The 56741-nt window shown below is 69.1% G+C and carries 59 protein-coding genes, 3 tRNA genes, 3 pseudogenes and 1 riboswitch (1 of these 66 running past the window's edge); of the genes and pseudogenes, 63 read left to right on the top strand and 2 right to left on the bottom strand.

The genetic code is table 11. From position 1 onward, the window contains the following. The first annotated feature begins 393 nt into the window (after window positions 1-393). The 55 genes and pseudogenes from O7601_RS03205 (at window position 394) to truA (ending at window position 42501) form a co-directional block, all read left to right on the top strand. Window positions 394-2922: a bifunctional diguanylate cyclase/phosphodiesterase gene (locus O7601_RS03205; protein ID WP_281564779.1), complete on the top strand. Its 2529-nt coding sequence runs from the start codon at window positions 394-396 to the stop codon at window positions 2920-2922. A gap of 92 nt (window positions 2923-3014) precedes the next feature. After that, window positions 3015-3087, top strand: a tRNA-Thr gene (locus tag O7601_RS03200). 25 nt (window positions 3088-3112) lie between these two features. Next, window positions 3113-3185: transfer RNA gene (locus O7601_RS03195), tRNA-Met, on the top strand. A 133-nt stretch (window positions 3186-3318) separates the two neighbouring features. Beyond that, the gene (gene rpmG, locus O7601_RS03190) at window positions 3319-3486 is read left to right on the top strand and encodes a 50S ribosomal protein L33 (protein ID WP_093403583.1); all 168 of its coding nucleotides are present in this window, start codon (window positions 3319-3321) and stop codon (window positions 3484-3486) included. A gap of 122 nt (window positions 3487-3608) precedes the next feature. After that, window positions 3609-4055 carry a MaoC family dehydratase N-terminal domain-containing protein gene (locus tag O7601_RS03185; RefSeq protein WP_281564778.1) on the top strand — a complete coding sequence of 149 codons (447 nt, stop codon included), beginning with the start codon at window positions 3609-3611 and terminating at the stop codon, window positions 4053-4055. A gap of 1 nt (window position 4056) precedes the next feature. Continuing rightward, window positions 4057-4449 carry a MaoC family dehydratase gene (locus tag O7601_RS03180; RefSeq protein ID WP_281564777.1) on the top strand — a complete coding sequence of 131 codons (393 nt, stop codon included), beginning with the start codon at window positions 4057-4059 and terminating at the stop codon, window positions 4447-4449. A 134-nt stretch (window positions 4450-4583) separates the two neighbouring features. Then, window positions 4584-4656: transfer RNA gene (locus O7601_RS03175), tRNA-Trp, on the top strand. Between the two features lie 210 nt (window positions 4657-4866). After that, window positions 4867-5256 (top strand): preprotein translocase subunit SecE, encoded by a 390-nt coding sequence (gene secE, locus O7601_RS03170; protein WP_281564776.1) that lies wholly within the window; start codon window positions 4867-4869, stop codon window positions 5254-5256. 37 nt (window positions 5257-5293) lie between these two features. After that, window positions 5294-6016 (top strand): transcription termination/antitermination protein NusG, encoded by a 723-nt coding sequence (nusG, locus tag O7601_RS03165; protein ID WP_281564775.1) that lies wholly within the window; start codon window positions 5294-5296, stop codon window positions 6014-6016. Between the two features lie 200 nt (window positions 6017-6216). After that, a complete protein-coding gene (gene rplK / locus O7601_RS03160; RefSeq protein WP_093403591.1) occupies window positions 6217-6648 on the top strand; it encodes a 50S ribosomal protein L11 in 432 nt (143 codons plus the stop codon). 83 nt (window positions 6649-6731) lie between these two features. Further along, complete coding sequence (gene rplA / locus O7601_RS03155) at window positions 6732-7448, top strand: 50S ribosomal protein L1 (protein WP_281564774.1); 717 nt, start codon at window positions 6732-6734, stop codon at window positions 7446-7448. Window positions 7449-7606: 158 nt separating this feature from the next. Continuing rightward, window positions 7607-7775, top strand: a pseudogene (locus O7601_RS03150) (ABC transporter ATP-binding protein); the annotation flags it as partial. A gap of 389 nt (window positions 7776-8164) precedes the next feature. After that, window positions 8165-8710, top strand: coding sequence for a 50S ribosomal protein L10 (gene rplJ, locus O7601_RS03145; protein WP_281564773.1), 546 nt, complete (start codon window positions 8165-8167; stop codon window positions 8708-8710). A gap of 56 nt (window positions 8711-8766) precedes the next feature. Then, window positions 8767-9156, top strand: a complete 390-nt coding sequence (gene rplL, locus O7601_RS03140) for a 50S ribosomal protein L7/L12 (protein ID WP_091570033.1) — start codon at window positions 8767-8769, stop codon at window positions 9154-9156. Window positions 9157-9727: 571 nt separating this feature from the next. Continuing rightward, a complete protein-coding gene (locus tag O7601_RS03135; protein WP_204000258.1) occupies window positions 9728-13159 on the top strand; it encodes a DNA-directed RNA polymerase subunit beta in 3432 nt (1143 codons plus the stop codon). 128 nt (window positions 13160-13287) lie between these two features. Beyond that, complete coding sequence (locus O7601_RS03130) at window positions 13288-17175, top strand: DNA-directed RNA polymerase subunit beta' (RefSeq protein ID WP_281566773.1); 3888 nt, start codon at window positions 13288-13290, stop codon at window positions 17173-17175. A gap of 147 nt (window positions 17176-17322) precedes the next feature. Further along, the gene (locus O7601_RS03125; RefSeq protein WP_210936514.1) at window positions 17323-17688 is read left to right on the top strand and encodes a hypothetical protein; all 366 of its coding nucleotides are present in this window, start codon (window positions 17323-17325) and stop codon (window positions 17686-17688) included. 438 nt (window positions 17689-18126) lie between these two features. After that, the gene (locus tag O7601_RS03120; protein ID WP_281564772.1) at window positions 18127-18498 is read left to right on the top strand and encodes a hypothetical protein; all 372 of its coding nucleotides are present in this window, start codon (window positions 18127-18129) and stop codon (window positions 18496-18498) included. Window positions 18499-19075: 577 nt separating this feature from the next. Beyond that, window positions 19076-19450, top strand: a complete 375-nt coding sequence (rpsL, locus tag O7601_RS03115; protein ID WP_013735958.1) for a 30S ribosomal protein S12 — start codon at window positions 19076-19078, stop codon at window positions 19448-19450. 1 nt (window position 19451) lies between these two features. After that, the gene (gene rpsG / locus O7601_RS03110; protein WP_093403604.1) at window positions 19452-19922 is read left to right on the top strand and encodes a 30S ribosomal protein S7; all 471 of its coding nucleotides are present in this window, start codon (window positions 19452-19454) and stop codon (window positions 19920-19922) included. 74 nt (window positions 19923-19996) lie between these two features. Further along, entirely contained in the window at window positions 19997-22093 is a 2097-nt protein-coding gene (gene fusA, locus O7601_RS03105) for an elongation factor G (RefSeq protein WP_281564771.1), read from the top strand. Window positions 22094-22316: 223 nt separating this feature from the next. Then, entirely contained in the window at window positions 22317-23510 is a 1194-nt protein-coding gene (tuf, locus tag O7601_RS03100) for an elongation factor Tu (RefSeq protein WP_169595907.1), read from the top strand. Window positions 23511-23859: 349 nt separating this feature from the next. Further along, complete coding sequence (rpsJ, locus tag O7601_RS03095) at window positions 23860-24168, top strand: 30S ribosomal protein S10 (RefSeq protein WP_007073037.1); 309 nt, start codon at window positions 23860-23862, stop codon at window positions 24166-24168. 11 nt (window positions 24169-24179) lie between these two features. Continuing rightward, on the top strand, window positions 24180-24845 hold the full coding sequence (gene rplC, locus O7601_RS03090; RefSeq protein WP_281564770.1) for a 50S ribosomal protein L3: 666 nt from the start codon (window positions 24180-24182) through the stop codon (window positions 24843-24845). After that, on the top strand, window positions 24842-25492 hold the full coding sequence (rplD, locus tag O7601_RS03085; RefSeq protein ID WP_281564769.1) for a 50S ribosomal protein L4: 651 nt from the start codon (window positions 24842-24844) through the stop codon (window positions 25490-25492). The genes rplC and rplD overlap by 4 nt, the downstream gene beginning before the upstream one ends. Beyond that, complete coding sequence (rplW, locus tag O7601_RS03080) at window positions 25489-25791, top strand: 50S ribosomal protein L23 (RefSeq protein ID WP_093403611.1); 303 nt, start codon at window positions 25489-25491, stop codon at window positions 25789-25791. Before rplD ends, rplW begins: the two co-directional genes overlap by 4 nt. 12 nt (window positions 25792-25803) lie before the next feature. Further along, window positions 25804-26643 (top strand): 50S ribosomal protein L2, encoded by an 840-nt coding sequence (gene rplB, locus O7601_RS03075; RefSeq protein WP_093403613.1) that lies wholly within the window; start codon window positions 25804-25806, stop codon window positions 26641-26643. Between the two features lie 12 nt (window positions 26644-26655). Then, window positions 26656-26937 carry a 30S ribosomal protein S19 gene (rpsS, locus tag O7601_RS03070; protein ID WP_013735950.1) on the top strand — a complete coding sequence of 94 codons (282 nt, stop codon included), beginning with the start codon at window positions 26656-26658 and terminating at the stop codon, window positions 26935-26937. 40 nt (window positions 26938-26977) lie between these two features. After that, window positions 26978-27433 (top strand): 50S ribosomal protein L22, encoded by a 456-nt coding sequence (gene rplV, locus O7601_RS03065; protein WP_164447883.1) that lies wholly within the window; start codon window positions 26978-26980, stop codon window positions 27431-27433. Beyond that, window positions 27433-28299 carry a 30S ribosomal protein S3 gene (gene rpsC / locus O7601_RS03060; RefSeq protein WP_281564768.1) on the top strand — a complete coding sequence of 289 codons (867 nt, stop codon included), beginning with the start codon at window positions 27433-27435 and terminating at the stop codon, window positions 28297-28299. Before rplV ends, rpsC begins: the two co-directional genes overlap by 1 nt. A gap of 3 nt (window positions 28300-28302) precedes the next feature. Beyond that, window positions 28303-28728 carry a 50S ribosomal protein L16 gene (gene rplP, locus O7601_RS03055; RefSeq protein WP_007465292.1) on the top strand — a complete coding sequence of 142 codons (426 nt, stop codon included), beginning with the start codon at window positions 28303-28305 and terminating at the stop codon, window positions 28726-28728. Next, window positions 28728-28964 carry a 50S ribosomal protein L29 gene (gene rpmC / locus O7601_RS03050; RefSeq protein WP_076466662.1) on the top strand — a complete coding sequence of 79 codons (237 nt, stop codon included), beginning with the start codon at window positions 28728-28730 and terminating at the stop codon, window positions 28962-28964. Before rplP ends, rpmC begins: the two co-directional genes overlap by 1 nt. Then, window positions 28961-29239, top strand: coding sequence for a 30S ribosomal protein S17 (gene rpsQ, locus O7601_RS03045; RefSeq protein ID WP_093403616.1), 279 nt, complete (start codon window positions 28961-28963; stop codon window positions 29237-29239). The genes rpmC and rpsQ overlap by 4 nt, the downstream gene beginning before the upstream one ends. 95 nt (window positions 29240-29334) lie before the next feature. Continuing rightward, complete coding sequence (gene rplN / locus O7601_RS03040; RefSeq protein ID WP_007073026.1) at window positions 29335-29703, top strand: 50S ribosomal protein L14; 369 nt, start codon at window positions 29335-29337, stop codon at window positions 29701-29703. Beyond that, window positions 29700-30020 carry a 50S ribosomal protein L24 gene (gene rplX, locus O7601_RS03035; protein WP_281564767.1) on the top strand — a complete coding sequence of 107 codons (321 nt, stop codon included), beginning with the start codon at window positions 29700-29702 and terminating at the stop codon, window positions 30018-30020. The genes rplN and rplX overlap by 4 nt, the downstream gene beginning before the upstream one ends. Then, complete coding sequence (rplE, locus tag O7601_RS03030) at window positions 30020-30589, top strand: 50S ribosomal protein L5 (protein ID WP_093403618.1); 570 nt, start codon at window positions 30020-30022, stop codon at window positions 30587-30589. Before rplX ends, rplE begins: the two co-directional genes overlap by 1 nt. A 1-nt stretch (window position 30590) precedes the next feature. Continuing rightward, the gene (locus O7601_RS03025; protein ID WP_007073023.1) at window positions 30591-30776 is read left to right on the top strand and encodes a type Z 30S ribosomal protein S14; all 186 of its coding nucleotides are present in this window, start codon (window positions 30591-30593) and stop codon (window positions 30774-30776) included. A gap of 97 nt (window positions 30777-30873) precedes the next feature. Next, window positions 30874-31281, top strand: coding sequence for a 30S ribosomal protein S8 (gene rpsH, locus O7601_RS03020; RefSeq protein ID WP_093403619.1), 408 nt, complete (start codon window positions 30874-30876; stop codon window positions 31279-31281). 16 nt (window positions 31282-31297) lie between these two features. Beyond that, on the top strand, window positions 31298-31840 hold the full coding sequence (gene rplF, locus O7601_RS03015) for a 50S ribosomal protein L6 (RefSeq protein WP_281564766.1): 543 nt from the start codon (window positions 31298-31300) through the stop codon (window positions 31838-31840). Further along, window positions 31837-32226 carry a 50S ribosomal protein L18 gene (rplR, locus tag O7601_RS03010; protein WP_281564765.1) on the top strand — a complete coding sequence of 130 codons (390 nt, stop codon included), beginning with the start codon at window positions 31837-31839 and terminating at the stop codon, window positions 32224-32226. The genes rplF and rplR overlap by 4 nt, the downstream gene beginning before the upstream one ends. 34 nt (window positions 32227-32260) lie before the next feature. Further along, window positions 32261-32875, top strand: a complete 615-nt coding sequence (gene rpsE, locus O7601_RS03005) for a 30S ribosomal protein S5 (RefSeq protein WP_281564764.1) — start codon at window positions 32261-32263, stop codon at window positions 32873-32875. Continuing rightward, the gene (gene rpmD, locus O7601_RS03000; protein ID WP_281564763.1) at window positions 32875-33057 is read left to right on the top strand and encodes a 50S ribosomal protein L30; all 183 of its coding nucleotides are present in this window, start codon (window positions 32875-32877) and stop codon (window positions 33055-33057) included. The genes rpsE and rpmD overlap by 1 nt, the downstream gene beginning before the upstream one ends. Then, window positions 33057-33500, top strand: coding sequence for a 50S ribosomal protein L15 (gene rplO, locus O7601_RS02995; protein WP_281564762.1), 444 nt, complete (start codon window positions 33057-33059; stop codon window positions 33498-33500). The genes rpmD and rplO overlap by 1 nt, the downstream gene beginning before the upstream one ends. Window positions 33501-33733: 233 nt before the next feature. Beyond that, window positions 33734-35056 carry a preprotein translocase subunit SecY gene (gene secY / locus O7601_RS02990; RefSeq protein WP_281564761.1) on the top strand — a complete coding sequence of 441 codons (1323 nt, stop codon included), beginning with the start codon at window positions 33734-33736 and terminating at the stop codon, window positions 35054-35056. Next, complete coding sequence (locus O7601_RS02985; RefSeq protein ID WP_164447879.1) at window positions 35057-35710, top strand: adenylate kinase; 654 nt, start codon at window positions 35057-35059, stop codon at window positions 35708-35710. A gap of 88 nt (window positions 35711-35798) precedes the next feature. After that, window positions 35799-36650, top strand: a complete 852-nt coding sequence (gene map / locus O7601_RS02980; protein WP_281564760.1) for a type I methionyl aminopeptidase — start codon at window positions 35799-35801, stop codon at window positions 36648-36650. Window positions 36651-36736: 86 nt separating this feature from the next. Then, a pseudogene (locus tag O7601_RS02975) lies at window positions 36737-37225 on the top strand (DUF1707 domain-containing protein); the annotation flags it as partial. A gap of 454 nt (window positions 37226-37679) precedes the next feature. Next, entirely contained in the window at window positions 37680-37901 is a 222-nt protein-coding gene (gene infA / locus O7601_RS02970; protein WP_007073013.1) for a translation initiation factor IF-1, read from the top strand. 91 nt (window positions 37902-37992) lie between these two features. Then, window positions 37993-38106, top strand: a complete 114-nt coding sequence (gene rpmJ / locus O7601_RS02965; RefSeq protein WP_012184307.1) for a 50S ribosomal protein L36 — start codon at window positions 37993-37995, stop codon at window positions 38104-38106. A gap of 213 nt (window positions 38107-38319) precedes the next feature. Continuing rightward, complete coding sequence (gene rpsM, locus O7601_RS02960) at window positions 38320-38700, top strand: 30S ribosomal protein S13 (RefSeq protein WP_203997213.1); 381 nt, start codon at window positions 38320-38322, stop codon at window positions 38698-38700. Between the two features lie 118 nt (window positions 38701-38818). After that, window positions 38819-39226, top strand: coding sequence for a 30S ribosomal protein S11 (rpsK, locus tag O7601_RS02955; protein ID WP_013288613.1), 408 nt, complete (start codon window positions 38819-38821; stop codon window positions 39224-39226). Window positions 39227-39239: 13 nt separating this feature from the next. Continuing rightward, complete coding sequence (rpsD, locus tag O7601_RS02950; protein WP_281564758.1) at window positions 39240-39866, top strand: 30S ribosomal protein S4; 627 nt, start codon at window positions 39240-39242, stop codon at window positions 39864-39866. Between the two features lie 95 nt (window positions 39867-39961). After that, window positions 39962-40984 (top strand): DNA-directed RNA polymerase subunit alpha, encoded by a 1023-nt coding sequence (locus O7601_RS02945; protein WP_013735931.1) that lies wholly within the window; start codon window positions 39962-39964, stop codon window positions 40982-40984. 34 nt (window positions 40985-41018) lie between these two features. Then, complete coding sequence (gene rplQ / locus O7601_RS02940; protein WP_281564757.1) at window positions 41019-41579, top strand: 50S ribosomal protein L17; 561 nt, start codon at window positions 41019-41021, stop codon at window positions 41577-41579. A gap of 91 nt (window positions 41580-41670) precedes the next feature. Next, on the top strand, window positions 41671-42501 hold the full coding sequence (truA, locus tag O7601_RS02935; RefSeq protein ID WP_281564756.1) for a tRNA pseudouridine(38-40) synthase TruA: 831 nt from the start codon (window positions 41671-41673) through the stop codon (window positions 42499-42501). Window positions 42502-42535: 34 nt separating this feature from the next. Here truA and O7601_RS02930 read toward each other — a convergent pair whose 3' ends face one another. After that, window positions 42536-43639, bottom strand: a complete 1104-nt coding sequence (locus O7601_RS02930) for a hypothetical protein (protein ID WP_281564755.1) — start codon at window positions 43637-43639, stop codon at window positions 42536-42538. A 127-nt stretch (window positions 43640-43766) separates the two neighbouring features. Here O7601_RS02930 and O7601_RS02925 point away from each other — a divergent pair, with 127 nt between their 5' ends. From O7601_RS02925 to O7601_RS02915, 3 genes are all read left to right on the top strand, one after another. Then, the gene (locus O7601_RS02925) at window positions 43767-44375 is read left to right on the top strand and encodes a methyltransferase (protein ID WP_281564754.1); all 609 of its coding nucleotides are present in this window, start codon (window positions 43767-43769) and stop codon (window positions 44373-44375) included. Window positions 44376-44422: 47 nt separating this feature from the next. Beyond that, window positions 44423-46102 (top strand): ATP-binding cassette domain-containing protein, encoded by a 1680-nt coding sequence (locus tag O7601_RS02920; protein WP_281564753.1) that lies wholly within the window; start codon window positions 44423-44425, stop codon window positions 46100-46102. A 68-nt stretch (window positions 46103-46170) separates the two neighbouring features. Then, a complete protein-coding gene (locus O7601_RS02915; protein WP_281566772.1) occupies window positions 46171-47121 on the top strand; it encodes an aldo/keto reductase in 951 nt (316 codons plus the stop codon). Window positions 47122-47244: 123 nt separating this feature from the next. Here the strand turns inward: O7601_RS02915 and O7601_RS02910 are convergent, their stop codons facing one another. Continuing rightward, entirely contained in the window at window positions 47245-53046 is a 5802-nt protein-coding gene (locus tag O7601_RS02910) for a ThuA domain-containing protein (RefSeq protein ID WP_281564752.1), read from the bottom strand. Window positions 53047-53537: 491 nt separating this feature from the next. Further along, a riboswitch (TPP riboswitch) is annotated at window positions 53538-53647 on the top strand. On the opposite strand from O7601_RS02910, the gene O7601_RS02905 reads away from it, so the two are divergent. The 5 genes and pseudogenes from O7601_RS02905 to O7601_RS02885 form a co-directional block, all read left to right on the top strand. Further along, a complete protein-coding gene (locus O7601_RS02905; RefSeq protein WP_281564751.1) occupies window positions 53642-54268 on the top strand; it encodes a thiamine phosphate synthase in 627 nt (208 codons plus the stop codon). It overlaps the preceding riboswitch by 6 nt. Continuing rightward, window positions 54262-55443: a glycine oxidase ThiO gene (gene thiO, locus O7601_RS02900; protein WP_281564750.1), complete on the top strand. Its 1182-nt coding sequence runs from the start codon at window positions 54262-54264 to the stop codon at window positions 55441-55443. Before O7601_RS02905 ends, thiO begins: the two co-directional genes overlap by 7 nt. Continuing rightward, complete coding sequence (thiS, locus tag O7601_RS02895; protein ID WP_281564749.1) at window positions 55434-55634, top strand: sulfur carrier protein ThiS; 201 nt, start codon at window positions 55434-55436, stop codon at window positions 55632-55634. The genes thiO and thiS overlap by 10 nt, the downstream gene beginning before the upstream one ends. 5 nt (window positions 55635-55639) lie before the next feature. Beyond that, window positions 55640-56425 (top strand): thiazole synthase, encoded by a 786-nt coding sequence (locus O7601_RS02890; RefSeq protein ID WP_281564748.1) that lies wholly within the window; start codon window positions 55640-55642, stop codon window positions 56423-56425. A 65-nt stretch (window positions 56426-56490) separates the two neighbouring features. Next, window positions 56491-56741 (top strand): annotated as a pseudogene (locus O7601_RS02885) (thiamine phosphate synthase); its annotated part runs 442 nt beyond the window's last position; the annotation flags it as partial.

Below are 56741 nucleotides of genomic sequence, written 5' to 3'. Positions count from 1 at the left end.
TTCTTCCCCTGTGGCTGCTGTCGCGTCGTCCGTGACCGGCTCTGACCTGCACGGACTAGAGCGGACGGGTCGCGCGGAGCAACGACCGGACGGACATCAGGTCCGCGAACTTTCCAGCGGCTGACCGGCTGTGGCACCATCGGGGGACCTCCATTGCGTTCCCATCACCCCGTCAGGAGCACAAATGTCTGCTCAACGCTTGGGCCGGCTGCTCGGCTCCCTTACCTTGCTTCTCACCCTAGTGGTCGCGGCAAGCATGGCTACGGAGGGCGACATCAGGACGAATGGGGTCGACTGGCAGATGCCCACACTGAACTCCGTGGTGCGTTGACGAGCGGTCTTCCCGCTGTGACAACCTCCGACACCCGCTGAGACCGACGCGCAAGGGGAGCCATGACGTCTCGTCTGCGCCCTCCACGTCGACAGACGGAATACGCCTGGTTCATCACCGGGCCACTCGCGCTCTGCGCGATCGTCGTCTCTCTGCTGCTCGGGCTGACAGTCGACCCTGCTCTTGGTGACTTGCCGCTGACGTTACTGCTCATGGTGGCGATGATCGCCGCCACCATGCCCACCATCAACATCGTGGTGCGCCGTCAGGCACTCGGCATACTCTTCACCGAGATTCCCCTGGTCGTCGCATTGCACCTGCTGCCACCCCTGTCGGTGGTGGCAGCATTCACAGTGGCCACGCTCGTGGTGCAGGTACGGCGGCGGCTGCTGCCGGCCAAGTTCTGGTTCAACGTCGCCCTCGCGGCCGCCGCGACGGCTCTGGCCACCGCCATCTATCACGTTCTGCCCCAGCCCGGTGGAGTTGGACCGGCCACCTGGGCGGTGCTGATGGCTGCGATCGCGACCCACATCGTGGTCAGCCTCGCCGCGATGGCGGCCGTGTTCACCGTCGTGCAAGGCTGGCCAGCCGGGCAGGAGGTGATCCGCGCCGCTCCGTCGATGCTGCTCGCCGGCGGGGTGAACCTCTGTATCGGTCTGCTGGTCGTCATCACGCTGGAGAGCACGCCCTGGGCGGTGCTGCTCTTCGCCGGTCTGGCCATGGCGTTCGCCCTTATCTACGGCTCCTATGCGCAGTTCCTCCGACAACACCGCACCCTCTCGGAGATGTACGAGCTCACCAAGGCGATAGGCGAGAGCGGGTCGGACGGGCACCTCGTCGACGCGCTGCTGGTCCGGATCCGGAGCCTGATGCAGGCGGAGTACGCCACCCTGTGGTTACCCGCGCAAGGGCGCCATCCGGAGGTGCTGTTGACGGCCCAGGAGGGTAAGCCGGGGCTGTTGGACGCCACACCAAGCCCAACAGAGCTGCGCGACGCCGCGGTAGCCCGCCAGGAAACACTTGCGGTGAGTAACCGACTCGGGGGTGACCCAGCGCTACGCGCCGCGCTGGGGCCGACTGCGGTCAAGGATGTGATCGTGGTGCCGCTGCGGTCCGGCAAGGCGGTCATCGGCACCCTGGAGGTGGCGAACCGGCTCGGCGACACGAACTTCTTCCGGGGCCCGGACATTCCAGTCTTCGAAACGGTTGCCGCCCATGCCGCGGTCGCGCTGGAGAACTCCCGGCTGGTCGACCGGCTGCGGCACGACGCCTACCACGATGCGCTCACGAAGCTGCCCAACCGACGCCGCATCCTCGGCGCGCTGGCCGAGGCGGTTCGGATCCGGGCCCCCGGCGAGGTGGTCGCGTTGCTGCTCTTCGATGTCGACCGGCTGCGTCAGGTAAATGAGGCGCTCGGCCACGCGGCGGGCGACAAGGTGCTGGTTGAGGTCGCCGACCGGCTGCGTGGCTGTGTGCCGTCGGCCGCGTTGGTCGGGCGGGCCGGCGGCGACGAGTTCCTGGTGACCCTGCGGCTGGAGAGCGCCGACGCGGCGGTAGAGCTTGCCGGCCAGTTGCGGGAACAGATCCGTGACGAGATGGTCTTCGACTCGCTCACGCTGGACGTGGACACCGCAGTCGGGGTGGTCGTACACCCGGATCACGGCGACGATCCGGCCACTCTGCTGCAACGGGTGGACGTGGCCGCGACGGCGGCCAAGGCGGTACCAGGCAGCGTGCAGCTGTACACACCGACGTTGGAGTCGCGGTCGCTGCACCGGCTCGGCCTCGCCGGGGACCTGCGCCACGCCCTCGACAACGGCGAGCTGGAGGTCTACTACCAGCCCAAGGTGACGCTGCGGGATCGCCGGCTCATCGGGGTCGAGTGCCTGGCCCGCTGGGAGCACCCGACGCACGGTCCGGTCGCCCCGGCGGATTTCGTCGCCGTGGCCGAGCACACCGGCCAGCTCGGCCGGCTCACCGAGTTGGTGCTCCGTGAAGGGCTGCGGCACAGCCGGGACTGGGCGCACGGGGGTCAGTCGCTCGCCGTCGCGGTCAACCTCTCCGCACGTACGCTCACCGACCAGCACTTCCCGGAGCAGGTCCGGGAGTTGCTGGACGAGTACGGCGTTCCGGCGCAGCTGCTGACCCTGGAGATCCCGGAAGCCGGCGTGCTGGACGGCACCGAGCGCCCGATACCGACCCTGCGCCGCCTGCGGGACCTGGGCGTACGCCTCTCCGTGGACGACTTCGGCACCGGCAGTTCCTCGCTGGCCCACCTGCGGCGGTTGCCGGTCCACGAGGTGAAGGTCGACCACTCCTTCGTGCAGGGCATGGCCACCGACCCGGGGGACCTGGCGATCGTCAACGCCGTCGTCACCCTCTCCCAGCAGTTCGGTCTCACCGTGGTGGCTGAGGGCGTGGAGAGCGAGCTGACCCTGGAGTTGCTCCAGGACATCGGCTGCGAGATCGGGCAGGGATTCCTGTTCAGTCGCCCGCTGCCGTACGAGCGGTTGGAGGCGTGGTTCGGGGCTCAGATCGATCCGGAGTCGATCTCCAGCAGCGAGCTTCCGAGGCTGCGCGTGGTGCCCTGAGCTGGACGTGCGGCGTCCCGGGGGATCCGATTTCACCAGTACGATCGGGCCGTGTACTCTTACCTCTGCGCGGGCACCGAGTGATCGCGCAGGCCCCCTTAGCTCAGTCGGCAGAGCGTCTCCATGGTAAGGAGAAGGTCTACGGTTCGATTCCGTAAGGGGGCTCAGAGGGTCCGGCTGGGCCCACCGCGGCGGTGTAGCTCAGATGGCAGAGCAAGCGGCTCATAATCGCTGTGTCGCCGGTTCAAGTCCGGCCACCGCTACTCTCGGCCGCCCCGGAGGATCTCCGGTGGTCGGTGGGACGGGCGCCACAGGCGCCCGCTTTGCGTGTCCGCCCAGGTGGGGCGTACGCTTTAGCGCCGTAGTTGTATCCGTTATCGAGGAAGGCACTCCGCCGTGGCGAAGGCGACCGATGTCCGGCCGAAGATCACTTTGGCGTGTGTGGAGTGCAAGGAGCGCAACTACATCACGCGCAAGAACCGCCGTAACGACCCGGACCGCATCGAGCTGAAGAAGTTCTGCCCCCGGGACGGGCGACACACCCTGCACCGCGAAACGCGCTGAAACGTGCCGGGCCGATCGGCCCGGCACCGCACGTATCCGATCGCCGGTCCCTACGGACGGCGCGGCTGAGCCGACGCCGACCGCTCGGATCGGCGATTGTGCTTTGCGTGTAGGTTCGCGGCATGCCCCTGGACCAGTCCTTCGTCGGCCGGACCTACCCGCCGACCGCCCCCTATCAGGTGGGCCGTGAGAAGATCCGCGAGTTCGCGACGGCGATCGGCGCCACCGATCCCGCCCACCACGATCCGGAGGCCGCCCGTGCGCTGGGCCACCCCGACGTGGTCGCGCCGCCGACGTTCCCGGTGGTGATCACCATGGCGGCCAGCCGCCAGCTGATCGAGGACCCGGCGCTCGGCATCGACTACAGCCGGGTGGTTCATGGCGACCAGCGGTTCGCGTACACCCGGCCGGTGGTGGCCGGCGACGAGCTGGTCTGCGTCAACGCGGTCGAGGAGATCACCAGCCGGGGCGGCCACGAGTTTCTGACCACCCGGACCGACGTCAGCACGACCGCCGGCGAGCCGGTGGTCGCGGTCTGGTCCAAGCTCGTCGTACGCGGGGAGGCCTGACGTGGAACTGCCCACCCAGACGTTCCGGGTGACCCGGGCGGACCTGGTTCGTTACGCAGGTGCCTCGGGCGACTTCAACCCGATCCACTGGAGCGACCGGTTTGCCACCAAGGTGGGTCTGCCCGGTGTGATCGCCCACGGCATGTTCACCATGGCGCTCGTCGGTCGGGCGGTCACCACCTGGGCTGGCTCGTCCGACGCAGTGGTCGACTTCGGCGTGCGGTTCACCCGTCCGGTGGTGGTACCCGACGACGACACCGGCACCGAGATCGTGGTGACCGCAGTGGTTCGTGAGGTGACCGACGCGGGTCTGACCAGGCTGGACGTCACCGCCACCTGTCTCGGTGAGAAGGTGCTCTCGCAGGCGCGGGCCACCGTGCGTACGGCGGGCTGACCGGCACCGCACGGCACGTCGGGTAGACCGGTTGGGAAAGTCGGGTCGGTACCCGTACACTGGTCCGCCGTGGGGCAAGTGACCCCTGCCTGGTCGTGTGATGTTGTGACCGGGCAGGGCGAGCGTTGCCGCACAGGGGTGTAGCTCAATTGGCAGAGCAGCGGTCTCCAAAACCGCAGGCTGCAGGTTCAAGTCCTGTCACCCCTGCGCCTCAGGCCTGACCGTTCCGTGGGTCCCGCCGCCTTCTGGTGGCGTCCGGCCCGTGGTGGTGGCATCGGCGGGGAGGTTCCGAGGCATCGGGCCTTCCGGTCGATCCGCCGGCCGCGGCCCGTCCCGGGACGGTTGGTCCGGCCGGCGTGACCAAGCGCCGCGCACGTGCACCGCGTGCGACACCGACATCCCGCGACGGAGGGCGAAGTGGCCGACAACAAGCGGCGCGGCGAGGACGCCGACGACGAGCGTCTGAACGACGAGGTCGTCAACGACAGCGCCGAGGACGACGCCACCGACGCGGACGAGCCGGTTTCGCGGGGTGGCACCGCCACCCGTTCGCGGGCCAAGGCGGATTCCGCCGACGGTCGCAGGACGCGTACCGACGCCGACAAGGTGGGCCTGTTCGGCCGCATCGCGCGTTTCATCCGCGAGGTCGTGGCCGAACTGCGTAAGGTCATCTGGCCGACCCGCAAGGAACTGCTGACCTACACGGCGGTGGTGATCGCGTTCGTCACGGTGATGCTGACGATCGTGGCTGTCCTGGACTACGGCTTCGCCAAGGGCGTGTTGTGGGTCTTCGGCAACCCCAGCTGACCGGCTGAACGTGCGATAGTGACGGAAGTGAGCAAGCGTGCCTGAGTACGACGAGACCGCCGCGACCCCGGACGAGCAGTCCACGGTGGCGACGGCGGCTGGTGACGAGTCGGTCGAGGCCGCCAACGAGTCGGAGTTCGCCATGACCGAGCCCGCTCCCGAGGAGGACTTCGACCCGGTCGCGGAGCTGCGGCAGAAGCTGCGCTACGCACCGGGCGACTGGTACGTGGTGCACTCGTACGCCGGTTACGAGAACAAGGTCAAGACCAACCTCGAGACCCGGATCACGTCCCTCGACATGGAGGACTACATCTACCAGGTCGAGGTGCCGACCCGGGAAGAGGTCGAGGTCAAGAACGGCAAGCGTTCCCAGGTACAGGCCAAGGTCTTTCCCGGCTACATCCTCGTCCGGATGGAGCTGACCGCGGAGTCCTACTCCTGCGTACGCAACACCCCCGGGGTCACCGGTTTCGTCGGTGCCACGGACCGGGCCGACCGGCCGGCGCCGCTCAGCCTCGACGAGGTGCTCAAGTGGCTGGCACCTGCCGTCGAGACCGAGCAGAAGAAGGCCAAGCCGGAGATCAAGGTCCTCGACTTCGAGGTCGGCGACTCGGTGACGGTCACCGACGGCGCCTTTGCCTCCCTGCCGGCGACGATCAGCGAGATCAACGCCGACCAGCAGAAGCTCAAGGTGCTGGTGTCGATCTTCGGCCGGGAGACGCCGGTGGAGCTGAACTTCAACCAGGTCGCCAAGATCTGAGCTGGCGGCCTCCGGCGGCGGGCGACCGCCGCCGGTTGTCGTCGTCCGCCCGGTTCACCCGCCCGGCCCACCTCTGTGGCCGCCGGGATCCAGGTCTGCGCTACCCTAGAACGTCGCCGCCGTCGCATGCGCGCTGACCGTGCGCGCCCCGACGGCGGTGTCGTGTGAACCTTTCCCAGTTCCAAGCCCCAGGAAGAGACATGCCTCCGAAGAAGAAGCTCGTCAAGACGTTCACGCTTCAGCTGCCGGCGGGCCAGGCGACTCCGGCGCCGCCGGTCGGTCCCGCGCTCGGTCAGCACGGCGTGAACATCATGGAGTTCTGCAAGTCGTACAACGCGCAGACCGAGTCGCAGCGGGGCGACATCGTCCCCGCCGAGATCAGCGTGTACGAGGACCGGTCCTTCACCTTCGTGCTGAAGACCCCGCCCGCCGCCCGGCTGCTGATCAAGGCTGCCGGCGTGCAGAAGGGCTCGGGTGTCCCGCACACGCAGAAGGTCGGTTCGGTGACCCGCGCCCAGCTGCGGGAGATCGCCGAGAAGAAGATGGCCGACCTCAACGCCAACGACCTCGACCAGGCTGAGAAGATCATCGCCGGCACCGCCCGGTCGATGGGTCTGAACGTCACCGACTGACGTCGGCCACCACCGACCCGTACGGATCGTGGGAGGGCGCGCGAGCACCGCGGCCCGCCAGAGACCACAGGAGTAGACAGAAGATGCAGCGCAGCAAGAGCTACCGCAAGGCCGCCGAGGCCATCGACAAGTCGAAGCTCTACACCCCCGTCGAGGCCGTCAAGCTGGCCAAGGAGAGCACCGCCACCAAGTTCGACGCCACGGTCGAGGTCGCGATGCGCCTCGGCGTCGACCCCCGCAAGGCGGACCAGATGGTCCGCGGCACGGTCAACCTGCCGCACGGCACCGGTAAGACCGCCCGCGTGATCGTCTTCGCTGCCGGCGCGAAGGCCGAGGAGGCCGTCGCCGCCGGTGCCGACGAGGTGGGCACCGACGAGCTGGTCGCCCGGATCCAGGGCGGTTGGCTGGACTTCGACGCGGCGATCGCCACGCCCGACCAGATGGCCAAGATCGGCCGGATCGCGCGGATCCTGGGCCCGCGCGGTCTGATGCCGAACCCGAAGACCGGTACGGTGACCATGGACGTCACCAAGGCGGTGTCGGACATCAAGGGCGGGAAGATCACCTTCCGGGTGGACAAGCACTCGAACCTGCACCTGATCATCGGTAAGGCCTCGTTCTCCGAGGCCCAGCTGGTCGACAACTACGCGGCCGTCCTCGACGAGGTGCTGCGGGCCAAGCCGTCGGCCGCGAAGGGCAAGTACCTCAAGAAGGTCACCCTCACCACCACGATGGGACCGGGCGTACCGGTCGACCCGAACGCGGTGAAGAACCTGCAGGAGGGCTCGGCCGACAGCTGAGCAACGACACACCGACGCGGCCCCGCCACTCCTGGCGGGGCCGCGTTCGTCTGTCCGGTGTGGCAGGCTCGCGGCATGTGGCTGGAGGGCGTCGGGCTGCGGTACCACCGGCGCGGTCCGTGGTGCTGCGGCGGGTGGCGGTGCGCGTGGCGGCGGGCAAGGCGGTGCTGCGTCCGCCCGGCCTGCTCGTCCTCGACGAGCCCTGGGAGGGCCTGGACGCCGCAGCGCGTGACCTGGTCCCACAGGTGGTCGACGAGGTGCTGGCACGGCGGGTCGGTGCTGGTAAGCGACCATCGCGGGGAGGCTGTCCGGTTGCCCGGCGCGCGGGAGTGGTTGGTGGCCGACGGGGCAGCCGGGTGATCACCCGCAGTGCCGGCTACGGTGTGGCGGTGCTGCGCCTAGCGCGCGGTCGAGGCCCGGCCGCCCGGGGCGATTTGGCGGTCACCGCAGGTGTCGCGTAGCCTGGTGCGCGAAGTTCCACCCAGAGACCGCTGGTCACCGTGCTCCGGCACGGTCGAAGGTCCCGCGAAGACGGGCGACCCGCGTAGGGCGGCAAGCGATATCGGCAGCATCCATCGGTCCGCCGACCAGATGAATCCGCCGTCCTCGCCCCGTGCGCCCTGCGCCGGGGCTTTTCTGTTGCCGCGACACCTCCGCCCCGTCACAGGCGCTCGCCTGCGACGGTGACCAGCCTCGAGCAACGAGAGAGGAGGGACATGGCGGACAAGCCGATCCGGGCCGACAAGGCCACGGCCGTCGCAGAGCTGACCGAGAGCTTCCGGAGCGCGGGTGCCACCGTGCTGACCGAGTACCGCGGTCTGACGGTCTCCCAGCTCACCCAGCTGCGGCGCTCGCTCGGCAAGGAGACCAGCTACACGGTTGCCAAGAACACGCTGGCCAAGCGTGCCGCGGCGGACGCGGGCATCTCCGGCCTCGAAGAGCTGTTCACCGGTCCTACCGCGCTGACTTTCGTTTCGGGCGACGTCGTCGAGGCGGCGAAGGGCCTTCGCGACTTCGCGAAGGCCAACCCGAAGCTCGTCATCAAGGGCGGCGTCTTCGAGGGCAAGGCCATTTCCGCGGCCGAGGTCACGAAGCTCGCCGACCTGGAGTCCCGTGAGGTGCTGCTGGCCAAGCTGGCCGGCGCGATGAAGGGCAACCTGAGCAAGGCCGCGGCCCTGTTCCAGGCCCCGCTGTCGAAGACCGCCCGTCTGGCGGCCGCCCTGCAGGACAAGCGCGAGAAGGAAGGTGCCGAGGCGGCCTGAGGCCGCGCCGGCACACCACGTTCTTCAGTTCGAATCATTAGGAAAGGACGCCAGACATGGCGAAGCTCAGCACCGACGAGCTGCTCGACGCGTTCAAGGAGATGACGCTGATCGAGCTCTCCGAGTTCGTGAAGCAGTTCGAAGAGACCTTCGAGGTCACCGCCGCCGCCCCGGCCGCGATGATGATGGCGGGTCCGGCCGCCGGTGGCGCTGCCGCCGAGGCCGAGCCGGAGAAGGACGAGTTCGACGTCATCCTCGACGCCGACGGTGGCAAGAAGATCCAGGTCATCAAGGTCGTGCGGGAGCTGACCGGCCTGGGCCTCAAGGAGGCCAAGGACCTGGTCGAGGCCGCTCCGAAGGCGGTCCTGGAGAAGGCCAACAAGGAGACCGCCGAGAAGGCCAAGGCCAAGCTGGAGGGCGAAGGCGCCAAGGTCACCCTCAAGTGACCTGAGTCCCACCTGGCCGTCCCGGCTCGCTAGAACCGGGCACACCACGTCGCGGCGGGCGGCGATCCGACAGTGGATCGTCGTCCGCCGTGTTCGTGTACCGGCCCGCAACCGGCATGAGCAGGGGCGTCAAAGCCGGTCCGCGGTGGGTGGACCGGGCCGGCGGGCTCGCTCGTGGGTGGGAAAGAGCGCCCGATGCCGACACCGGCCCTTGACGCGGCCCTGGGCTGCCAGGCACGCTGACATCAGCAAGACCTTCCGCGCTTGCGACGGCCACCGCGCGGGTAATGCAGCGGCAGCACCACTCGCCACGCAGACCCGGGCGGCCCGGCAGGGACGTTGCGTTCCGAGCGGCCCGGTGCGACCCGTTTGAGGGGTCCCGAGGCACGTTCCGCAACAACCTGCGGGGTGGGCTGGACAGCGGTTAGCCTCTCGGCTACACTGCTAGTTTGCGCTGCCTTCCGACTTGACCCCTGCTCGGAAATGTCCGTTTATGGATATTTTCTGGTGGGGTCATTGGAGTGCACGCGTACCAGCCGTTCTGCAGCACCGGTCCTCGGAAGGACGCATCTTGGCAGCTTCCCGCCCTGCGAAGACCAGTCGTACGTCGAGCGCATTCGCTCCCCGCCGAGTTTCCTTCGGTCGGATCACCGAACACCTCGAGGTCCCCAACCTCCTCGCCATTCAGAACGAGTCCTTCGACTGGCTCGTCGGCAACGAGGCTTGGCAGGGCCGGTCGGCGGACGACCCGCACGCACGCTCGGGTCTCGCGGAAATCCTCGACGAGATCAGTCCCATTGAGGACTTTTCCGGCACTATGTCGCTTTCCTTTTCGGCGCCGCGCTTCGACGAGGTCAAGGCCTCGATCGAGGAGTGCAAGGAGAAGGACCTCACCTACTGCGCGCCACTGTTCGTGACCGCGGAGTTCACCAACAACACCACCGGCGAGATCAAGAGCCAGACGGTGTTCATGGGTGACTTCCCGATGATGACGCCGAAGGGCACCTTCATCATCAACGGCACCGAGCGGGTGGTGGTCAGCCAGCTCGTCCGCTCGCCGGGCGTGTACTTCGACAAGCAGCCGGACAAGACCTCCGACCGCGACCTCTCCAGCGTCAAGGTCATCCCGAGTAGGGGTGCCTGGCTGGAGTTCGACATCGACAAGCGCGACACGGTCGGCGTTCGCATCGACCGTAAGCGTCGGCAGGCCGTCACGGTGCTGCTCAAGGCCATCGGATGGTCGGCCGAGCAGATCCGTGAGAAGTTCGGCTGGTCCGAGCTGATGATGACCACGCTCGAAAAGGATCACATCGCCGGCCAGGACGAGGCGCTGCTCGACATCTACCGCAAGCTGCGCCCTGGCGAGCCGCCGACCCGCGAGAACGCCCAGACCTTGCTCGACAACCTCTTCTTCAACCCGAAGCGGTATGACGTAGCCAAGGTCGGTCGGTACAAGTTCAACAAGAAGCTCGAGCTGGACGTGCCGATCACCACCGGCACGTTGACCGAGGACGACATCGTCGCCACCGTGGAGTACCTCTGCCGGCTGCACGCCGGTGAGGAGGGCTACGAGGCCGACGACATCGACCACTTCGGCAACCGGCGGCTGCGTACCGTGGGCGAGCTGATCCAGAACCAGGTTCGGGTCGGCCTGTCCCGGATGGAGCGGGTCGTCCGTGAGCGGATGACCACCCAGGACGTCGAGGCCATCACGCCGCAGACCCTGATCAACATCCGTCCGGTCGTCGCCGCGATCCGCGAGTTCTTCGGCACCTCGCAGCTGTCCCAGTTCATGGACCAGACCAACCCGCTGGCGGGCCTGACCCACCGGCGACGGCTGAGCGCGCTCGGCCCCGGTGGTCTGTCCCGGGAGCGGGCCGGCTTCGAGGTCCGCGACGTGCACCCGTCCCACTACGGCCGGATGTGCCCGATCGAGACGCCGGAGGGCCCGAACATCGGCCTGATCGGCGCGCTGTCCACCTTCGCCCGGGTCAACCCGTTCGGCTTCATCGAGACGCCGTACCGGAAGGTCATCGACGGTCGGGTCACCGACCAGATCGACTACCTGACCGCGGATGAGGAGGACCGGTTCGTCAAGGCGCAGGCCAACGCCCCGCTGCGGGCCGACGGCTCGTTCGCCGAGGACCGCGTCCTGGTTCGGCGGAAGGGCGGCGAGACCGAGGACGTCCCGCCGGCCGCCGTGGACTACATGGACGTGTCGCCGCGGCAGATGACCTCGGTCGCGACCGCGATGATTCCGTTCCTGGAGCACGACGACGCGAACCGGGCCCTGATGGGCGCGAACATGCAGCGTCAGGCGGTGCCGCTGGTCAAGGCCGAGTCCCCGTTGGTCGGCACCGGCATGGAGTACCGTGCCGCCGTCGACGCCGGTGACGTGGTCGTGGCCGAGGTCGGTGGCGTGGTCGAGGACCTCTGCGCCGACTACATCACCGTCCACCAGGACGACGGCCACCGCCGTACGTACCTGCTGCACAAGTTCCGCCGCTCCAACGCCGGCTCCTGCGTCAACCAGAAGCCTGTCGTCTTCGAGGGCGACCGGGTCGAGGCCGGCCAGGTCATCGCCGACGGTCCGTGCACCGACGAGGGCGAGATGGCGCTCGGGCGAAACCTGCTCGTGGCGTTCATGACCTGGGAGGGGCACAACTACGAGGACGCGATCATCCTGTCGCAGCGCCTCGTGCAGCAGGACGTCCTCACCTCGATCCACATCGAGGAGCACGAGGTCGACGCCCGGGACACCAAGCTCGGCCCGGAGGAGATCACCCGCGACATCCCGAACGTCAGCGAGGAGATGCTCGCCGACCTGGACGAGCGCGGGATCATCCGGATCGGCGCCGAGGTCGTCCCCGGCGACATCCTGGTCGGCAAGGTCACGCCCAAGGGCGAGACCGAGCTGACCCCGGAGGAGCGGCTGCTTCGCGCGATCTTCGGCGAGAAGGCGCGCGAGGTCCGGGACACCTCTCTGAAGGTGCCGCACGGCGAGACCGGCACGGTCATCGGCGTGCGTACCTTCTCCCGGGAGGACGGCGACGAGTTGCCGCCGGGCGTCAACGAGCTGGTCCGGGTCTACGTCGCCCAGAAGCGGAAGATCCAGGACGGTGACAAGCTCGCCGGCCGACACGGCAACAAGGGCGTCATCTCCAAGATCCTGCCGGTCGAGGACATGCCGTTCCTGGAGGACGGCACGCCTGTCGACATCGTGCTCAACCCGCTGGGTGTGCCGAGCCGGATGAACATCGGCCAGGTGCTGGAGACGCACCTGGGCTGGGTGGCCAAGACGGGCTGGCAGGTCGAGGGCGACGACGCCGAGTGGAAGCGGCAGCTTCAGGGCATCGGCGCCGACTCCTCCGAGCCGGACACCAACGTGGCCACTCCGGTCTTCGACGGTGCCCGCGAGGAGGAGATCTCCGGTCTGCTCGCGTCGACCCTGCCCAACCGGGACGGTCGGCAGCTGATCGGTTCCTCCGGTAAGGCGCAGCTGTTCGACGGTCGTTCGGGTGAGCCGCTGCCCGACCCGATCGCGGTCGGCTACATCTACATCCTGAAGCTCAACCACCTGGTCGACGACAAGATCCACGCTCGTTCGACCGGCCCGTACTCGATGATCACGCAGCAGCCGCTGGGTGGTAAGGCGCAGTTCGGTGGCCAGCGCTTCGGTGAGATGGAGTGCTGGGCGATGCAGGCCTACGGTGCCGCGTACGCCCTGCAGGAGCTGCTGACGATCAAGTCCGACGATGTTCTCGGCCGGGTGAAGGTCTACGAGGCCATCGTCAAGGGCGAGAACATCCCGGAGCCGGGCATCCCGGAGTCGTTCAAGGTGCTGCTCAAGGAGCTGCAGTCGCTGTGCCTCAATGTCGAGGTGCTCTCCAGCGACGGTGTGGCCCTGGAGATGCGCGAGACCGACGACGAGGTGTTCCGGGCCGCGGAGGAACTGGGTATCGACCTGTCCCGGCGCGAGCCGAGCTCGGTCGAGGAAGTGTGACGTTGGGGTTTCGGGGCGGGGCGACCCACTCCGGGCGGTCAGGCTTGATCCCTCCGTGGGTCACCCCGCCCCGAAACCAAAACCCGGTGAGCTGCTGACGCACCAAGCGACGTGTGAGGGATTTGAACGTGCTCGACGTCAACTTTTTCGACGAGTTGCGAATTGGGCTGGCGACCGCGGACGACATTCGTCAGTGGTCGCACGGCGAGGTCAAGAAGCCCGAGACGATCAACTACCGCACCCTCAAGCCGGAGAAGGACGGGCTCTTCTGCGAGAAGATCTTCGGTCCGCAGCGGGACTGGGAGTGCTACTGCGGTAAGTACAAGCGGGTCCGGTTCAAGGGCATCATCTGTGAGCGCTGCGGCGTCGAGGTGACCCGCTCGAAGGTCCGCCGTGAGCGGATGGGCCACATCGAGCTGGCTGCCCCGGTGACCCACATCTGGTACTTCAAGGGCGTGCCGAGCCGGCTGGGCTACCTGCTGGACCTCGCCCCGAAGGACCTCGAGAAGATCATTTACTTCGCCTCGTACGTCGTGACGAGCGTTGACGCCGAAGCGCGTCACCGTGACCTCTCGACCATCGAGAACGAGATCCTGGCCGAGAAGCGGCAGTCGGAGAACAGCCGCGACTCGGAGATCGAGAAGCGGGCGGCCAAGCTCGAGGCCGACCTGGCCGAGCTGGAGGCCGAGGGCGCGAAGGCGGACGTCCGGCGCAAGGTCAAGGAGGGCGGAGAGCGCGAGATGCGCCAGATCCGCGACCGGGCCCAGCGCGAGATCGACCGCCTGGACGAGGTGCTGGACACCTTCCGCAAGCTGGAGCCGAAGCAGCTGGTCACCGACGAGCTGCTCTACCGCGAGCTGCGCGACCGGTTCGGTGAGTACTTCACCGGTGGCATGGGTGCCGAGGCGATCAAGGCCCTGGTGCAGAACATGGACCTGGAGGCCGAGGCCGAGAACCTGCGGGAGACCATCCGCACCGGTAAGGGCCAGCGGAAGATCCGGGCGCTCAAGCGGCTGAAGGTCGTCGCGGCGTTCCAGAACACCCGCAACTCGCCGCTCGGCATGGTGCTGGACTGCGTGCCGGTCATCCCGCCGGACCTGCGCCCGATGGTGCAGCTCGACGGTGGCCGTTTCGCCACCAGCGACCTGAACGACCTCTACCGCCGGGTGATCAACCGGAACAACCGGCTCAAGCGGCTGATCGACCTCGGCGCGCCCGAGATCATCGTCAACAACGAGAAGCGGATGCTGCAGGAGGCCGTCGACGCGTTGTTCGACAACGGCCGCCGCGGCCGGCCGGTCACCGGCCCGGGTAACCGTCCGCTCAAGTCGCTGTCCGACATGCTCAAGGGCAAGCAGGGCCGGTTCCGCCAGAACCTGCTGGGCAAGCGCGTCGACTACTCCGGCCGTTCGGTGATCGTGGTCGGCCCGAAGCTCAAGCTGCACCAGTGCGGCCTGCCCAAGCAGATGGCGCTGGAGCTGTTCAAGCCGTTCGTGATGAAGCGGCTGGTCGACCTCAACCACGCGCAGAACATCAAGTCCGCCAAGCGGATGGTCGAGCGGCAGCGGCCGGTCGTGTGGGACGTGCTGGAAGAGGTCATCGGCGAGCACCCGGTGCTGCTCAACCGGGCACCGACCCTGCACCGACTCGGCATCCAGGCCTTCGAGCCGCAGCTGGTCGAGGGCAAGGCCATCCAGATCCACCCGCTGGTCTGCACCGCGTTCAACGCCGACTTCGACGGTGACCAGATGGCGGTGCACGTGCCGCTGTCCGCCGAGGCCCAGGCCGAGGCGCGGATCCTGATGCTGTCGTCGAACAACATCCTCAAGCCGGCCGACGGCAAGCCGGTCACCATGCCCACCCAGGACATGGTCATCGGGCTCTACCACCTGACCCACCTCACCGCCGGTGAGCGCGGGGAGGGCCGGGCGTTCAGCTCGGACGCCGAGGCGCGGATGGCGTACGACAACGGCGAACTGCACCTGCAGGCGCCGGTGAAGATCCGGCTGCGGGACGTGGTCGAGGTCGACAACGGCACCGGCGGGCAGCCGTGGACCGCACCCGAGGGCTGGGTTCCGGGCGAGCCGCTCACGGTCGAGACCACTCTCGGTCGGGTGCTGTTCAATGAGACCCTGCCGCAGGGCTACCGGTTCGTGAACTACGAGATCCGCAAGGGTCAGCTCTCCGCGATCGTCAACGACCTCGCCGAGCGGTTCCCGAAGGTGGCCCTGGCGGCCACCCTGGACGGGCTCAAGGAAGCCGGCTTCCACTGGGCCACCTGGTCCGGCGTGACGATCGGCATGGAGGACGTCATCGCTCCGCCGCGCAAGCGGGAGATCCTGGAGCGGTACGAGAAGGAAGCCGACCGGATCGACAAGCAGTACCAGCGTGGTCTGATGACCGCCGAGGAGCGTCGCGGCGAGCTCATCGAGATCTGGACCAAGGCGACCAACGAGGTCGCCAAGGAGATGGACACCGCGCTGCCGCAGGAGAACCCGCTGTGGAAGATGATCAACTCGGGTGCTCGCGGTAACCTGCTTCAGCTCCGGCAGATCGCGGCGATCCGTGGTCTGGTGGCCAACCCGAAGGGCGAGATCATCCCGCGGCCGATCAAGGCCAGCTATCGGGAGGGTCTGTCCGTGCTGGAGTACTTCATCTCCACGCACGGTGCCCGTAAGGGTCTCGCGGACACCGCTCTGCGTACCGCCGACTCGGGTTACCTGACCCGGCGTCTGGTGGACGTCTCGCAGGACGTCATCATCCGCGAGGAGGACTGCGGCACCGATCGGGCCATCCCGATGCAGGTCGGTCAGCAGCTCGACGGCCGGCTCGTGGTGCACGAGCACGCGGAGACCAGCGTGCACGCCCGTACCCTGGCCGACGACATCAAGGGGCCGGACGGCACCGTCGTCGCCGAGCGGGGCGCGGACATCAACTCGATCCTGGTCGACCGGATCGTCGCCGCCGGAGTCGAGACCGTCCGGGTGCGCAGCGTGCTCACCTGCGAGTCAAAGCTGGGCGTCTGCGGTGCGTGCTACGGCCGCTCGTTGCCGACCGGCAAGATCGTCGACGTCGGTGAGGCGGTCGGCATCATCGCCGCCCAGTCCATCGGTGAGCCGGGTACGCAGCTGACGATGCGTACCTTCCACACCGGTGGTGTCGCGGGTGAGGACATCACCCAGGGTCTGCCGCGGGTCCAGGAGATCTTCGAGGCCCGGATCCCGAAGGGCAAGGCGCCCATCGCCGACACCCCCGGCCGGATCCGGATCGAGGACGGCGAGCGGTCGCGCAAGATCGTGGTGATTCCGGACGACGGCAGCGACGAGATCGTCTACGACAAGATCTCGAAGCGGGTCCGGCTGCGGGCCCACGACGGCGACCACGTCGAGGTCGGCGAGAAGCTCACCGAGGGCACCATCGACCCGCACGAGCTGCTGCGCATCCTCGGCCCCCGGGCGGTCCAGGTCCACCTGACCCAGGAGGTCCAGGAGGTCTACCGCTCTCAGGGTGTGCTCATTCACGACAAGCACATCGAGATCATCATCCGCCAGATGCTCAAGCGGGTGACGGTCATCGACTCCGGCTCGACCGAGTTCCTGCCGGGTGTGCTTGTCGACCGGGCGCTGTTCGAGTCGGAGAACCGCCGGCTCGTCGGCGAGGGTGGCGAACCCGCCGCCGGTCGTCCGGTGCTGATGGGTATCACCAAGGCCTCGCTGGCCACCGACTCCTGGCTCTCGGCGGCCTCCTTCCAGGAGACCACCCGGGTGCTGACCGACGCGGCGATCCACGCCCGCAGCGACTCGCTTATCGGTCTCAAGGAGAACGTGATCATCGGTAAGCTCATCCCGGCCGGTACCGGCATCAGCAAGTACCGCAACGTCCGGGTCGAGCCGACCGAGGAGGCGAAGGCCAAGGTCTACTCGATGACCGGCTACCCGGAGACCGACTACGGGTTCGGGCCGGCCAGTGGCCAGGCGGTCCCGCTGGACGACTTCGACTTCGGGTCGTACCGCTAGACCGTGCGGTGACGTGAGAGGCCCCGGCGTGCACGCGCCGGGGCCTCTTCGTGTTCCGGGGCGGCCGTGGGCGCTTTCCCGCGCTGCGGATCCAGTTCGTGCTGTGGGTACGGCGCGGACAGTCGTCGGCGGGGGCATCATGTGGTCATGACGATCGCACCCGGACCGGTGCCCGCCGCATCGGCACCGCGTCACCCGCTCGACCCGGATCCGGTCCGGGCGACCAAGGCTCGGGCGGTCTTCGCCCTCGGCCTGATGGCCGCACTGACGGGACTGCTGATCGGTGGCGTGGTACCGGCCACGGTGGCCCTGCACCTGGCCCGGCAGGCGCGTCGTGAGGCGTACGCCTCGGCGGGTTTCCTGACCGGCGCGGCCTGGCTGCGTCGTGGCGAGCGGCTGGCCTGGACGGGCCTGGTGCTGGTCGCGGTCAGCCTGGTGGTGGCGCTGGTGATCGGGGTGGTCCGGCTCGCCGAGTCGCCCTACGGGCAGGACTTCGCGCCCGAGGTCGACTGACGGGCGGGACGGCTGCGTCCTCACGCCCGGCACCGAGGGGCTGACTGCCGACGGTAGCCTGACCGGTGTCCGTCGCGCGGTGCGTGGACGCTGCCCGACAAGGAGGATCCCGTGACGGAACCGGCGCGCCCCGAGGGCGGCGAAGCCGCTCAGCCCACCGTCGGGCGCCCCGATGCCGACCAGACGGGATGGGCCCGGCCCGGGCCGGCCACAGGCTCTCCCTTCGGGCCGCCCGGCTCGCCGGCTTGGGGTCCGCCGGCTGGCTCGGCACCGCCCGCTCCGGCTGTCTCCGGGCCACCGGCAGGGGCTCCACCTGTCTTCGGAGCGGTGCCGGGGTCGCCACCGGCGCCGGGTTGGCCCGCTGGCGGCCCGAGCTGGGGACAACCGCCGCCACCACCGCCGCAGGGGCCTCCCCGACCGCCGAAGCGGGTCGAGCCGGTGCCCGGTACGCCGTTCGCGGTGGTGCACCTCGACGTGCCCCCGGTCGCCTCGGGCCTGGCAGTCGGCTCGCTGGTGGCCGGTATCACCTCGATTCTGGTCTCGATTCTGGTCATCTGCGTCGGCGCCATCGGGGGAGGGGCGAACGGGGCCTGGGCGGCGGGTGCCTTCGCCGCGCTCGGTGGCCTCACCGGGGCGGGCGCCGTCGTGGCCGGTCTGCTCGGCCTGCGGCAGATTCGCCGTCCGGCGCCTCCGCCGGCGGTCCGCTTCACCGGCCGTGGTCTGGCCATCGCGGGAATCAGCTGCGGTGGGACCGGCCTGCTGCTCTGCCTGGTGGGCGTGGGGCTGGCGGTGCTGCTGGCGGTGGCCTAGGGCGCGCCTGGCCTCCCGTCTCCCGAGGGACTCCACCGGGACCGGAGCACCGCCTGGCCCGGCTCATCCGCGTGAGCCTGGAACGCGGCCGGGCCGATCGCTGGCCGGGCTGCGGTCAGCCTGGGGGCTCGCGGGCCGGTTTCCGGCAGAGCCGGTACACTCGTACCCGTAGGTGCCCATCACGGGCGGGCGGTGCGACAGAGATCAGCCGGCAAGCGGTGCGATGTCCGGCGGGTCTTCCGTTTTGACCAGCGCGGCTGTGGTAGGTACTCTTTCCCCTTGTGCCCGGGCTCGCCCGGGCAACTCGTGCGTGCGCTGGAGCCGGCTATCCGATATCCGGACGGCACCACGATTGGAGCCAGAAGATCCGGCCTGCGGCGATCCGCGTGCCGGTGACAAACCCCGGGTCTGCGCGCAAGCGCCGGACGGGAAACCGTGAGTTTGGCGACACGCCCGACCGCGGGTGCCGGGACCTCCGCGAGGTGGCCCTGGCCGGAATGTAGGAGAGCCGATCACCAGATCGGCTACGGCAGACGGCGCGGTCGCGAGCAGCGGCCGAAGGGAGCGGAGAAACCCGGTGCCCACCATTCAGCAGTTGGTCCGAAAGGGCCGTCAGGCGAAGACGACCAAGACCAAGACCCCGGCGCTCAAGGGATCCCCGCAGCGGCGGGGCGTGTGCACCCGGGTGTACACCACCACCCCGAAGAAGCCGAACTCGGCGCTGCGCAAGGTCGCTCGGGTCAAGCTCAGCAGCCAGGTCGAGGTGACCGCCTACATCCCCGGTGTCGGGCACAACCTGCAGGAGCACTCCATCGTGCTCGTGCGCGGTGGCCGGGTGAAGGACCTCCCCGGTGTGCGTTACAAGATCGTTCGCGGTTCGCTGGACACCCAGGGTGTCCGTAACCGCAAGCAGGCGCGCAGCCGCTACGGCGCGAAGAAGGAGAAGAGCTGACATGCCGCGTAAGGGACCTGCTCCGCGGCGACCGCTGGTCGCTGACCCGGTGTACAACTCGCCGCTGGTCACGCAGCTGGTGAACAAGATCCTGCTGCGCGGCAAGCGTCAGCTCGCCGAGCGCGTCGTCTACGCCGCCCTGGAGGGCTGCCGGGAGAAGTCCGGGACCGACCCAGTCGTCACCCTCAAGCGCGCCATGGACAACGTCAAGCCGACCCTTGAGGTGCGCAGCCGCCGTGTCGGTGGCGCGACCTACCAGGTTCCGGTCGAGGTCCGGCCGGCCCGGGCCACCACGCTGGGCCTGCGCTGGCTGGTGACCTACGCCCGCGCCCGGCGGGAGAAGACGATGATCGAGCGGCTGATGAACGAGCTGCTGGACGCGAGCAACGGCCTCGGTGCCGCCGTCAAGCGGCGCGAGGACACGCACAAGATGGCCGAGTCCAACAAGGCCTTCGCGCACTACCGCTGGTAACACCCTGGTCCCGGCGCCAACCGGTGCCGGGACCGCCACCAGTTGTGTCGAGACGACGATAAGTAGGGATTGAAGTGGCCGCCGCAGACGCGCTCGCCAACGTACGCAACATCGGCATCATGGCGCACATCGATGCCGGTAAGACCACTACCACCGAGCGAATCCTGTTCTACACCGGTATCACGTACAAGATCGGTGAGGTCCACGAGGGCGCTGCCGTCATGGACTGGATGGAGCAGGAGCAGGAGCGCGGTATCACCATCACTTCCGCCGCCACGAAGTGCGAGTGGAAGGGCCACACGATCCAGATCATCGACACGCCCGGCCACGTCGACTTCACGGTCGAGGTGGAGCGGTCGCTGCGGGTCCTGGACGGTGCGGTCGCGGTCTACGACGGCGTGGCCGGCGTGGAGCCGCAGACGGAGAACGTCTGGCGTCAGGCGGACAAGTACAACGTCCCGCGGATGTGCTTCGTCAACAAGCTCGACCGGACCGGTGCCGACTTCTTCCGCTGCGTGCAGATGATGATCGACCGGCTGAACGCCACCCCGCTGGTGCTCCAGATCCCGATCGGGCTCGAGGGCAACCACATCGGCGTCGTCGACCTGGTCCAGATGCGTGCCCTCACCTGGCGCGGGGAGACCCAGAAGGGTGAGGACTACGCGATCGAGGAGATCCCGGCCGACCTGGCCGACTCCGCGGCCGAGTGGCGCGAGAAGCTGATGGAGACCCTGGCCGACGTCGACGACTCGGTGATGGAGAAGTACCTGGAGGGCGAGGAGATCTCCGTCGAGGAGATCAAGGCCGCCATCCGGCGGGCCACCATCGCCAGCAAGGCCAACCCGGTGCTCTGCGGCTCCGCGTTCAAGAACAAGGGCGTGCAGCCCATGCTCGACGCCGTCATCGACTACCTGCCGTCGCCGCTGGACATCCCGGCGATCGAGGGCACGGCGACCGACGGCGAGACGCCGATGCAGCGGAAGCCCTCCACCTCGGAGCCCTTCTCCGGCCTGGCGTTCAAGATCCAGACCGACAAGCACCTCGGTAAGCTGACCTACGTCCGGGTCTACTCCGGTGTGGTCGAGTCCGGGTCCCAGGTGGTCAACTCCACCAAGGACCGCAAGGAGCGGGTCGGCAAGATCTACCAGATGCACGCCAACAAGCGGGAGGAGCGCAGCTCCGCCAAGGCTGGCGACATCATCGCGGTGCAGGGTCTGAAGCAGACCACCACCGGTGACACCCTGTGCGACCCGGCGAACCCGGTCATCCTGGAGTCGATGACCTTCCCGGAGCCGGTCATCGAGGTGGCCATCGAGCCGAAGACGAAGGCTGACCAGGAGAAGCTCAGCACCGCCATCCAGCGGCTCGCCGAGGAGGATCCGACCTTCCGCGTCAAGCTGGACGACCAGACCGGCCAGACGGTCATCTCCGGCATGGGCGAGCTGCACCTGGACATCCTGGTCGACCGGATGCGCCGCGAGTTCAACGTCGAGGCGAACATCGGTAAGCCGCAGGTGGCGTACCGCGAGACCATCCGCCGCACGGTGGAGAAGGTCGAGTACACCCACAAGAAGCAGACCGGTGGTTCCGGCCAGTACGCCCGGGTGATCGTCAGCCTGGAGCCGCTGCCGCTGGGCAACGACGCGCCGACCTACGAGTTCGCCAACGCCGTCACCGGTGGCCGCATCCCCCGGGAGTTCATCCCCTCGGTGGACGCGGGCGCGCAGGACGCGATGCAGTACGGCATCCTTGCCGGCTTCCCGCTGGTGGGGGTCAAGCTGACGCTGCTGGACGGCCAGTACCACGAGGTCGACTCGTCGGAGATGGCATTCAAGATCGCCGGCTCGATGGTGATGAAGGACGCGGCCCGCAGGGCCGATCCCGCGCTGCTTGAGCCGATGATGGCTGTTGAGGTCACCACTCCGGAGGAGAACATGGGTGACGTCATCGGCGACCTCAACTCCCGACGCGGCATCATCCAGGCGATGGAGGAGCGCAGCGGCGCCCGTGTCGTCCGCGCCCTGGTGCCGTTGTCGGAGATGTTCGGCTACGTCGGCGACCTGCGGTCGAAGACCCAGGGCCGGGCTAGCTACAGCATGCAGTTCGACTCCTACGCGGAGGTTCCGGCCTCCGTGGCGAAGGAGATCATCGCCAAGGCGACGGGTGAGTGACGCTCACCTGACGTGATCGGATGATCCGACGGTGGTCGCGGAAGGAATTCCCGACCGTGACCACCTCGGTCGGATTGTGTGAATTCCGGGCCTGTAGGCTTCATCGCCGCAGAACCCACAAAAGCTTCCCGGCCGTCAGGCCGGAAAGGCTGTCGACAGAGTCCTAAGCGCCGCTCCTGGCGCGCCGGGGCGAACGAACCAAGAAGTCCACAGGAGGACACCAGTGGCGAAGGCGAAGTTCGAGCGGACTAAGCCGCACGTCAACATCGGCACCATTGGTCACATCGACCACGGTAAGACGACGCTGACGGCGGCCATCACCAAGGTCCTGCACGACCAGTTCCCGGACCTGAACCCGTACACGCCGTTCGACGAGATCGACAAGGCGCCGGAGGAGAAGGCCCGCGGCATCACGATCTCGATCGCGCACGTCGAGTACCAGACCGAGGCGCGGCACTATGCGCACGTCGACTGCCCCGGTCACGCCGACTACATCAAGAACATGATCACCGGTGCCGCCCAGATGGACGGCGCGATCCTGGTGGTCGCGGCGACCGACGGCCCGATGCCGCAGACCCGCGAGCACGTGCTGCTGGCCCGCCAGGTCGGCGTGCCGTACATCGTCGTGGCGCTGAACAAGAGCGACATGGTCGACGACGAGGAGCTGCTGGAGCTCGTCGAGCTCGAGGTCCGCGAGCTGCTCTCGTCGCAGGAGTACCCGGGCGACGACCTGCCGGTCGTGCGGGTCTCGGCGCTCAAGGCCCTGGAGGGCGACCCGGAGTGGACCGGTCGCCTGATGGAGCTGATGAACGCCGTCGACACCGCGATCCCGCAGCCGGAGCGCGAGACCGAGAAGCCGTTCCTGATGCCGATCGAGGACGTCTTCACGATCACCGGTCGTGGCACCGTCGTCACCGGTCGCGCCGAGCGCGGCATCCTCAAGCCGAACGAGGAGGTGGAGATCGTCGGTATCCGCGAGAAGTCGCAGAAGACGGTCTGCACCGGCATCGAGATGTTCCGCAAGCTGCTCGACGAGGCCCGTGCGGGTGAGAACGTCGGTCTGCTGCTGCGCGGCATCAAGCGCGAGGACGTCGAGCGCGGCATGGTGGTCGTCAAGCCGGGCACCACGACCCCGCACACGGAGTTCGAGGCGACCGTCTACATCCTCTCCAAGGAGGAGGGCGGCCGGCACACCCCGTTCTTCCAGAACTACCGCCCGCAGTTCTACTTCCGGACCACGGACGTCACCGGTGTCGTCACCCTCCCCGAGGGCACCGAGATGGTCATGCCGGGCGACAACACCACGATGACCGTGAAGCTGATCCAGCCCATCGCGATGGAGGAAAACCTCAAGTTCGCGATCCGGGAGGGTGGCCGTACGGTCGGCGCTGGTCGCGTCACCAAGATCATCAAGTGAGCTGGGTAACCCCGATTAGACCCGCCGCCGGTCGTGCGGCATACTAGTCAGGTTGCGTAACGACAGTTCGCCGCCCGTGTTCGGCTTCCGCTGAACCTCCGGGTAGGCAGAGCAGTCGGGCGTGGGGTGGTTGGCGGCCCGTCCGCCAACCACCCTCGCGCGGCGTTCAGGTCGCCTCAGTGCGATCGGCGCTTGGACCCACCGCGGTCAGGATCGCTCCGGTAGCCCGGGGCGGAGCCTGGCCCCCGGGCGCGACACGCCCGACCGCGGGGGTGGGCGAAGAGGGTCTGTGCCAGCCGGTACAGGCACCCGCAACACAGCGGCATCGAGAGAAGGAACAGAAGCCACCATGGCGGGACAGAAGATCCGCATCCGGCTCAAGGCCTATGACCACGAGGTCGTCGACTCCTCGGCTCGGAAGATCGTCGAGACGGTGACGCGTACCGGGGCGCAGGTCGCGGGCCCGGTGCCGCTGCCCACGGAGATCAACCGTTTCTGCGTCATCCGCTCGCCGCACAAGTACAAGGACTCGCGCGAGCACTTCGAGATGCGTACGCACAAGCGACTGATCGACATCATCGACCCGACCCCGAAGACGGTCGACTCGCTCATGCGCCTCGACCTGCCGGCTGGCGTCGACATCGAGATCAAGCTGTAGGGACCGGACACATGGACAGGCAAGTTAAGGGGATCCTGGGCGCGAAGCTCGGCATGACCCAGGTCTGGGACAACAACCGCGTTGTCCCGGTGACCGTGGTTCAGGCCGGCCCCTGCGTCATCACCCAGGTTCGTGACGCCGGCAAGGACGGTTACTCCGCGGTCCAGCTGGCATACGGGACGATCGACCCGCGGAAGGCGAAGAAGCCGCTGCGTGGGCACTACGCCAAGGCCGATGTGGCGCCGCGCCGGCACATCGTCGAGCTGCGCACCAGCGACGCCGCGGACTACTCGCTCGGCCAGGAGGTCACGGTCGAGGAGTTCCCGGCCGGTGTCTCGATCGACGTGACCGGCAAGACCAAGGGCAAGGGCTACGCCGGCCCGATGAAGCGGCACGGCTTCCACGGTCTGCGCGCCAGCCACGGTGTCGAGCGCAAGCACCGCTCGCCGGGCTCGATCGGCGCCTGCGCCACCCCGGGTCGCGTCTTCAAGGGCACCCGGATGGCCGGCCGCATGGGCGGCGTGCGCTACACCGTGCAGAACCTGACCGTCCAGGCGGTCGACACCGAGAACAATCTCCTGCTCGTCCGTGGCGCCATCCCCGGCCCCAAGGGCGCGCTGGTCCTGGTCCGTACCGCGGCCAAGGCCAAGGCGAAGAAGGGCGGTGTGGGCAAGTGACCACCGTTGACGTCCTCAACTCCGAGGGCACCAAGACCGGCTCGGTCGAGCTGCCCGCCGACATCTTCGACGCGCAGGCCAACATCGCGCTGATGCACCAGGTCGTCGTGGCGCAGCTGGCTGCCGCTCGGCAGGGCACCCACAAGACCAAGACCCGGGGCGAGGTTGCCGGCGGCGGCAAGAAGCCGTACAAGCAGAAGGGCACCGGTCGTGCCCGGCAGGGCTCGATCCGCGCGCCGCAGTTCGCCGGCGGTGGCGTGGTCCACGGCCCGGTGCCGCGCGACTACAGCCAGCGCACCCCGAAGAAGATGAAGGCCGCCGCGCTGCGTGGCGCCCTGTCGGACCGGGCGCGCGCCGGGCAGGTTCACGTCGTCGAGGCGTTCGTCTCGGGCGAGAAGCCGTCGACCAAGGCGGCCCTGGCCGCGCTCGCCAAGCTGACCACCGCCCGGCGGGTGCTGGTCGTGCTGAGCAGCACCGACGAGCTGAACTGGGTGTCGCTGCGCAACGAGCCGCGGGTGCACCTGATCGAGTCCGGCCAGCTCAACACGTACGACGTGCTGGTGGCCGACGATGTGGTCTTCACCAAGGAGGCCCTGGACGAGTTCCTGGGCGTGCCGGCCGAGACCACCGAGGAGGGTGGCAAGTGAGCACGATCGCCGATCCGCGCGACATCATCGTCGCGCCGGTCGTCTCGGAGAAGAGCTACAGCGAGCTGAACCGCAACTGGTACACCTTCCTGGTGCACCCGGACGCGAACAAGACGGCGATCAAGATCGCTATCGAGCAGATCTTCAACGTCCGTGTCCTGACGGTCAACACGCTCAACCGCGAGGGCAAGCGCAAGCGGACCCGTACCGGGTTCGGCAAGCGCAAGGACACCAAGCGGGCGATGGTGAAGCTGGCTGAGGGCGACCGCATCGAGGCCTTCGGCGGCCCGGTCAGCTGAGGGGTGTAGACAATGGCTATCCGTAAGTACAAGCCGACGACGCCGGGCCGGCGTGGCTCCAGCGTCGCCGACTTCGCCGAGATCACCCGGTCGACTCCCGAGAAGTCGCTGCTGGTGCCGCTGCCCAAGAAGGGCGGCCGGAACGTGCACGGCCGGATCACCGCCCGTCACCAGGGTGGCGGCCACAAGCGCCAGTACCGGCTGATCGACTTCAAGCGGGTCGACAAGGACGGCGTGCCGGCCAAGGTCGCGCACATCGAGTACGACCCGAACCGCACCGCGCGGATCGCGCTGCTGCACTACGCCGACGGCGAGAAGCGTTACATCATCGCGCCGAAGGACCTGAAGCAGGGCGACACGGTCGAGTCGGGTCCGAGTGCCGACATCAAGCCGGGCAACAACCTGCCGCTGCGCAACATCCCGGTCGGTACCACGATCCACAACGTGGAGCTGCGTCCGGGTGGTGGCGCCAAGCTGGCCCGCTCGGCCGGCGTCGGCATCCAGCTGCTCGGCCGGGAGGGCGCGTACGCGACCCTGCGTATGCCGTCCGGTGAGATCCGGCGGGTGGACGTGCGCTGCCGCGCCAGCGTCGGTGAGATCGGCAACGCCGACCAGTCGAACATCAACTGGGGTAAGGCCGGCCGGATGCGCTGGAAGGGTAAGCGCCCGACCGTCCGTGGTGTCGCCATGAACCCGGTCGACCACCCGCACGGTGGTGGTGAGGGCAAGACCTCCGGTGGTCGCCACCCGGTCAACCCGCAGGGTAAGCCCGAGGGCCGCACCCGTCGTAAGGGCCAGCCGAGTGACCGGCTGATCGTCCGCCGTCGCTACGCCACGCGTAAGCGCGGCTGAGGGAGATAAGACATGCCTCGCAGCCTGAAGAAGGGCCCGTTCATCGACGACCACCTGCTCAAGAAGGTGGAGACGCAGAACGAGAAGGGCTCGAAGAACGTCATCAAGACCTGGTCGCGCCGCTCGACGATCATCCCGGAGATGCTCGGGCACACGATCGCCGTGCACGACGGACGCAAGCACGTCCCGGTGTTCGTGACCGAGGCGATGGTCGGGCACAAGCTCGGCGAGTTCGCGCTGACCCGCACGTTCAAGGGTCACGAAAAGGACGACCGGAAGAGCCGCCGGCGCTGACGCCGCGGGCATACGGATAGAGGATCAAGGGGTTACAGCGATGCCAGGAAAGGGCGACGCTCCGGTGCTTCCGGGCGCGCGGGCGGTTGCGCGGTACGTGCGCATCTCGCCGATGAAGGCGCGCCGGGTGGTCAACCTCGTCCGCGGCCTGCCCGCGAAGGAGGCGCTCACGGTGCTGCAGTTCGCGCCGCAGGCGGCGAGCGAGCAGGTGTACAAGGTGCTCGCGAGCGCGATCGCCAACGCGGAGAACAACGAGCGGCTGGACCCCGACGCGCTGCTCGTCAGCGAGGCGTTCGTGGACGAGGGCCCGACGATGAAGCGGTTCCAGCCACGGGCGCAGGGCCGGGCGTACCGGATCCGTAAGCGCACCTGCCACATCACCGTGGCGGTCGAGGCGGTCGCGCCGGCCGCGCCGAGGAAGTCGGCGAACAAGGCGGCTCCGGCGAAGCAGACCGCGCCGGCCGAGACGCAGAGCAACACGGAGGGCGCCGAGTAATGGGTCAGAAGGTTCACCCGCACGGGTTCCGGCTCGGCATCTCGACCGACTGGAAGTCCCGCTGGTTCGCGGACAAGCTCTACAAGGACTACATCGGCGAGGATGTCAAGATCCGCCGGATGATGTCCAAGGGGCTGGAGCGCGCCGGCATCTCCAAGGTCGACATCGAGCGCACCCGCGACCGGGTCCGCGTCGACATCCACACCGCACGGCCGGGCATCGTCATCGGCCGTAAGGGCGCGGAGGCCGACCGGATTCGCGGCGAGCTGGAGAAGCTTACCGGCAAGCAGGTGCAGCTGAACATCATCGAGGTGAAGAACCCCGAGTCGGACGCGCAGCTGGTCGCCCAGGGCGTCGCCGAGCAGCTCTCCAGCCGGGTCAGCTTCCGTCGCGCGATGCGCAAGGCGATGCAGTCGGCGATGAAGAACCCGCTGTGCAAGGGCATCCGGGTGCAGGTCTCGGGTCGCCTCGGCGGCGCCGAGATGAGCCGTACGGAGTTCTACCGCGAGGGTCGGGTTCCGCTGCACACGCTGCGGGCCAACATCGAGTACGGCTTCTTCGAGGCCCGTACCACCTTCGGCCGCATCGGCGTGAAGGTCTGGATCTACAAGGGCGACGCGGTGCCGGGTCGGGAGACTCCGGCCGAGGCACCGTCGCGCCCGCGCCGGGAGCGCGGTGACCGGCCCGAGCGGCCGCGCCGTGGTCGGTCGGGTTCGTCCGGCACGACCTCCGGTGGCACCGAGGCCGGCCGGGCTGCCGCGACGACCGTCGCGCAGCAGGCCGAGACGCCGAGTGGCGAGCCGGTCGACAGCGCTGCTGTCGCGGCTGCGGCTTCGGCTCCGGCAGAAACGCAGCAGGAGGGCTGACAGATGCTGATGCCGCGCAAGCCCCCGAAGGGCTTCCGCAAGCCGCACCACCCGGACCGCAGCGGCGCGTCCAAGGGCGGCAACCGGGTGGTGTTCGGCGAGTTCGGGATTCAGGCTCTGGAGCCGGCGTACGTGACCAACCGGCAGATCGAGTCGGCACGTATCGCGATGACCCGCCACATCAAGCGTGGCGGCAAGGTCTGGATCACCATCTTCCCGGACCAGGCCCTCACCAAGAAGCCGGCGGAAACCCGGATGGGTTCCGGTAAGGGCTCGCCCGAGTGGTGGGTCGCGAACGTCAAGCCCGGGCGGGTTCTCTTCGAGATGTCCTTCCCGAACGAGCAGATCGCGCGAGAGGCGATGCGTCGCGCGATCCACAAGCTCCCGATGAAGTGCCGCATTGTTACGCGCGAAGTGGGTGAATCCTGATGGCAGCGGGCGTTAAGGCCTCCGAGCTGCGTGAGCTCTCCGAGGAGGAGCTGGTCACGAAGCTGCGCGAGGCCAAGGCGGAGCTGTTCAACCTCCGCGTGCAGGCCGCAACCGGGCAGCTGGACAACAACCGGCGGCTGCAGGTCATCCGTCGGGAGATCGCCCGGATCTACACGATCATGCGTGAGCGTGAGCTGGGGCTCTCGGCCGCGCCGACTGAGGTGACTGCAGGATGAGCGAGAACACGACTCCCACCAAGCCGCGGGGCCGCCGCAAGGTCCGTGAGGGCCTCGTGGTCAGCGACAAGATGGAAAAGACCGTCGTGGTCGAGGTCGAGGACCGGGTCAAGCACGCGCTGTACGGCAAGATCATGCGCCGGACCAGCAAGCTCAAGGTCCACGACGAGCAGAACTCCGCCGGCATCGGCGACCGCGTCCTGATCATGGAGACCCGGCCGCTTTCCGCCACCAAGCGGTGGCGGCTCGTGGAGATCCTCGAGAAGGCCAAGTAGCGAAGGCTCGAGCTCGGCCCAGACGGTCGGGCGCAGGTTCCGCCAGGCTCCGGCCGCCCCGGCGGCCGGAGAACCGGCAGACATAGGAGATAGACGTGATTCAGCAGGAGTCGCGACTGCGCGTCGCCGACAACACGGGTGCCCGGGAGATCCTGTGCATCCGGGTTCTCGGTGGCTCCGGTCGGCGCTACGCGAGCATCGGCGACGTCATCGTGGCCACCGTCAAGGACGCGATCCCGGGCGCCGGTGTGAAGAAGGGCGACGTGGTCAAGGCTGTCGTCGTCCGCACCGCCAAGGAGAAGCGGCGGCCGGACGGTTCGTACATCCGCTTCGACGAGAACGCCGCCGTCATCATCAAGGACGGCGGGGACCCGCGCGGTACCCGTATCTTCGGCCCGGTCGGCCGCGAGCTGCGGGACAAGCGGTTCATGAAGATCATTTCTCTCGCGCCGGAGGTGTTGTGACCGTGAAGGTCAAGAAGGGCGACACGGTCGTCGTCATCGCCGGCAAGGACAAGGGCGCCAAGGGCAAGGTCATCGCGGCCTACCCGCGGCAGGACAAGGTCCTGGTCGAGGGCGTGAACCGGATCAAGAAGCACACTCGCATCAGCACCACCCAGCGTGGCGCCAAGACCGGTGGCATCGTCACCCAGGAGGCCCCGATCCACGTCTCGAACGTGATGGTCGTGGACTCCGACGGCAAGCCGACCCGCGTCGGTTACCGGATCGACGACAACGGCCAGAAGGTCCGCATCGCGCGTAGCACCGGTAAGGACCTGTGATGACCACGGCTACCGAAACCAAGACGATGCCGCGCCTCAAGGAGCGGTACCGCAACGAGATCATCGCCCAGCTGCGCGAGCAGTACGAGTACGGCAACCCGATGCAGGTGCCGCGGCTGGTCAAGATCGTCGTGAACATGGGTGTGGGCGAGGCCGCCCGGGACGCCAAGCTCATCGACGGTGCGGTCCGCGACCTGGCCACCATCACCGGCCAGAAGCCGCAGGTCCGGCGGGCGACGAAGTCCATCGCGCAGTTCAAGCTGCGGGAAGGCATGCCGATCGGCGCGAAGGTGACCCTGCGCGGCGACCGGATGTGGGAGTTCCTGGACCGGCTGCTGTCCATCGCGCTGCCGCGTATCCGTGACTTCCGCGGCCTGGACGGGCGCAAGCTCGACGGGCACGGCAACTACACGTTCGGTCTGACCGAGCAGTCGGTGTTCCACGAGATCGACCAGGACAAGATCGATCGCCAGCGGGGCATGGACATCACGGTGGTCACGACCGCCACGACCGACGACGAGGGCCGGGCGCTGCTGAAGCTCCTGGGCTTCCCGTTCAAGGAGAACTGAGATGGCCAAGAAGGCGCTGATCCTCAAGGCGGCCGCGAAGCCGAAGTTCTCGGTTCGCGCGTACACCCGCTGCCAGCGGTGCGGGCGTCCCAAGGCGGTCTACCGCAAGTTCGGGCTCTGCCGGGTGTGCATCCGGGAGATGGCCCACCGCGGTGAGCTGCCCGGCGTGTCCAAGGCTTCCTGGTAATAGCCCAGCGCGCTGCGGCGCCTCAGCTGGACTGTCTCTTCGCCGTAGGCCTGCGAGATGTCGCGGGAACCCCGGCGAGAAAGGTTGACGAGTTTTCATGACGATGACCGACCCGATCGCAGACATGCTCACGCGTCTGCGTAACGCCAACCAGGCGTACCACGACCGGGTGACGATGCCGTACTCGAAGATCAAGGCGAACATCGCCGAGGTCCTCAAGTCCGAGGGTTACATCGCCACCTGGGCAGTCGAGGAGCCCGAGGAGGGTGCCGTCGGCAAGCGACTGGTCGTCGAGCTGAAGTACGGCCAGAACCGGGAGCGGAGCCTGGCCGGTATCAAGCGCGTCTCCAAGCCCGGTCTGCGGGTGTACGCCAAGTCGGACGGGCTCCCCCGGGTGCTCGGTGGGCTGGGCGTGGCGATCATTTCGACGTCCCAGGGGCTGCTCACCGACCGGCAGGCCCGCAAGCGGAGCGTTGGCGGGGAAGTCCTCGCCTTCGTCTGGTAACGGGAGACAGGTAGAAATGTCGCGTATTGGACGTAAGTCGATCCCGGTGCCATCCGGAGTCGACGTGACGATCGAGGGCCGGACCGTCAAGGTCAAGGGCCCCAAGGGCGAGCTGTCGCACACCCTGGCCGAGCCGATCACCATCGAGCGGGCCGAGGACGGGCAACTGAGCGTCAACCGCCCGAACGACGAGCGCAAGGCCAAGGAACTGCACGGCCTGAGCCGTACCCTGGTCGCCAACATGATCGTCGGGGTCACCGAGGGCTACCGTAAGAGCCTGGAGATCGCCGGCACCGGTTACCGGGTCACCGCCAAGGGCAAGGACCTGGAGTTCGCGCTCGGGTTTTCGCACCCGGTGGTGGTGCAGGCCCCGGACGGCATCAGCTTCACGGTGGAGCGGCCGACGCTGTTCCACGTGGCCGGCATCGACAAGCAACTCGTCGGTGAGGTCGCCGCCAACATCCGGAAGATCCGCCCGCCGGAGCCCTACAAGGGCAAGGGCGTGAAGTACCAGGGCGAAATCATCCGACGCAAGGCCGGAAAGGCAGGTAAGAAGTGAGCGCCACGCTGCTCAAGCGCCGCCGCGGCGTCGCCGCCAAGCGTGCCGTCGGGCGGGCACGGCGGCACTTCCGAGTGCGCAAGAACGTCAGCGGCACCGCTGTGCGTCCCCGCCTGGTGGTCACCCGTTCACTGCGGCACATCGTCGCCCAGATCGTGGACGACACCAAGGGTCACACCCTGGCGTCGGCCTCGACCCTGGACGCCTCGGTGCGCGGTACGGAGGGCGACAAGAGCGCCCTGGCTGGCAAGGTCGGCACCCTGCTGGCCGAGCGGGCCAAGGCCGCTGGCATCTCCAAGGTCGTCTTCGACCGCGGTGGCAACCGGTACGCGGGGCGTGTCGCCGCGCTCGCCGACGCCGCCCGCGAAGCCGGGCTCGAGTTCTGACAATCCCCGTCACGAGAGAGAAGGAAGGCTGCTGATGCCAGGTCAACAGCGCCGTGGCGGCGGGTCCGGTGGCAACGAGGGTGGTCGCCGCGACAACCGCCGTGAGGGCGGCCGCGGAAACGCGCCCGCCGAGAAGACCCCGCACCTCGAGCGGGTCGTCGCAATCAACCGCGTCGCCAAGGTCGTGAAGGGTGGTCGTCGCTTCAGCTTCACCGCCCTGGTGATCGTGGGCGACGGCGACGGCACCGTCGGCGTGGGCTACGGAAAGGCCAAGGAGGTGCCCGCGGCGATCGCCAAGGGCGTCGAGGAGGCCAAGAAGCACTTCTTCAAGGTGCCGCGGATCGCCTCCTCGATCCCGCACCCGGTCACGGGCGAGGACGCCGCCGGGGTGGTGCTGCTCAAGCCGGCCTCCGCCGGTACGGGTGTCATCGCCGGTGGCCCGGTCCGTGCCGTGCTGGAGTGCGCGGGCATCCACGACGTGCTCTCCAAGAGCCTCGGCTCGTCGAACCCGATCAACATCGTGCACGCCACCGTGGCCGCGCTGAAGGGGCTGGAGTCCCCGGAGGCCGTTGCCGCGCGGCGGGGCCTGCCGGTGGAGGACGTCGCGCCGGCGGCCATGCTGGCCTCGCGGGCGGAGGTGGCTTCCTGATGGCACGGCTCAAGGTCACCCAGGTCCGTTCCGACATCGGGACCAAGCGCAACCAGCGGGAGTCGCTGCGTTCGCTCGGTCTCAAGCGGATCAATGACGTGGTGGTCAAGGAGGACCGGCCCGAGATTCGCGGCATGATCTTCACGGTCAACCACCTCGTGAAGGTCGAGGAGGTCGAGTAATGACGATCAAGGTCCATCACCTGCGTCCCGCACCGGGTGCCAAGACCGCGAAGACCCGAGTGGGTCGCGGTGAGGGCTCCAAGGGCAAGACCGCCGGTCGCGGTACCAAGGGTTCGAAGGCCCGGAAGAACATCTCGGCGGCGTTCGAGGGTGGGCAGATGCCCATCCACATGCGCCTGCCGAAGCTGAAGGGCTTCAAGAACAAGTTCAAGGTGGTCTTCCAGGTCGTGAACCTGGACCGCCTGGCCGAGCTGTTCCCCAACGGCGGCCAGGTCGGCCCGACCGAACTGGTCGAGGCCGGCGCGGTCCGCAAGGGGCAGCCGGTGAAGGTCCTCGGCACCGGGGACCTCGGCGGGGTGACGCTTCAGGTGTCGGCGCACGCGTTCAGCGCGTCGGCCAAGGAGAAGATCACGGCCGCCGGCGGCTCGGTGACCGAGCTGTAGAGCAGTTTTACCCATGGCGCCCGCCAGTTGATCCCAGCTGGCGGGCGCCATGGTCTACAACGGGCCGGTGTGCCCGGTAACATCGGTTTCGGTTTATGTGGCCGGGCGCATCTGCCCGGACCGGGATCGGGCTGTTAGAGTCCCTTCCCAGCCATGGATATCGGGCACTTGCCCGACACCCACCCCGACCCGCCTGGGACGACCGGCGGCCCGCCTCGCGCAGGAGGAAGAAGTTGCTGTCCGCCTTTCTCAGTGCGTTCCGTACGCCTGACCTGCGCAAGAAGCTGCTGTTCACAGTCGGCATCATCGCGATCTACCGGCTCGGCGCCACGGTGCCCAGCCCGGGCGTCTCGTACGGCAACGTGCAGAAGTGCCTGGAATCCATCGAGGGATCCACCGGCGTACTGAACCTGCTCGACCTCTTCTCCGGCGGCGCGCTGCTGCAGCTGTCGATCTTCGCGCTGGGCATCATGCCCTACATCACCGCGTCGATCATCTTGCAGCTGCTGACGGTGGTCATCCCCCGGCTCGAGCAGCTCCGCAAGGAGGGCCAGGCCGGCCAGGCGAAGATCACCCAGTACACCCGCTACCTGACGCTGGGGCTGGGTGTCCTGCAGGCCTCGGCGTTCGTGGCGCTGGCCCGCTCCGGGCAGCTGTTCAACAACCAGTGCAACGAGGAGATCATCCCGACCGGCACCGGCATCCCGGACTGGCTGACCCTGTCCATCCTGGTGATGACGATGACCGCCGGTACCGGCATGGTCATGTGGCTCGGTGAGCTGATCACCGACCGCGGCGTCGGCAACGGCATGTCCGTCCTGATCTTCACCTCGATCGCGGCCCGGCTCCCCAGTGAGGGCTGGCGGATCAAGGAGAGCCAGGGCTGGTGGAAGTTCATGCTCGTCATCGCACTGGTGCTGGTGGTCATCACCGCGGTCACCTTCATCGAGCAGGCGCAGCGCCGCATCCCGGTGCAGTACGCCAAGCGCATGATCGGCCGGCGGATGTACGGCGGCACCTCGACCTACATCCCGCTGAAGGTCAACCAGGCGGGTGTGATCCCGGTCATCTTCGGCTCGTCGCTGCTCTACCTGCCGCAGCTGGCGCTGCAGTTCTTCGACCAGAACGACCCGGGCAAGACCCAGGCGTGGATCCAGAACAACCTGGTCGATCCGACCAGCCCGATCTACATCGTGGTCTACTTCCTGCTGATCATCTTCTTCACGTACTTCTACGTCTCGATCACGTTCAACCCGACCGAGGTCGCGGACAACATGAAGAAGTACGGCGGCTTCGTGCCGGGCATCCGCCCGGGTAAGCCGACCGCCGACTACCTGGACTTCATCCTCAGCCGCATCACCCTGCCGGGTGCGCTGTACCTCGCGATCATCTCGATCCTGCCGAACTTCTTCTTCATCTGGCTCGATCGGCAGCAGTACCTCAACTTCCCGTTCGGTGGTACCGCGGTGCTGATCATGGTCGGCGTTGCTCTGGAGACGAGCAAGCAGATCGAGAGCCAACTGATGCAGCGGAACTACGAAGGGTTCCTGCGGTAGATGAGACTGGTTCTGGTGGGCCCGCCGGGTGCGGGCAAGGGCACACAGGCGGAGTTCATCGCCGCGCACCTGTCCGTGCCGAAGATCTCGACCGGCGACATCTTCCGGGCCAACGTGTCCCAGGGCACCCCGCTCGGCGTTGAGGCCAAGCGATACATGGACGCCGGCAAGCTCGTCCCGGACGAGGTCACCATCAACATGGTGCGGGACCGGCTCGCCGAGCCGGACGCCGCAGAGGGCTTCCTGCTCGACGGTTTCCCGCGTACCACCCCGCAGGCCGCCGCGCTGGACAAGCTCCTCGCCGATCTCGGGACCGCGCTGGACATCGTGCTCGAACTGGTCGTCGACGACGACGAGGTGATCCGGCGGCTCTCCGGCCGGCGCACCTGCCGGGGCTGCGGCAAGATCTGGCATGTCGAGTTCGATCCGACCAGCCGGGAAGGCATCTGCGACAGGTGCGGTGCGGAGCTGTTCCAGCGGGACGACGACAAGCCGGAGACGATCGCCGCCCGGCTGCGGGAGTACGCCGAGAAGACCGCGCCGCTGGTGGACTACTACGGCGCGCAGGGCAAGCTGGTCGGCATCGACGCCACCGGCCCGGTGGAGGACGTCACCGTCCGCGCCATCGACGCCCTGCGGTCGTACGGGGGCTGAGGTCGGCCGGCTCGCAGCCGGATAGAGTGCTGACAGCGGGGTACGCCGGTCGTACCCCGCTGTTTGGGCAACGAAAGGTAGCGCCTCCATGCGTCGTCCCCAGCTGGACATCCAGCTGAAGACCCCTGAGCAGATCGAGAAGATGCGGGCCGCCGGTCTCGTGGTCGCGGAGGCGCTTCGCCGGATGCGGGAGGCGGTGGCTCCCGGGGTGAGCACCGCCGACCTGGATGCGATCGCCGAGACGACGATCCGTGCCGCGGGCGCGGTGCCGTCGTTCAAGGGCTATCACGGGTTCCCGGCGTCGATCTGCTCCTCGGTCAACGAGCAGATCGTGCACGCCATCCCGTCGCCGAAGCAGGTCCTCGCCGAGGGTGACCTGATCTCGATCGACTGCGGCGCGGTGCTCGACGGGTGGCACGGTGACGCGGCGATCACGGTCGGTGTGGGCGAGGTCGATCCGGCGCTGCTTCGGATGGCCGAGGTCGCCGAGGACGCGATGTGGGCCGGGATCGCCGCTGCCGCTCGCGGCGCCGCCAGCGGCAAGGGCCGGCTGACCGACATCTCGCACGCGGTGGAACGTACGGTACGCAAGGCGGGGCGCTACGGCATCGTCGATGGCTACGGCGGCCACGGCATCGGCACCGAGATGCACCAGGACCCGCACGTGCTCAACCACGGACGGCCGGGCAAGGGACCACGGCTGGTGCCGGGGCTGGCGCTGGCCATCGAGCCGATGATCACCATGGGCTCGCCGCGTACCGCGGAACTCGCCGACGGCTGGACCGTCGTCACCCGCGACGGCTCGCGGGCCGCGCATGTCGAGCACAGCATGGCCCTGCTGCCCGACGGGGTGTGGGTGCTGACCGCGTTCGACGGCGGCCGGGCCCGGCTGGGCGACCTGGTCACCGCTCGCCAGCCGAGCACCACGTCTGCCGGGTAACGGGCGGCGGGCCCGGTACGGCTGCCAGGGCGGCCCGGTAACGCCGCCAGGGGCGGCGCTGGCCTCGCGGTGGCATGCTTGCCGGCATGGACGAGCGGGACGCTATGCGGGCAGCGGACGTCGACCGGCAGGCCGTCGCCGAGCGCCTCCGGGTCGCTCTCGACGAGGGCCGGCTCGACCTGCACGAGTACGACGAGCGGTTGCAGCGGGCCTATGCCGCCCGTACGTACGCCGAACTCGATGCCCTCGTCAGCGACCTGCCGGCGCCCGGCGGCGCGGTGCTGCCGACGTCTGGGCAGCCGAGCGTCCCGGTGCCGGCCGAGGCCGGCCGCGGGCTCGCCGCGCGCTGGCTGGCCGAGGTCTGGGAACCGTGGCTGAAGGTGGTCGGGATCGTGGTGGCGATCTGGGCCCTCAGCTCGCTGGCGGCCGGTGAGGCGCTCTACTTCTGGCCGGGCTGGGTCGCGGGCCCGTGGGGTGCGGTGGTACTGGTGCGTACCGTCACCGGGCTGACCAGCGGTGAGCCGGCGCGCTGGGCGGCGGAGCGGGAGCGCCGCCGGCAGCGGAAAGCCGAGAAGCGGGCGCTCAGGCGTGAGCGTGAGGCCGTCGGCCAGCAGCAGCCCGGCATCGCTGGAGCCCCTGGATCCGGCGCGACGGCCGACGGCGTCACCGAAGCCGCACCGGCGGCGGAGAGCGGCCGCACCGAAGGCGGGCGGCCGGCCGGCGACGACGGCACCCGCGACGCGGCCGGGGCGCCGGTGAGTGAGCCGACGCGGCGACCCGACCGGGGCGATGTGGGCTGAACGTCCCGTTTCCTGAACCTGGCCGGCCTCAGGTGGCCTGTCGGTTTGGCGACGGCGTGCAGGCGGGCGTACACTTTCTGATCGGCGCGCAGCGTCCACTCTGCCATGCCCACCAGCGCTTCGGTGGGACGCGGAGCCGCGGCTGGCGCGGGAAGCCTGATCTTGGTCAAGCACCCGTGTAAGACGTTGTGGGCCGTCCGGAGCAACCGACGTCAGGACAGCGGAGGACATGCCGAAAAAAGACGGAGCCATCGAGATCGAAGGTCGGGTCATCGAGCCCCTGCCGAACGCTATGTTCCGGGTGGAGCTCGCCAACGGCCACAAGGTGCTGGCTCACATCAGCGGCAAGATGCGGCAGCACTACATCCGCATCCTGCCGGAGGATCGGGTCGTCGTCGAGCTTTCGCCGTACGACCTGACCCGCGGGCGCATCGTCTACCGCTACAAGTAAGCCTGACGGCGGCCGGGAAACGTCCCGTGTCCGTCTTCGACGTCCGGTGTCGCGCCTCGTGATGCCGGGCCAGATGGGAAGTAAGGCAACCGTGAAGGTCAAGCCGAGCGTCAAGAGGATCTGCAACAAGTGCCGGGTGATCCGCCGGCACGGCCGGGTCATGGTCATCTGCACCGACCCGCGCCACAAGCAGCGCCAGGGCTGAACCAGCCCACACATCACATGCTCGTTCCAGCCGCGAGCGGTGCGCATTGCGTACGCCAATCGTGGTTGACCCCCGGTCGAAGGCCGGGGCCCGCTCGGGCAGCGACCGATCCCGGTCGCCGGCGCCATCGGCGTCGGAAGGACAGGGACGGCCGGTAGCGGGGTGGGACGGGTCCACACCTTCGCCAGCACACCACGAGGAGTACGCCCGCACATGGCACGTCTAGTCGGCGTCGACCTTCCCCGCGAGAAGCGGATGGAGATCGCGCTCACCTACATCTTCGGCGTGGGCCGCACCCGCGCCCTGGAGACGCTCAGCGCCACCGGCATCTCGCCGGACACGCGCGTCCGGGACCTCACGGACGAGGAGCTGGTCCAGCTCCGCAACCACATCGAGGCCAACTACAAGGTTGAAGGCGACCTGCGCCGCGAGGTCGCCGCTGACATCCGCCGCAAGGTCGAGATCGGCTGCTACGCCGGCATCCGGCACCGCCGGGGCCTGCCCGTGCGTGGCCAGCGGACCAAGACCAACGCGCGGACCCGCAAGGGCCCGAAGCGGACTGTCGCCGGCAAGAAGAAGCCCGGCAAGAAGTAGTTTCTTTAACCGGAATTCTGGTCGTTCTCCGTCGAGGTAGGCCGGACTCCTATCGGAACCGGTGTCTAAGAAATCAACGGGGCGAGAAGCCAGAACCCATTCAGGAGCGCACAGACTTATGCCACCGAAGGCTCGTGCCGGAGCCGCAGTCAAGAAGGTCCGGCGCAAGGAACGTAAAAACGTCGCCCACGGGCAGGCGCACATCAAGAGCACCTTCAACAACACCATCGTCTCGATCACCGATCCGACTGGTGCCGTCATCTCCTGGGCCTCGTCCGGCCAGGTGGGCTTCAAGGGCTCCCGCAAGTCGACTCCGTTCGCCGCGCAGCTGGCCGCCGAGGCTGCCGCGCGTCGGGCCATGGAGCACGGCATGCGCAAGGTCGACGTGTTCGTCAAGGGCCCCGGCTCCGGCCGGGAGACCGCCATCCGTTCGCTACAGGCCGTGGGCCTTGAGGTCGGGCAGATCTCCGACGTCACCCCGCAGCCGCACAACGGGTGCCGTCCGCCGAAGCGTCGTCGGGTCTGAGAGGTAGAGAGAGATGGCTCGTTACACCGGTGCTGACTGCCGCCGTTGCCGGCGGGAGAAGATGAAGCTGTTCCTCAAGGGCAGCAAGTGCGATGGTCCGAAGTGCCCGTTCGAGTCCCGGCCGTTCCCGCCCGGGCAGCACGGCCGCGGCCGCACGAAGGAGACGGAGTACCTGCTCCAGCTCCGTGAGAAGCAGAAGGCCCGCCGGGTCTACGGCGTGCTGGAGAAGCAGTTCCGCGGCTACTACGAGGAAGCCGTGAGCAAGAAGGCCAAGACGGGCGAGGTGCTGCTGCAGATCCTCGAGTCGCGGCTGGACAACGTGGTCTACCGGTCCGGCTACGCCAAGTCCCGGGACATGGCCCGTCAGCTGGTCAAGCACGGTCACTTCACGGTGAACGGCAAGAAGGTCGACATCCCGTCGTACCGCGTCAAGGAGCACGACATCATCGAGGTCCGGGGCAAGAGCAAGGAGCTCACCCCGTTCATCGTGGCCCAGGCCGAGGCCGGCTCCAAGACCGTTCCGGCGTGGCTGGAGGCGATCCCCAGCCAGATGAAGATCCTGGTGCACTCGCTCCCGGCCCGACAGGTGATCGACACCCAGGTCCAGGAGCAGCTGATCGTCGAGCTCTACTCCAAGTAGGGCTCGTTGCGGTGGCCCGCCCGGCAGGGCGGGCCACCGGAACAGTTTGTGTCGTGGGCGTCATATGGCGGGCGCCCCGGAAGAGAAGAGAAGACATGCTCATCAGCCAGCGACCGACCCTCTCCGAGGAGTCGATCAACGAGACCCGGTCCCGGTTCACCATCGAGCCGCTGGAGCCGGGCTTCGGCTACACCCTGGGAAACTCGCTGCGGCGTACGCTGCTGTCGTCCATCCCGGGTGCGGCCGTCACCTCGATCAAGATCGACGGTGTGCTGCACGAGTTCACCACCATCCCCGGGGTCAAGGAGGACGTGGTCGAGCTCGTCATGAACATCAAGGAGCTCTGCGTCAGCTCCGAGCACGACGAGCCGGTCAGCATGTACCTGCGTAAGCAGGGCCCGGGCGACGTGACGGCCGGCGACATCCAGCCTCCGGCCGGTGTCTCGGTGCACAACCCGGACCTGAAGCTGGCCACCCTCAACGGCAAGGGTCGGCTCGACATGGAGCTGACCGTCGAGCGGGGTCGTGGCTACGTCACGGCGGCGCAGAACAAGCAGGCGGGCGCGGAGATCGGCCGGATTCCGGTCGACTCGATCTACTCTCCGGTGCTCAAGGTGACCTACCGCGTCGAGGCGACCCGCGTCGAGCAGCGGACGGACTTCGACCGGTTGATCATCGATGTCGAGACCAAGCCGTCCATGGGGCCCCGTACCGCACTGGCCTCGGCCGGATCGACGCTTGTGGAGCTGTTCGGGCTGGCTCGTGAGCTGGACGAGACCGCCGAGGGCATCGACATCGGCCCGTCCCCGCAGGACGCGCAGCTGGCGGCGGACCTGGCCCTGCCGATCGAGGAGCTGGACCTGACCGTCCGCTCCTACAACTGCCTCAAGCGCGAGGGCATCAACTCCGTTGGTGAGCTCATCGGGCGTACCGAGGCCGACCTCCTCGATATAAGGAACTTCGGTCAGAAGTCGATCGACGAGGTCAAGATGAAGCTCGCCGGGATGGGTCTCGGGCTGAAGGACTCGGCTCCGAACTTCGACCCGGCGCACGTCGTGGACGCCTTCGGCGAGGCCGACTACGACACCGACGACTACCGCGAGACCGAGCAGCTCTAGTCCGCGCTGCCGCCACACCTGAGGAGCACCAAGCATGCCCACGCCCACCAAGGGCCCCCGCCTCGGCGGCAGCCCCGCGCACGAGCGGCTGATGCTGGCCAACCTGGCCACCGCGCTGTTCCAGCACGGCAAGATCCAGACCACCGAGACCAAGGCCCGGCGGCTGCGTCCGCTCGCCGAGCAGCTGATCACCAAGGCCAAGCGGGGCGATCTCGCGTCGCGCCGCCGGGTGCTGACCGTGGTCAAGGACAAGGACGTGGTCTACGCCCTGTTCGACCAGATCGCGCCGCGGTACGCCAACCGCAGCGGTGGCTACACCCGGATCGTGAAGACCGGTCCGCGTAAGGGTGACGCCGCTCCGATGGCGATCATCGAGCTGGTCGAGGAGCTTCAGGTCGCCGAGCCGAAGGCGAACCGGAAGACCGCCGGGCGCAAGGCCGCCCAGCAGGACAAGGTCGAGGCGCTGGCACCGGCCGACGAGGCCCCCGCGTCGCGACCGGCCGACCAGGACGCCGAGCCGCCGCAGTCGGCCTCCGGTGACACCGCCGCTGCCCGCGAGGACAGCGACCTGGCCACCGAGGAAGGCAAGGCCTGACCAAGGCCGGTGAGACAGGCCCTGAGGCCGTTGTCGGGCCCGGCATCCCCACCACGGGGGTGCCGGGCCCGATCCGTCGAGGAGGTACCACGTGGACGAGCGCACCCGGCTGCGGCTGGACGTCGCGTACGACGGCACGGCCTTCTCCGGCTGGGCCGCCCAGCCGCAGCGGCGCACGGTCGCCGGCGTGCTGGTCGAGACGCTGGATCTGGTCCTCGGCACCGGTGCCGCGACCGGGCTGACCGTTGCCGGCCGCACCGACGCGGGGGTGCACGCCAGCGGGCAGGTCTGTCACCTGGACCTGCCCGTCGACGTCTGGCGGGCGCACGAGGGACGGCTGCTGCGCCGGCTGGCCCGGCTGCTCCCGACCGATGTGCGGGTGCGGGCGATGCGGGCGGTGCCGGCCACCTTCGACGCCCGCTTCTCGGCGACCTTCCGCCGCTACGAGTACCGGGTGACGGACGCGCCGTGGGGGTGCGATCCGCTACGCCGGCACGAGGTCCTGGCCTGGCCCCGGGCACTCGACCTGGACCGCCTCACCGCCGCGGCGGCCGGGCTGGTCGGAGAGCACGACTTCGCCGCGTACTGCCGGCGCAAGGAGAACGCCACCACGCTGCGGGAGGTGACCAGGCTGGACTGGCGGCGGGACGTCGACGGGATCCTGGTCGCCACCGTGCAGGCCGACGCGTTCTGTCAGGCGATGGTCCGTAGCCTGGTCGGTGCCATGCTGGTCGCCGGGGACGGCCGCCGACCGGTGGGCTGGCCGGCTGACCTGCTGACCCGTCGGGAGCGGGCCAGCGAGGTGACCGTGGCGCCGGCGCATGGGCTGACCCTGGTGGCGGTCGGCTACCCGGACGATCCCGCCGAGTACGCGGGCCGCGCCGACGCGACCCGCCGGCTCCGGGTACCCGCCGACAGTTGAGCCGCCGGCCGCGCTTCCCGTCGTCGGCAGCCGGTCATTCCCCGGTGGACTCGTCCTGGCTGCCGGTGTCATCGGTGGGGCCCTCGGTCGGCTGGCTGGCCATCCCGCCCTCGGCCCGCCGCTCCAGCACTCCCTGGTTCAGATGCTGTTCGAGCATGTCGAAGAGGATCTCGCGGACTCCGGTGTCACCGGAGCGGATGGTGGCGCCGTCCGTGCGGGCGACCACCGCGTAGGCGATGTAGTGGCCGCGTACCTGCCAGCCGACCCGTGCCGGGGCGGTGGTGATGACCTCCGTGTCGTCCCCCGCCGACATGCCGCGGAAGCGGCCCTGCCGCTCGTCGAGCAGTTGGCGAATCCGATCCCGGGCCCGCTCGGCGCTGGACCGGTCGGTGAGGTTGAACAGTCCCGTGGTGACCAGGTGGTCGCCGTCCGGTGCGCGGAGGGTGGCCCGGACGACCTGGTTGCAGCCGAGCCGGACCAGCAGCTCCGAGACCTCCCCGGTGGCGGCTACCGGGCAACTGGCGCTGGACTGGGTGCGTAGCACCTCGTAGCCGTTCTCAGCGTCGCCGACGGCGAGAGTGCTGGCGGGGAAGACCTCGCGGGCGGTGAGCGGCGCCTGGTCGGTGTCCCGGGAGTCGAGGTCGCTGGCGTCGGCGGGCGCCGTGCCACGCGTGGTGTCCGGTGCGGCGCTGGGCCCCGCCTGCTGACCGATCAGGGTCCGACCGTCCAACAGGGTGGCGGCGGTGAGACCGCAGAGGCCGAGCAGCACCAGCGCCGCGGCGCCGCCGACCAGCACCTGCCATCCGCGACCGCCACCTCGGCGGGGCGGCGGCGCGACGGTCGTCGTGCCGGGCCCCGGCGGTGCCGCCGCCACGCCGACCGCCGCCGGTTCGTCGGGCGCGGGCGGCGGCGGGTCATACCGTGGTGCCGGCTCCTGCTGCCCGGTGGGGAACGCCCCACGTGGCGGCGCCGACGATGGCAGCATGATCTGGTTCGGGCGGGCCAGCGACGGGGTGGGGAAGCGCGACGGGGACGGCCCGGCCGGGGGCGGCGGGCCGGGCGGGGGCGGACTGCCCGCGGTCTCGTCGTCCCGGTACGGGACGTATGCGTCCTCATCGGAGTCGTACCGATACACCATGTCGTCCAGAGTAGGGATGTTTATCCCTTTAGTGGGTATTTCGTCGAAACGCGGTTGATGAACGTGTCGGAGTAACCGGGGCGCCGTACCTTCGGCCCGATCCGCACTCGGTGCGAGAATGGCCGGCGTGACCGGGGACCACTACTTCACCGCCGAGCCGAACGCGCCCGCCCAGGCGCGCGAGGTGCAGTTCACCGTCGCCGGCCGCGACTACACCCTGGCCTCGGCATCCGGGGTCTTCTCCGCCAGCCGCCTCGATCCGGGCACGGCAGTGTTGCTGCGCAAGGCCGAGCTGCCCGATGCCGCGACCGCCGGTGCGGCGCTGCTCGACCTCGGCTGCGGGTTCGGCCCGATCGCCTGCGTGCTCGCCACCGTCGCGCCGACGGCGACGACCTGGGCGGTCGACGTGAACGAGCGGGCCCGGGGACTGGCGGCCGAGAACGCCGCCCGGCTCGGGTTGTCCGGCCGGCTGCGGGTGACGACGCCCGAGGAGGTACCCGCCGACCTCCGCTTCGCCCAGATCTGGTCCAACCCGCCGATCCGGGTCGGCAAGGACGAACTGCACGAGATGCTGCTGCGCTGGCTGCCCCGACTGGCCCCGGGCGGGGTGGCCTGGTTCGTGGTGGCCCGCCATCTCGGCGGTGACTCGTTGCAGCGCTGGCTGGTCGAGCAGGGCTGGCAGGTGGCTCGGCACGCGAGCCAGAAGGGGTTCCGGGTGTTGCGCGTCACCCGCTGACCGGGTAATCGGTTGGCCTGCCGGGCCGGCTCGGGCAGGATGCCCGCGTGGGATACGTGGACGTGGCGGCGGTCGGGCATGTCCTGCCCGACGGGCGGGAACTCTTCGCCGACGTGTCGTTCCGGGTCGGCGAGGGCGCCAAGGTGGCGCTGGTCGGGCCGAACGGTGCGGGCAAGACGACGTTGCTGCGAATGGTCGCCGGTGACCTGCCGGTGCGTACCGGCGCGATCGCGCGTACCGGTGGTCTGGGCGTCATGCGCCAGTTCATCGGCATGATCGGTGACGAGTCGACGCTGGCCGACCTGGCCCTGTCACTCGCGCCGCCGTCGCTGCGCGACGCCGGTCGTCGGCTGGCCGAGACCGAGGCGGCCATGCGTGAGGCCGAGCTGCGCGGCAAGTACAGCACCGCCGCCGGCAAGGCCCAACTGGCGTACGCCGACGCGTTGGCCGCCTGGGGCGAGACCGGCGGATACGACGCCGAGGTGCTCTTCGACACCGTCGCCACCATCGTCCTCGACCTGCCCTGGGAAGCCGCCCGGCAGCGCCCGGTCCGGACCCTCTCCGGTGGGCAGCAGAAGCGCTTCGCCCTGGAACTGCTGCTGCGCGGCCCCGACGAGGTGCTGCTGCTCGACGAGCCGGACAACTTCCTAGACGTGCCGGGCAAGCGCTGGCTGGAGGCACGGCTGCGGGAGTCGGCCAAGTCGGTGCTCTACGTGTCGCACGACCGGGAGCTGCTGGCGCACACCGCTGACCGGGTGGTCGCGGTGGAGGGTGGCAGCGCCTGGGTGCACCCGGGCGGCTTCGCCAGCTGGCACGAGGCGCGGGTGTCCCGGCATGACCGCCTCGACGAGCAGCGCAAACGGTGGGACGAGGAGCACCAGAAGCTGCGCGAGCTGATGCTGATGTACAAGCAGAAGGCCGCGTACAACTCCGGTATGGCCTCGCGTTACCAGGCGGCGCAGACCCGGTTGCGCAAGTTCGAGGAGGCCGGGCCGCCGCCCGTACCGCCGAAGGAGCAGGACATCCGGATGCGGCTGGCCGGCGGACGGACCGGCAAGCGCGCGTTGGTCTGCGAGCAGTTGGAGCTGGACGGCCTGACCTACCCCTTCGACCTGGAGCTGTGGTACGGCGACCGGCTGGCGGTGCTCGGTGCCAACGGCACCGGCAAGTCGCACTTCCTGCGCCTGCTGGCCCGGGGTGGGACGGACCCGGACCCGGCGAACGGCCCCGTCGACGACGCGCCGGCGCTCGCTCCGGTGGCGCACGACGGGGTGGCCCGACTCGGCGCGCGGGTCCGACCCGGTCACTTCTCCCAGACCCACGACCGGCCGGAGCTGATGACGCGGACGCTCGTGGAGATTCTCTGGCGGGGCGACGAGCACCGGGCCGGCATGGACCGGCACGCCGCCATGGCGGCGCTGTCCCGGTACGAGCTGGCGGGACAGGGTGACCAGCGCTTCGGCACCCTCTCCGGCGGGCAGCAGGCGCGGTTCCTGGTGCTGCTGCTGGAGCTGTCCGGCGCGACCATGCTGCTGCTCGACGAGCCCACCGACAACCTCGACCTGGCCTCGGCCGAGGCGTTGGAGGCCGGGCTCACCGCTTTCTCCGGCACGGTGGTGGCGGTCACCCATGACCGCTGGTTCACCCGCACCTTCGACCGGTTCCTGCTGTTCCGGGGCGACGGCGAGGTGGTCGAGACCGACGAACCGGTCTGGGACGTGGCCTGAGCGGTCTGGTCCCGCGGCCGGCCCTGCGACCACCCGACAGGGCGACATATGGTGATCCGGTGAGTGAGATGAACTATCGCCGGCTGGGCGACTCCGGGCTCGTGGTGTCCGTCGTGGGGATCGGCTGCAACAACTTCGGCCGCAAACTCGATGTCGACGGCACCCGCTCGGTGGTCGACGCGGCCCTGGACGCCGGAATCAACTTCTTCGACACCGCCGACATCTACGGCGAGCCGCACGGCGCCTCGGAGGCGCAGCTCGGCGCGGCCCTGAAGGGCCGCCGCGACGACGTGGTGCTGGCGACCAAGTTCGGCATGTCGATGGCCGGTAGCAACGGGCGGGACTTCGGGGTACGCGGCTCGCGGCGGTACGTGATCCGGGCGGTCGAGGCGTCACTGCGGCGACTGGACACCGACTACATCGACCTGTACCAGTTCCACGAGCCGGACTCCGGCACCCCGATCGACGAGACGCTGGCCGCCCTGGACGACCTGGTCCGCGCCGGCAAGGTGCGGTATCTGGGCAACTCCAACTTCTCCGGCTGGCAGATCGCCGATGCCGACTGGACGGCCAAGACCCGGGGACTCACCCGGTTCGTCAGCGCGCAGAACCACTACAGCCTGCTCAACCGGGACGTCGAGATCGAGGTGCTGCCGGCCTGCGACCGGTTCGGCTTGGGCATGCTGCCGTTCTTCCCGCTGGCCAACGGGCTGCTCACCGGCAAGTACAAGCGGGGCGCGGCGCCACCCGCCGGCAGCCGGCTGGCCGGCGGTGGCCGGTACGCCCAGCGGCTCGCCGCCGCCGACTGGGACACCATCGAGGGCATCGAGGCGTACGCCGCGGAACGGGATGTGCCGATGCTGCACGTGGCCATCGGTGGGTTGGCCGCCCAACCGGCGGTCACCTCGGTGATCGCCGGTGCCACCACGCCGGAGCAGGTGCGCGCCAACGCCGAGGCCGGTGCCTGGCAGCCCACCGAGGACGACCTCAAGGCGCTGCGGGCGGTGCTCGACCGCTGACCCGTGCCGTGCTCCTTGCGTCGACATGAAGTCGGCGGCGTCCTCTCCAGGACGCCGCCGACTTCATGATCAAGAGGTCGGGTGAAGGGCCCCGCCCGGACGGTGCCGGACGGGGCCCTGTACTCACAGCTTGCGGCCGGGAGCCAGCCGCGTGGGGTCACCGCCGAGGCGGCCGGCACCCTTGACGGACTCGCCGTCGTTGGCCCGTACGCCCGTCTTGCTGGCCGTGCCGCCGAGCCGGACGATCATGGCATCGGCGTCCCGGATCAGCACGTCCCGGATCTCCGCCTCGCCAACCAGTTCGGCGTCGCCGGCCAACGTCCGGAACGCGGTGAGCTGGTTGATCGCCCGTCGGTCGTTGCCCTCCGCCTCCGCCGTACGGGCGTTGGAGAGCCGCTTCGACAACTGGTTGTACGCCTTGTTGGAGAGCCGACCCGTCGCCTTGAACCGGTCCAGCAGGTTCTGCATGTCCCGGAACGAGGTGGTGACGAAGAAGCGGACCGTCGTGGTGGTGGCGTTGCCCGCCTTGTCGTTCGCCGTGACGGTCAGCTCGTGCAGGCCCAGCGGCAGCTCGTACATCGCCTGGAGCGTGCCGCTGACGTAGGGACGGCCGTCGAGCTGGCCGACCACTGTCGCGATGCCCGAGGTCGGGTCGACCGCCTGCCAGGACACCCGGACGTCCTGGCTGTCACCGTAGAGCTGGCCGTCGGCGATGCCGGAGACCAACAAGGTCGGCTTGGTGCCGTCGATGCGTACCACCGCCGCCTTCAACGTCTCGGCGTTGCCGGCGGTGTCGGTGGCCCGGTAGAGCAGCTCGTGGTCCCCGTCGCCAGTGATCTCGACCGGCTCGGTGTACGGCGTCCAGTCGCCACCGTCCAGCGACCACTCCAGCAGCGCCACCCCGGAACCGGCGTCGGTCGAGGTGAGCACCACCGGGACGGTGCCGTCGTGCCAGCCCGCGTCGTTCGCCGGGGCGAACGACGCGGTGCTGACCGGCGCGGTGGCGTCGATGCGGACGGTGACCGCCTTCGTCTCCTCCACGTTGCCGGCCTCGTCGGCGGAGCGGAACCGCAGCTCGTGCTCGCCGTCCCCGGTCACCGGCACCGGACCGGTGTATGCGGTCCAGTCGGTGGCGTCATCGAGCTGGTACTCGGTGCGCGCCACCCCGCTGCCGCCGTCCTCGTCGACCGCGGTCAGGGTGACCGTCGCCGGGCCGGTGAGCCAACCCTCGACCGGGGTGCCGGACACCTCTGCCGTGGTGACCGGCGCGGTCTCGTCGTCCGATCCGGCGTCGGTGGAGAGCCGGAAGTAGTCGAACGATGCCGCCTTCGATGCGGTCTGGTTGCCGCCGAGGGTGAACAGGCCCACCTTCGGCGTCGCACCGACGGCGGCGTTTGTCAGCTCGGTCAGCGCGGTCCAGGTGGTGCCGTCCGTCGAGTACGACGCGGTGAACGTGTCACCGCTGCGGGCCAACCGCAGATGCCACACCGACTCGGTGAGGCTCTCCGCACCGGGCTGCGGATTCTGTACCACTCCGTCGATCTCGCTGCGGAACTCGATCCGCCGCGTGACCGTCTGGCCGGCCTGGTTGTCCACGATGTAGTCGAACTTCAGGTAGTTGTCGTCGTCGGCGTACACGATCAGGCCGGCCTGCTGGTACTGCTCGTCCAGCAGACTGCCGTCGACCTTGGTCTCCAACGTCCAGTCGCCGCTCGGTGCGTTCTGGAGAATGAAGTTCGTCGGCCCGGTGTTGTCCGTGCCGTAGATGTCACCGTTGGGCACGTCGACCCGCAGCGACCCGTCGCTGATCTGGTAGGCGGTCGGGTCCTCCCGGACGATCGCGTTCCACCGGCACTTGTCCAGTGCGTCACCGGTGAACTCGTCCGACGGGTCGACCGGGCCGGGCGGCTCGTCCGGCGTCACCTGGAACCAGTCGAAGGCCGCCTCGACCACGGGTGCGTCGGTGCCCCCGTTGAGCGCGAACAGGCCGATCCGCGGATTCTCGATGCCCTCCAACGCGGCGGAGCGACCGACCGGGGTGAAGGTCTGGCCGTCGGCCGAGAGCGCGGCGGTCAGGCTGGTGCCGTCGCTACTCACCCGCAGGTAGACAGTGTCACCCGCCGGTGCGTCGGTGCTGTCGGCACCCTCGTTGCGCGGGGTGCCGGCGGTCTCCCGGATGAACTCCACCCGGCGGCTGCCGTTGTAGAGCAGGTCCAGCTTGGCGTAGTTCTCGTCGTCGCCGTAGACCAGCAGGCCGGCCTGCTGGTAGTTGGCGGTCACCGGCAGGGTGACCTTCGTGGTCGCCTGCCAGGCTCCCGACGGTGCCGGCTGGAGCACCAGGTTGGTGGCGTCGTTACGGCTGCCGTACAGGTCGCCGACGCCGGTGGGGAGCCGCAGCGCGTCGTCGGAGACGGCCAGGAGCTGGTTCTCCCGCACCACCTCCCACCGGTCCCGGTCCAGGCTGTCGCCGCTGAAGTCGTCGGACCGGGTGCCGAAACAGGAAGTGTTCGGCGCGTCGATCCGGACCGGTACGGTCGCGTACGACCGGGCACCACGGCTGTCGGTCACCGTCAGGGTGGCGGTGTAGTTGCCGGGTGCGGTGTACGTGTGCTCGGCCTGGAGCGTGTCCGCCGTGCCGCCGTCACCGAAGTCCCACTCGTACGTCAGCGGGGTGTCACCCTCGGGGTCGGTGGCGGTGCCGCCGAACGCGATGGTGACCGGCGCGGTGCCGGAGGCCGGCGTGGCGGTCGCGGTGACCGCCGGCGGCGCGTTGTCGGTGACGCCCTTACCGACGAAGTCCGCCCAGTTGACGTTGAACAGCGATCCCGCGCCGCCGGCCGGGTCCTGGGCGACGAAGTACAGCGAACCGCTCGCCGCGCCGGTCACCGGTGCGGTGACGTCGGTGTAGGTCTGCCAGTCGCCGGTACCCGGCACGGCCGCCGTGGCGACCACAGGTCCGTCGACCGCGCCGGCCCGCACCTCGATCACGCCGCCGCTGACGGCCGAGGCGACCCGGAACCGGATCTCGTCGATCCCGGTCAGGTCGGCCGGTACGACCGACCACCAGTCGCCGTCCTCGATGAAACCGATGTTCTGGCCGCCACCGGCGGAGTCGCCGGTCGCCTCGCGCTGCACCCCGGGGTCGCCGCCGCCGGTGCCGTCCTCGGTCCGGCCGGTCGCGGTGAAGTATTCGGCCTGCTTGCGCTTGGGCTGGAGAATCTCGATCGCGCGGCCGGTCAGCGGGTCGGCCCCACCGGACCCGCCCTGGTCGGTGTAGCTGGCCTCGAACACGGTGAAGACGTTCGCCTCGGCGCCGTGGCCGGCGGCGAGCTGGGTCTGCACCGTGCCGGTGCAGCCGGTGTGCTGCTCCAGCGGGTGGGCGTGCTCGTCATGCCCGAGCAGCACCTGGAGTTGGACGTCGGCGCAGTCGACGTCCCCGTCCTCCGGGTCGGTCACCGTGATCGTGTACTTGACCTGGTCGCCCCAGTCGAAGAAGCCGCCGTCCGGCGGGAACTCGATGGTCACGGTCGGCGCGGTGTTGCCCACCGTGATCGGCACGTTCGCCACCGCCGTACGACCCTTGGGGTTGGTGACGGTGAGCTGGGCGGTGTAGTTGCCCGCCTCGGCGTACGTGTGGGTGGGGTTGGCCTCGGTGGAGGTGCCACCGTCGCCGAACGTCCAGGCGTAGGTGAGCGTGCCGCCGTCCGGGTCGCGCGAGCCGGCACTGGAGAAGGCGACGGTCAGCGGGGCCTGCCCGGAGGTGGGCTCGGCGTTGGCCACCGCGATCGGTGCCCGGTCACCGGCGATGTAGTCGATCCGGTAGACGCCGGAGTTGTCGTTGTTGCCGCCGAAGCCGCTGCCCCACTCGATCAGGTACATCGCGCCGTCCGGACCGAACTCGAAGTCCATCGGCCGGATGAAGGACATCCCGGTGAGCAACTGGTTGATGTCGACCAGCTCGGTGCCGTCCTCGGTGACCTGCATCGTGTACATCTTCGACTGGTTCCACTCGCCGAGCAGCGCCTTGCCGTCGTAGTACGCCGGCCACTTGCGGTCCGAGTCGAGGTCGGCGTCGTACCGGTAGACCGGGCCGCCCATCGGCGCGCCACCGCCACCGATCTCGGGGTAGCGCGGGTCACCGCCGTAGCCGTAGTCGACGGTGGCCGGGATGGCCGGCGGCAGGTTGGTCAGGCCGGTGTTGTTCGGCGAGTTGTTCACCACTGCGGCGCAGTCGAACTTCGGCCCGCTCGGGCCGGAGGGGAACTGGTAGTCGTTGTACGCCTCGTTGGTGCCCGTGCAGTACGGCCAGCCGTAGTTGCCCGGTTCGTCGACGATGTTCCACTCGACCAGGCCCTCGGGGCCCCGGTTGGGGTTGTCCGACGCGGCGTCCGGGCCGTAGTCGGCGACGTAGAGGGTGTCGGTGGCCGGGTCGATGCCGATCCGGAACGGGTTGCGGAAGCCCATCGCGTAGATCTCGGGCCGGGTCTGCGCCGTACCCGGCGGGAAGAGGTTGCCCTCCGGGATGGTGTACGTCCCGTCGTCCTGCGGGTGGATCCGGATCACCTTGCCGCGCAGGTCGTTGGTGTTGCCGGAGGTGCGCTGCGCGTCGTAGTCGGCGCGTCCGGGCCGCTCGTCGATCGGCGTGTAGGCGTCCGACGAGAACGGGTTGGTGTTGTCCCCGGTGGCCAGGTAGAGGTTGCCGGCGGAGTCGAACGTCATGGTGCCGCCAGCGTGGCAGCAGGTGTTGCGCTGGGTGTCGACCTGGAGCACGACCTCCTCGCTGGCCGCGTCGATCGAGTCGCCGCTGACCGTGAACCGGGAGAGCACGTTGCGTGCCACGCCGTCGTTCGGGGCGTAGTAGAGGTACACCCAGTTGTTGGTGGCGAAGTCCGGGTCGAGCCGGATGCCGATCAGGCCGTCCTCGTTGCCGGTGAAGACGTCGAGGTCGATGGCGGTGACCGTGTTGCCGGTGTCCGGCTTGACGATCTGCACCCGGCCGTCGCGTTCGATGTAGAAGACCCGGCCGTCGGGCGCGATGTCCAGCTCCATCGGGTTGCTGGTGTTGCTGTCCAGCGTCACCTTCTCGAAGCTGGCGGTAAGCGACGCACCGCAGTCGGCACCCTGGATCCCGGCGGCGGTGCGGATGCCGCCGAGCAGGTGGGTGCGGAACTCCGGTTCGGCGTACGACTCGTCGGTGTGGCCACCGCCGGTGTACCAGGCCCGGCCGCCGTCGTAGTCCTGGCACCAGGCGATCGGGTGGTCCGGCCCCATCGCGCCGGAGCCCGCGTTGTAGCTGGTCTCGTCGAGGGTGGCCAGCACGTGCACCGAACCACGCGGGTTGGTGCGGTAGTTGTACCACTCGTCGAACCGGGACCAGCGTCCCGGCAGGTGGGCGGTGGAGGGATGAGCCGGATCCTCCACCTTGACCGTGGCCTGCTGGTTGGCCGGGTGGCTGTTGAAGTACGCCCCCACTAATTCGCCGTACCAGGCCCAGCTGTACTCGGTGTCGGCGGCGGCGTGGATGCCGGCGTAGCCGCCACCGGCCTGGATGTAGCGCTCGAACGCCGCCTGCTGGTCGGCGGTGAGCACGTCTCCGGTGGTGGAGAGCCAGATCACGGCCCGGTACTGGGCCAGGTTGGCGTCGGTGAAGGCAGCGCCGTCCTCAGTGGTGTCGACGGTGAAACCGTGCTCCGCGCCGAGTTCCTGGATGGCGGCGATGCCGGTTGGGATGGAGGCGTGGCGGAAGCCGGCGGTCTTGGAGAAGACCAGCACCGAGAACGTCTCGGCGGCGGCTTCCGGTACCGCCTGGGCGACGGGGGCGGGCGCGGCCTGGGCGGCCGGGGCCGCCAGGAGCATGGTCGCGGCGAGGCCCAGGGATAGGAAGGCGGCTGTCAGGGGTGCACGGGCACGAGGTGTTCGGGGCACTCCGGTCTCCTTTGTCCTTGCTGGACAGGGGTCACGGGGTCGGCCCGCCGAAGACCGTCCCAGATGGGGCTGGCCCGGCCACCTTGCCGAAGGGTGGCCGTCCCAGCATTTATGTCGAGTCGCTGAACAAATTAGTTCCGCTGGAACGATTAATGGCAAGGTTTCAATGGATAACGTTTCGGTAAACGCAACTGACATTTTCGGCACAGCCCGCCCAAACCACCACGGCTGCCGGCCCGCACCTCGGGCGGAGGCCGGTTGGCGCCGAGAGTGAACAGGCCCACCCTCGGGGTCGTACCGACCGCAGTGCTCGTCAACGTCCCCAGGGTCGTCCAACTTCTCGAAGGCGGCGGCGCGGCCGGCACCGCAGTGCACGCCGCGTTCTTCTGGCCGCCGTGCTGCTGCGAGTCGGCACGACAGGGCAGGCTGCGCCCCTGCCGGTGGCGCAGGATGGGCTTGGCGGAGCCGGCGAAACGACGTACGGTGACACCCAACGAACCCACGGGAGCCCGGTGCACCGGGCTGAGAGGGGGGCTGTGAGCCCCCGACCGTCGAACCTGATCCGGGTAATGCCGGCGCAGGGAGGAGTGTTGCCGTGCCGTCCCTGGGGCGACTGCATCTGATCACCGACACCCGACCCGGGCGGGATCCGCTCGCCGTGCTGCGGGCCGTGCTCCCGGTGGTCCACAAGCAACTGGTGGTTCAGGTCCGCGTCGAGGACTGCGCCACCGACCGGCAGACGTACGAGCTGACCCGGCAGGTGTTGGCCCTGGTTAGGCCGTACCGGGTGCCCTGCCTGGTCAACGACCGACTGCACGTGGCCTTGGCCACCGGCGCCGCCGGTGGTCACGTCGGTGCCGACGACCTGCCCGTGGCGGCGGCCCGGGAGGTGCTCGGCCCGACGGCGGTGCTGGGTGCCACCGCGCGGGAACCGGCAACCGCGCTTGCCGCGGTCACCGCCGGAGCTAGCTACCTGGGCGTGGGACCGTGCCGTGTCACCGCCACCAAGGACGGGCTGCCCCCGCCGATCGGCGCGGCCGGTGTTCGGGCGGTGGTCGAGTCGGTCGAGGTACCGGTGATCGCCATCGGTGGGGTGACGGCGGCGGACGTGCCCGAGTTGCGGGCCGCCGGCGCGTACGGGGTGGCGGTGGTCGGTGCGCTCTCCGGAGCCACCGATCCCGCCCGCGCCGCCGCCGAGCTGGTTCGGGCGCTGACATGTTGACCGGACGCCCGGCCACCAGCGGTGTGGTGCCACCGCGCCGCCCCGACGTGGCAGTCGTGGGGGGCGGGCCGATCGGGTGGGCGGTCGCCTGGCGGTGCGCGGCGCGCGGGTTGCGGGTGGTCGTGCACGATCCGGCGCCCGGGTCGGGTGCCTCGCAGGTGGCCGCCGGCATGCTGGCACCGGTCGCCGAGGCGTACTTCGGCGAGCGGGAGCTGACCGCCCTGCTTACCGAGTCGGCCGGCCGCTGGCCCGGGTTCGCCGCCGAACTGACCGAGGTGACCGGCACCGACATCGGCTACCGGACCGAAGGCACCCTGATGGTCGGGCTGACCACCGACGACCTCGCCGAGGCGCGTCGGCTCTGGGCGTACCAGCAGGAGTTGGGGTTGCCGGTGACGCCGCTGCGCCCGTCGCCGCTGCGCGAGCGCGAGCCGGCGCTGGCGCCCCGGGTGCGTGGCGGCGCGCTCGCCGCCACCGACCATCAGGTCGACCCGCGCCGGCTGGTGCCGGCGCTGCGGCTGGCGGCGGAGCGGGCGGGCGCGGTGCTGGTCGCCGAGCCGGTACGCCGGCTGTCCGACGTCGCGGCCGGCGCGACGGTGGTCGCCGCCGGCTGCGGCAGCGCGGCCCTGACCGGTCTGCCGGTCCGTCCGGTGAAGGGCCAGGTGCTGCGGCTGCGCGCGCCCGATGGCGGGCCGCCAGGCTTCCGGCACGTGATCCGGGGGTACGCCGACGGCGAGCACGTCTACCTCGTGCCGCGCGACAGCGGTGAGGTGGTCGTCGGTGCGACCGTCGAAGAGCGCTCCGACCTCGGTGTCTCCGCCGGAGCGGTGCTGCGGCTGCTGCGGGCCGCCGTCGACCTGCTGCCGGAGATCGCCGAGTACGACCTGGTCGAGACGCTGGCGGGGCTGCGTCCGGGCACGCCGGACAACGCGCCGATCCTGGGCCCGTTACCGGGGCGGCCGGGGGTCCTGGTCGCCACCGGCCACCACCGGCACGGGATCGTGCTGACTCCGGTCACCGCAGACATGATCACCGACTTGATCACGGGGGACGGCAACTCCGACGCACTGCTGGCACCCTTCCGGCCGGACCGGTTCGCCGACTCACCCGGCGTCGTGGGCGCAACGGCCGCTCGCACTTTTCCGCACTCGACGGAGGACGACTCGTGGAACTGACCGTGAACGGTGCCGGGTGCAGCCTGCCGGACGGGCTGACGGTGGCCGACCTGGTCCGCGACATCACCGGCCAACAGCGCGGCGTCGCGGTGGCGGTGAACGGTGAGGTGGTACCGCGTACCGGCTGGCCGGCGACGGTGCTGCGCGGCGGTGACCGGGTCGAGGTGCTCAGCGCCGCCCAGGGCGGGTGAGCCGGATGGACCACGAGTCGAGCGCCTTCGAGTTGGGCGGCGTCCGGTTCACCTCCCGGCTGATCCTCGGTACCGGCGGGGCGGCCAACCTGCACGTGCTGGAGCAGGCGATCCGGGCGTCCGGCACCGAGTTGGTCACCCTGGCGCTGCGCCGGGTGGAAACGGTGCCCGGCGGCTCGGGTGGCCTGTTGGACCTGCTCGATCGGTGCGGTGTGCGGCTGTTGCCCAACACCGCGGGCTGCTACACGGCGGGCGAGGCGGTGAAGGTGGCCCGGCTGGCCCGGGACGCGTTCGAAACCGACTGGGTGAAGCTGGAGGTGATCGGCGACGAGCGGACGCTGCTGCCCGACGGGGTGGAACTGCTCCGCGCCGCCGAGGAACTGGTCGAGGACGGGTTCACCGTGCTGCCGTACACCTCCGACGACCCGGTGCTGGCACGGCGTCTGGCTGACGTCGGTTGCGCGGCGGTGATGCCAGCCGGCGCGCCGATCGGCTCCGGCCTGGGGATCAACAATCCGCACCACATCCGGCTCATCCGGCAGGACGTGGCCGTGCCGGTGATCCTGGACGCGGGGATCGGCACCGCCTCCGACGCGGCGCTGGCCATGGAGTTGGGCTGTGACGCGGTGTTGCTGGCGAGCGCGGTGACCCGGGCCGCGGACCCGGTGGCGATGGCCACCGCGATGCGGTACGCGATCGCCGCCGGCCGCCTCGCCCATGGCGCCGGCCGCATCCCGCACCGCTTTCACGCCCTCGCCTCCACTCCCGACGAAGGCCGCCCCGACCTGTGACAGTCCAATCCGATTCCGTGGACCTTGGTACGAATCTGCCCCTCCAGGGGCCGGTTCGTACCAAGATCCGGATTCCTTCGGGGATCGTGTTGCTTACGGATCGGCGGGTGGCTCGCGGTGGCCTGGTTCGGGTGGTGGCGGCGGCCGTGGCCGGGGGAGTGCGGTGGGTGGTGCTGCGGGAGAAGGATCTGCCGCGTGCCGAACGCCTCGCCCTCGTCGCCGAGCTGCGGCCGATCCTGACCGAGGCGGGCGGGACTCTGATCATCTCCGGTCCCGACCCGCTGACCGACCACGGCGACCCCGACCGCCGTGCGCT

It is taken from the genome of Verrucosispora sp. WMMD573, from assembly GCF_027497175.1.
In the GTDB taxonomy this organism is placed as follows: Bacteria; Actinomycetota; Actinomycetes; order Mycobacteriales; family Micromonosporaceae; genus Micromonospora.
Note: the sequence above shows the minus strand (reverse complement) of the source record. Positions and strands in the feature narration are given on the sequence as shown.

Bases quoted from the DNA above. Each gene is read 5' to 3' on its own strand.
- rpsG (WP_093403604.1), top strand. From the start codon at position 19,452: ATGCCGCGTAAGGGACCTGCTCCGCGGCGACCGCTGGTCGCTGACCCG.
- rpsS (WP_013735950.1), top strand. From the start codon at position 26,656: ATGCCTCGCAGCCTGAAGAAGGGCCCGTTCATCGACGACCACCTGCTC.
- rpsH (WP_093403619.1), top strand. From the start codon at position 30,874: ATGACGATGACCGACCCGATCGCAGACATGCTCACGCGTCTGCGTAAC.
- O7601_RS03185 (WP_281564778.1), top strand. From the start codon at position 3,609: ATGCCCCTGGACCAGTCCTTCGTCGGCCGGACCTACCCGCCGACCGCC.
- rplP (WP_007465292.1), top strand. From the start codon at position 28,303: ATGCTGATGCCGCGCAAGCCCCCGAAGGGCTTCCGCAAGCCGCACCAC.
- rplC (WP_281564770.1), top strand. From the start codon at position 24,180: ATGGACAGGCAAGTTAAGGGGATCCTGGGCGCGAAGCTCGGCATGACC.
- rpsM (WP_203997213.1), top strand. From the start codon at position 38,320: ATGGCACGTCTAGTCGGCGTCGACCTTCCCCGCGAGAAGCGGATGGAG.
- rplL (WP_091570033.1), top strand. From the start codon at position 8,767: ATGGCGAAGCTCAGCACCGACGAGCTGCTCGACGCGTTCAAGGAGATG.
- rpsD (WP_281564758.1), top strand. From the start codon at position 39,240: ATGGCTCGTTACACCGGTGCTGACTGCCGCCGTTGCCGGCGGGAGAAG.
- rplA (WP_281564774.1), top strand. From the start codon at position 6,732: ATGCAGCGCAGCAAGAGCTACCGCAAGGCCGCCGAGGCCATCGACAAG.
- O7601_RS02890 (WP_281564748.1), top strand. From the start codon at position 55,640: ATGGACCACGAGTCGAGCGCCTTCGAGTTGGGCGGCGTCCGGTTCACC.
- O7601_RS02930 (WP_281564755.1), bottom strand. From the start codon at position 43,639: ATGGTGTATCGGTACGACTCCGATGAGGACGCATACGTCCCGTACCGG.
- infA (WP_007073013.1), top strand. From the start codon at position 37,680: ATGCCGAAAAAAGACGGAGCCATCGAGATCGAAGGTCGGGTCATCGAG.
- O7601_RS03025 (WP_007073023.1), top strand. From the start codon at position 30,591: ATGGCCAAGAAGGCGCTGATCCTCAAGGCGGCCGCGAAGCCGAAGTTC.
- O7601_RS02915 (WP_281566772.1), top strand. From the start codon at position 46,171: ATGAACTATCGCCGGCTGGGCGACTCCGGGCTCGTGGTGTCCGTCGTG.
- rplJ (WP_281564773.1), top strand. From the start codon at position 8,165: ATGGCGGACAAGCCGATCCGGGCCGACAAGGCCACGGCCGTCGCAGAG.
- rplE (WP_093403618.1), top strand. From the start codon at position 30,020: ATGACCACGGCTACCGAAACCAAGACGATGCCGCGCCTCAAGGAGCGG.
- O7601_RS02945 (WP_013735931.1), top strand. From the start codon at position 39,962: ATGCTCATCAGCCAGCGACCGACCCTCTCCGAGGAGTCGATCAACGAG.
- O7601_RS02985 (WP_164447879.1), top strand. From the start codon at position 35,057: ATGAGACTGGTTCTGGTGGGCCCGCCGGGTGCGGGCAAGGGCACACAG.
- rplQ (WP_281564757.1), top strand. From the start codon at position 41,019: ATGCCCACGCCCACCAAGGGCCCCCGCCTCGGCGGCAGCCCCGCGCAC.
- rplF (WP_281564766.1), top strand. From the start codon at position 31,298: ATGTCGCGTATTGGACGTAAGTCGATCCCGGTGCCATCCGGAGTCGAC.
- rplB (WP_093403613.1), top strand. From the start codon at position 25,804: ATGGCTATCCGTAAGTACAAGCCGACGACGCCGGGCCGGCGTGGCTCC.
- rpsQ (WP_093403616.1), top strand. From the start codon at position 28,961: ATGAGCGAGAACACGACTCCCACCAAGCCGCGGGGCCGCCGCAAGGTC.
- thiO (WP_281564750.1), top strand. From the start codon at position 54,262: ATGTTGACCGGACGCCCGGCCACCAGCGGTGTGGTGCCACCGCGCCGC.
- rplO (WP_281564762.1), top strand. From the start codon at position 33,057: ATGACGATCAAGGTCCATCACCTGCGTCCCGCACCGGGTGCCAAGACC.
- O7601_RS03205 (WP_281564779.1), top strand. From the start codon at position 394: ATGACGTCTCGTCTGCGCCCTCCACGTCGACAGACGGAATACGCCTGG.
- rpsK (WP_013288613.1), top strand. From the start codon at position 38,819: ATGCCACCGAAGGCTCGTGCCGGAGCCGCAGTCAAGAAGGTCCGGCGC.
- rpmD (WP_281564763.1), top strand. From the start codon at position 32,875: ATGGCACGGCTCAAGGTCACCCAGGTCCGTTCCGACATCGGGACCAAG.
- rpsJ (WP_007073037.1), top strand. From the start codon at position 23,860: ATGGCGGGACAGAAGATCCGCATCCGGCTCAAGGCCTATGACCACGAG.
- rpmC (WP_076466662.1), top strand. From the start codon at position 28,728: ATGGCAGCGGGCGTTAAGGCCTCCGAGCTGCGTGAGCTCTCCGAGGAG.
- rpsC (WP_281564768.1), top strand. From the start codon at position 27,433: ATGGGTCAGAAGGTTCACCCGCACGGGTTCCGGCTCGGCATCTCGACC.
- rplV (WP_164447883.1), top strand. From the start codon at position 26,978: ATGCCAGGAAAGGGCGACGCTCCGGTGCTTCCGGGCGCGCGGGCGGTT.
- rpsE (WP_281564764.1), top strand. From the start codon at position 32,261: ATGCCAGGTCAACAGCGCCGTGGCGGCGGGTCCGGTGGCAACGAGGGT.
- map (WP_281564760.1), top strand. From the start codon at position 35,799: ATGCGTCGTCCCCAGCTGGACATCCAGCTGAAGACCCCTGAGCAGATC.
- rplK (WP_093403591.1), top strand. From the start codon at position 6,217: ATGCCTCCGAAGAAGAAGCTCGTCAAGACGTTCACGCTTCAGCTGCCG.
- O7601_RS03125 (WP_210936514.1), top strand. From the start codon at position 17,323: ATGACGATCGCACCCGGACCGGTGCCCGCCGCATCGGCACCGCGTCAC.